The sequence below is a fragment of the Nocardiopsis sp. CNS-639 genome (genome assembly GCF_000381685.1).
Lineage (GTDB): Bacteria > Actinomycetota > Actinomycetes > Streptosporangiales > Streptosporangiaceae > Nocardiopsis > Nocardiopsis dassonvillei.
Window position 1 is genome coordinate 1 of record NZ_KB906887.1, and the last position, 41,432, is coordinate 41,432.

Here is a 41,432-nt window from a genome sequence, read left to right on the forward strand (position 1 = left end):
CGCGACCACACGATGTCCAGGGGTTCGGTCATCTTGGCCAGGGTCAGCTGCCCGTCGCGGTAGTGAAAGGCGGACCGGGTGTACTCCGCGCTGGCGCGCGACGTCTTCTTCGACTTGAACCGCGGGTACTGCGCACGCCGGTCGAAGAAGTTGCGAAAGGCGGTGTGCAGGTGGCGCAGCGTCTGCTGGAGCGGGACGGACGAGACCTCGGTGAGGAAGGACAGCTCCTCGGTCCTCTTCCAGGCGGTGAGCATGGCCGAGGTGTGGGAGTAGCCCACCCGCTCCCGGCGCTGGTGCCAGGCGGCGGTGCGTTCGGCCAAGGCTTTGTTGTAGACCAGGCGCACGCACCCGAACGTGCGCGACAGCTCAGCCGCCTGCGCATCGCTCGGGTAGAAGCGGTACCGATAGGCCCGCTTCACGCTCTTCCTGGCCATGGCACACACCGTAGCGACCGCCCTGCGATCGCGTGAGCCAAACCCAACAGAAAGTCACGAGAAGGGAGAGGGCGTTTCCTCCCCGCCCTGAAGGACGGGGTGTCCACGCCCAACAAACAGATGAGCTTTCCTCGCCAACAGGCCCGCACGCAGCGCTTCTCGATCGGTGTCCCCCGCGCGTTCCAGATCTCGCCGGACGGACGGCGCGTCGCCTTCCTCCGGGGGCGCGACGGGGTGGACAAGGCCACCTGCCTGTGGGTGCACGACACGGAAGGGACGGGAACGGACACGGTGGTCGCCGACCCCCGCTCCCTGGGCGCCGACGACGAGAACCTTCCGCCCGAGGAGCGGGCCCGCCGCGAGCGGCTGCGCGAGAGCGGCGGCGGGATCGTGTCGTACTCGGTGGACGAGGCGTTCACCCGCGCGGTGTTCGCCCTGTCCGGACGGCTGTTCTACGTCGACCTGGTCGGCGACGACACCGCTCCGCGCGAACTGCCCGCCGCCACCCCCGTCGTGGACCCGCGCATCAGCCCGGCGGGTGACCGGGTCGCCTACGTCAGCGGCGGCGCGGTGCGCGTCCTGGACATCGCCGCCGCCGAACCGGACCACGGCGACCGCCCGGTGGTCGAACCGGACGGCCCCGACGTCACGTGGGGCCTGGCCGAGCTGGTGGCCGCCGAGGAGATGGGACGCTACCGGGGCTTCTGGTGGGCTCCGGACGGCTCCGCGCTCGCCGTCGCGCGCGTGGACGAGTCCGGGGTGAACACCTGGTACGTCTCCGACCCCGGCAACCCCGCCCAGGAGCCGACGGCCCTGCGCTACCCGCCCGCGGGCGGCGCCAACGCCGACGTTCGCCTGGCCGTGTTCCGGGTCGGTCCGCGCGGGGACGGGCGGCCCGAACCGGTCTGGGTCGAGTGGGACCGCGAGGCCCTGCCCTACCTGGCCACGGTCGGGTGGACGACCGGGCCGGACGGCACACCGACCGTGGTGTTCACCGCGCAGAGCCGCGACCAGCGCACGCTGACCCTGTTCAGCGCCGATCCCGCGACCGGCCTGGTGGTGGAGTCGCGCACCGAGTCCGACGGCGTGTGGGTCGAGCTGATGCCGGGCGTGCCCGCCTTCACCGGTGCGGGCGACCTGGTGTGGATCGGCCGCGAGGCCGGGGGCGAGCGCCGGGTCTACGTCGGCGACACCCCGGTCAGCCCCCCGGACGTGTACGTGCGCGGGGTGGTGGACGTGGACGGCGACCGGCTCCTGTACTCGGGGTCGCCCGCCGGGAGCCCCGGGGACGTGTCGCTGTGGCTGGTCGAGCTGGGCACGGGTCTGGCCGCGCCGGTGGAGGTGCCCGGGCACGGGTGCAGCAGGTCCGCGGACTCGGGCGCGCACAGCGGTCTGCGCTCGGGGCGGCTGCGCGGTGACACGCTGGTGGTGCAGCACCGGTCGATGGACTTCCCGGGCGCGCACACGGTGGTGCTGCGCGGCGCCGGTACCGAGACGCGCCGGTCCTGCTCGGAGATCGAGAGCCTGGCCGAGGCCCCGGACCTGCCGGAGCCGCGCGTGGAGTTCTGGCGCGCCGGTGAGCGCCGGATCCCGAGCGCCCTGGTGCTGCCGTCCTGGTACCGGGAGGGGCTGCGTCCGCTGCCGGTGCTGATGGCGCCCTACGGCGGCCCGCACGCCCAGCGGGTGCTCAACGCGCGCGGGGCGTACCTGACCGCCCAGTGGTACGCCGAACAGGGGTTCGCGGTGCTGATCGCGGACGGCCGGGGCACCCCGGGCCTCGGGGTGGAGTGGGAGCAGAGCGTCCACCTCGACCTGGCCGCACCGGTCCTGGAGGACCAGGTGGCGGCGCTGGAGGACGCGGCGGAGCGGTTCGACTTCCTGGACGTGTCGCGGGTGGGCATCCACGGCTGGTCGTTCGGCGGCTACCTGGCGGCGCTGGCGGTGCTGCGCCGCCCGGACGTGTTCCACGCGGCGGTGGCGGGCGCGCCGGTCATCGACTGGGAGCTGTACGACACCCACTACACCGAGCGCTACCTGGGCACCCCCGGGGGCGAGCCGGAGGCCTACGGGCGCAGCTCGCTCCTGGCGGAGGCGGCCAAGCTGGAGCGCCCGCTGATGATGATCCACGGACTGGCGGACGACAACGTGGCCTTCGCGCACACGCAGCGGATGTCGTCGGCGCTGATGGCGGCGGGGCGCCCGCACACGGTGCTGCCGCTGTCGGGGGTGACGCACTCGCCCTCGGACCCGACGGTCGCGGAGAACCTGATGCTGCTCCAGGTGGAGTTCCTCAAGGAGAACCTGCGCGGCGAGGGGTAGCGCCCGTCCCACCCCGGTGCCGCGCGCGAGGGCGCGGCACCCGGGCGGGTTCGGCGGCGCTGCCGCCCCCGGAACCCCTCCCGGGGTCCTCACGGGCGCCCGCGTGCGGGGCGGCGCTCAGCCGGTCCCGGTCTGCGGGGCCGCCTCCTCGCGGCTGGCGGCGATCTCCGACTCCTCGGGGACCTCGACCTCCACGGGTCCGTTGAACTGGAAGAAGCCGACGGTCGTGGAGTGCCCGGTCATGAAGGCGCCGTTGATGCCCTCCTCCTCCGAGGACTCGTAGGTCTGGAAGTGCTGCGGGTAGCCGTCCTCGCCGATCCACAGGTCGAAGGTGAGCTCCGCCTCCTGCTGGCCCGGGGCCAGGGCCGCCTCCCCGACGTAGGTTCCGGTGTAGTGGTGCCCCGTGCGCCCGGCCAGGTCCATGCCCTCGGTCATGTCCTCGGGGTAGTCGGTGACGGGGGGCGCCGACTCCCCCTGGTAGCTGACCTGGCTCCCCTCGCCGAGGACGGCCCGGAGGGACTCCACGGTGGTCGTCCAGCCCGCCCGGGGCCCCTCCTCCAGTTCCTCCGGCGTGGGGCGGTAGTACGCGCCCTCGACCACCCCGACCAGGTTGGAGTCCGTGCGGGCCAGGACGTCGTCGGGCCCCTCTCCGATCTCCAGGGTGATGTAGGTGGCCGGTCCCGCGTAGAGGCTCTGGAAGTACCTGGGTTCGGGGTCCTCGGTGTAGGCGTAGCTGGTCGTGCCCCCCGTGCCCATCTCGGCGTCCCTCGTCGCGGAGTAGGCCGTGAAGCTCGTCGCGCCCAGGGCCAGCTCGACGGCCTCGCCCACCACCGCCTCCGCGTTCTCGGGGTCGGCCAGCACGGCGGGTTCCCCCGTGTCCGCCGCGCCCCCGCCGGTGCCGGTGTCGTCTCCGGTCTCGGTTCCCCCGTCGGCGGCTCCACCGCCCGCGGCCTCCTGGCCGTCCTGGGGGCGCACGACCAGCCAGGTTCCGACCAGCGCGGCGGCCAGGACGGCCGCGGTGGCCGCGAGCAGCGGCGTCCGGCCGGACCGGCGGACCCGGCCGGACCGGCGCACCCGGCGGGGCGTGGGAGCCTCCACGCCCCGCCACTCGGTGGCGAGCAGGCCGGGGACGACCTCGGTGACCGGGTCGCCCTGGAGCGGCTGGACCCGGGTGGCGTTCCAGCCGGAGGTGAGCTCGGTGACCACCTCGGCCGCCGTGGGCCTGCGCCCGGGGTCCTTGTCGAACGCCCGCCGCACCGGGTCCAGGAGTTCGGGCGGCACCCCGTCCAGGTCCGGCTCGCCGTTGCGGACCCGGTGGGAGACCACCTCGGCGGACTCCCGGCCGAAGGGGTCGCGGCCGGTGGCGGCGAAGGCGACCAGGCCCGCCCAGGCGAACATGTCGGAGCGGTCGCTGGCGGCCCGCCCCTCGTACTGCTCCGGCGCCACCCACCCCGGGGTGCCGAACAGGCCGCCGGTGCGGGTGAGCGCGGTGCCCTCCACCGCGCGGGCGATCCCGAAGTCGAGCACCTTGGGGCCGCTCGGGGCCAGGATGACATTGCCGGGCTTGAGGTCGCGGTGCACCACGCCCGCCGCGTGGATCGCGGTGAGCGCCTCGGCGAGGCCGACGGCCAGGGCCAGCAGGACGCCCCCGGAGAGCGGTCCGTGCCGCCGCACGTGCTGGCGCAGGGTCAGTCCGGGCACGTACTCGGTGGCCAGCCACGGCGTGTCAGCCCGCGTGTCGGCGTCCAGGAACGCGGGCGCGCAGGCGGCGCGCACCCGCCTGACCATCTCCACCTCTCGGGCGAACCGGGCCCTGAAGTCGGGGTCGGCGGCGAAGTGGGCGTGGACGACCTTGACCGCGGCGCAGCCGCCGCCCGCGTCCAGGCCCGCGTAGACGGCCCCCATACCGCCCGCCCCGACGCGGCCGACCACGCTGTAGCCGCCGATGCGCTCGGGGTCGGACCCGGTGGGCGGTTCCACGCCGGGGGGAAGCCGTTTCCGGTCGAAGGCGGGAGTGGTCGCTGTGGTCAACGTGGGCCCTTCCTGGGGGTCGGGGGTCGAAGGCGGTGGGCGCGGCTCAGGAGAACGGGTCGGACTCCTGGTACGCGCAGCTGTTGACGGGGACGCCGTCCACCAGGGCGGCGTCGTGCGGGGCGAGCCCCGGCGAGTCGGTGAAGCCGGGGTAGGACTGCTCGTCGCCCGGGTTCGGTGCCACGTGGCAGAAGCCGCCGGGGTAGCCGGGGGCGATCCGCTGCTCCTCGTCCAGGGCCTCGGCGGGCAGGTAGTAGAAGACGCCGAAGGTGACGGCGCCGACGATCGTCACGGTGAACTCGGCCACGGGGTTGTCCGGGTCGAGTTCGGCGAGCACGCCCCTGCTGCCGGGCCGGGAGAAGTCGAGGTGGTCCTGCTCGGGGGTGATCTGGCTCACCCAGGCGAAGTCGTCGTTGTGGACGCTCAGGCCGCCGAAGTCGGGGAGGTACTCGGCGGTGGCCGTGACGGTGATCGAGTTGGTGAAGCGCTCGCCGCGGGTGAGGGTCAGCCGCAGCTGGTCCAGTGCCTCGCCCTCCCCCTCCGCGGGTTCGAGCGTGCGGACCAGTTGGGCGCTGTCGCCGGGGACGGACTCCACGGCCGCGGTCCCGGTGGCGTACAGGTCCCGGTACTCGGCGGGCACGTCCTCCCCCGCGCCGCCCTGTCCCGCGCCGTCGCCGTCGGCGGTGTCCGGGGCGGAGGTGCCGCCGCCGGTCGCCGCGGGCCCCTCGTCCCCGCCCCTGGAGAGGGCGGTCAGCCCCGTTCCGGCCAGCAGGGCGAGCGCGAGTCCGGCCGCGCCGAGCGCCAGGGGCCGCTGGTTGCGGCGCGCCCAGGAGCGCCGGGGCGGGGCGTGGAAGCGCCAGAGGTCGGTCCGGCCGTGGTCGGGGTCGACGGCGCCGGTCCAGGCCCGGGCCACGAGCCGGGGAAGGTCCGCACCGGGGTCCGTACCGGGACCGGTGGCAGCGCCCCCGGAAGCGTCCGCCGGAGCGGCACCGGTCGTGGGCGCGCCCGCCGGAGGAACGTCGGTCCCGGGAACGTCGGCCGCAGGAGCACCCACCGGAGACACGTCGGCCCCGGGAGCGCCCGGCCCGAAGGCACCCACCGCACCGGAGGCCCCCGTCCCGCCCGGGGCGGCGCGCAGCAGCGCGGCCGTCTCCCGCAGCGCGGCGGCAGCGTCCGGCCGCCGCGCGGGGTCCTTGTCCAGGGCCCGCTCCACCAGTGCGCGCAGGGCCCTGGGAAGGCCCTCCAGATCAGGCGGCTCCGACAGCACGCGCGGCACCAGGGTGTCGGTGCCGCCCGCGCCGAACGGGTTGCGCCCGGTGGCGGCGAAGGCCGTCAACCCGCCCCAGGCGAACATGTCGGAGCGGTCGGTGGCCTCACCGCCTGCGTACTGCTCCGGGGAGGTCCAACCCGGTGTGCCGACCAGACCGCCGGTCCGGGTGAGCGCGGTGCCGTCGACCGTCCGCGCGATACCGAAGTCCAGCACCCTCGGACCGCTCGGAGACAGGATCACGTTGCCGGGCTTGAGGTCGCGGTGCACCACGCCCGCGCCGTGGATCGCGGTCAGGGCCTCGGCCACGCCCAGCGCGAACGCGGTGAGGGCCGCTCCGGTGAGCGGTCCGCGGGCCCGCACACGGGCGTCCAGGGTCGGTCCGGGGACGTACTCGGTGGCCAGCCAGGGGACCTCGGCACGGGTGTCGGCGCCCAGGAAGCCGGGCACGCAGGCCGCGCGCACCCGACGCACCAGGGCGACCTCCCGGGCGAAGCGCTCCCGGAACTCACCGTCGCCCGCGTAGACCCGGTGCACGCACTTGACCGCCACCCGCCGGTCGGCGTCGTCCAGCGCCGCGTAGACCACGCCCATGCCGCCCGAGCCGATCCGGCCCACCACCCGGAAGGGGCCGACGCGCCGGGGCTCGTCGGAGGCGAGCGGTAGCACACCGGGCGGCAGGGGAGGCGGCGTGGAACCGGGGTGCATGGGCGAGGGGGCAGCGCTCATGTGGCGTGGACGACCTTCTGTTGTCGGGGGTTCGGATGGGACCGCGGGGGCACGAACAGTGCCGGAGGCCGGAGCGGTAGGCGATCACCAACCTAGGACACGGCCGCGACGGTCATGGTTCTCGTCCGCTCCACCCGGTCCCCCGGTTCCCCGACCGCCGCCGGAGCGGCCGGGACCGGAATCCGCGCTCCGCCGACGCGGCGCTGCGCCCGCCCCGCCCGGCCGTTCCCGCGGCCCGGGCATAGCCTGGCCGTATGCGTTCCTCCACCGCTCCGCGCGCCCTCGCCGCGCTGCTGGCCGACCTGGTCTGCGTGCTGGCCTTCGTCGTGATCGGCAGGACCGACCACGGGACCGGCACGGCCCTGGCCGAGATCGCCTGGACCGCGTGGCCCTTCGCCGCCGCGACCGTCCTGGGCTGGGCGGTGACCCGCGCCTGGACCGCCCCTGTCCGGATCTGGCCGACGGGCCTGTTCGTGTGGGCCGTGACCGTGGTCGGCGGGATGGCGGTGCGCGTGTTCCTCGGGGAGGGCGCCCCGACCAGCTTCGTCATCGTCACCTCCCTGTTCCTCGCCGCGACCATGCTCGGCTGGCGCGGGGTGGCGCTCCTCGTCGCGAGGAGGAGACAGCGCCGCGCCTGAGGGGGAAGACTGGGTCGCGGAACGCAACCTCCCTCACGAAGGAGCCCCCGTGGCCGATCCCGTCACCCTCGCCATCGCCGCCGCCGTCGTCACCGGCGCGGTCGGCAAGATCACCGAGGCGGCGACCGAAGGCACCGTCGCCGCCTTCAAGTCCCTGCGCAAGGCGGTCTTCGCGCGCTTTCGCTCCGACCCCGAATCCCAGCAGGTCCTGGACGACGCACTCCTGGAGCCGGAGGACCCCGAGGCGCTTGCCGCCGTCGCCGCGCACCTGGAGCGGGCGGAGGGCGAGGACCCCGCCGTGCGCGCGCTGATGGGGGAACTGCGCCGCGAGTTCGTCCAGGAGGGCGACGGAGCCGTGCACAACAGCATCCAGGGGGACGTCAGCGGCAGGGCGCGCGTGTTCCAGGGCCGCGACTTCCACGGGGACATCCACCTGTAGGAGGTCCCACCGCGGAGCGTTCGTAAGCTGGAACGGATGAACGAGCACCCCGCACCCCAGTCCCCTCCCTCCGGCTCCGTCCGCGGTCCCGCCTCCCGCGAGCCCGCGGACGGAGTCGGCGAGGACGAGGCGCGCGAGGTGGGCGTGGGCCCGTGGGAGGGCCCCTGGCCCGAGGGCGACCACTACGATCCCGAACTGCTCGCGGGCGGCGACCGCCGCAACGTCGTGGACCGCTACCGGTACTGGCGGCGCGAGGCGATCGTCGCCGACCTCGACACCGTGCGCCACCCCTTCCACGTCGCCGTGGAGAACTGGACGCACGACTTCAACATCGGCTCGGTCGTGCGCACCGCCAACGCGTTCGGGTGCGCGGCCGTGCACATCGTGGGCCGCCGCCGCTGGAACAAGCGCGGCGCGATGGTCACCGACCGCTACCAGCACGTCCACCACCACCCCGACACCGAGGCGCTGGTGGCGTGGGCCGAGGAGCGCGGTCTGGCGCTGCTCGGCGTGGACAACCTGCCGGGTTCGGTGCCGCTGGAGACCTACCCGCTGCCCAGGAACGCCGTGCTGGTGTTCGGGCAGGAGGGCCCGGGGCTCTCCGAGGAGGTGCGGCGGGTGTGCCGGGCGGTGCTGTCGATCTCCCAGTTCGGTTCGACCCGGTCGATCAACGCCGGGGCCGCGGCCGCGATCGCCATGCACGCCTGGGTGCGGGCCCACGTGTTCGACCAGCCGGTCCCGGCCGCCTTCTCCGCGGACGCCCCGGCACCCACCACGGCACTGTCGTGATGGTTCCGTGATCTACCATGGTCGAAAGGCCCCTATCAGAGAGATTTCGGGATGAGTCCAACCGTCACAGCAGCCTCCCGTACCGCCACGATCGACGACGTCGCCGGTGTCGCGCGCGTTCTGGCCAGGTCAGCGCAGGAGGACCCGCTCTTCCGGTGGTTGTTCCCCGACGACGAGATGCGGATGGCCCGGACCCGCCGCTTCTTCGCCCTGACCGCGGGCTTCGGCTACGTCCCCTCGGGTGACACACGGGTCGCCGAGACCAGGGACGGCAGCGAGGACGCGCCGGTGGTGCGCGGCGCGGCGCTGTGGGCTCCGCCCACCGCCAACCCCGAGGGCCAGCTGGTGTCGCTGCGCACCTGGCCGCACTGGGGTCCCCTGATCGGCCGTACCCGGCTGGCCGCGTTCGTGCGCGTGTTCGCCGAGTGGAAGCTGGCCGCGCCCCAGGAGCCCCACCTGTACCTGGCGGCGCTGGGCGTGGACCCGGCCGCCGTGGGCACCGGCGTCGGCGGCGGGCTGCTCACCTCGGGTCTGGACCGCGCCGACTCCCAGGGCCTGCCGGTGTTCACCCAGACGCTCAACCCCAAGACCGTCGGCTTCTACGAGCGGTTCGGGTTCCGGCTGGTCCGGGAGGCGCAGAGCCCCGAGGCGGGAACCAACTACTTCCTGCTGCGCGAACCCTCCTGAGGCCCCGCGAACCCGCTGCCCCCTCCCGGGGTCCGTCCCTTCCCGGAGAGCCGTCCTTTCCCGGGAAAACGCCCCACCCGCGACGGTCGCGCGCCCTACCATGAGCGGTGATCGGAGCCCCAGGCACAGGGGGACCCCGGCCCCAGGGAAGAGGCAGCGCCCGTGACCCCCACAGCGGTACAGCCGGTCCGCACCGCGACCATGAACGACGTGCCCGCCGTGGCCCGGGTTCTGGGCCGCGCCCTCTACCACGACCCGCTCTTCCGGTGGCTCTTCCCGGACGACGACCTGCGCATGGCGCAGAACTTCCGCGCGTGCGCGCTGCTGGCCGGGTTCGGGCACGTCCCCGGCGGCCACGCCACCGTGGCGGAGTCCCCGGAGGGCCCCGCGCGCGTCCCGGTGGTACGGGGCGCGGCCCTGTGGACCCCGCCCGGCGCGGGTCGGGAGGGAGCCGCGGTCCCGCTGCGGTCGCTGCCGCACTGGTTCAGCCTGGTGGGGCTGTCCCGGCTGCCTGAGCTGACCTGGTACAACGGCGAGGTCAGGGCGTCCGTGCCGGAGGGTCCGCACTGGTACCTGTGCGTGCTGGGCGCCGACCCGGCGACGGACGGGACCGACACGGGGGCGCGGCTGCTGCGCGAGGGCCTGGCCCGGGCCGACGCGGACGGCGTGCCGGTCTACCTGGAGACGGCGGACCCGGCGGACATCGGCTACTACGAGGGCTACGACTTCCGGGTGGTGCGGGCGGTCCACCCCCCGGCGGCCCCCTCGACCTACTGCATGCTGCGCCCCGCCGCCTTCTGAGGTCCGCTCGTCCGGCGGTCCGCCGCCCCGGGCGTTCCGACGCCTCCCGGAGCCCGGCGGTCCGCCGCCCCCGCCGTCTCCGGAGCCTTGCGCCTCCGGGGTCCGGTACCTCCGGGGTCCCGGCGCACGCGGAGGCCGACCGGGGACGGGCCCGGGACGGAACCCGGACGGATCGGGGCCTTCTGATCCCCCGCGCCCCCTGACAGGATGGGCGCGTGGACATCCGAGGAATCTCCCACCACACCGACAACGTCTCCGAGGACGCGGCGGCGCGCGACATGCGCGTCATCCGCGAGGACCTGCACTGCACCTCGGTGATGCTGATCGGCGCCGACACCGGACGGCAGCGGGCAGCCGCGCGCGCCGCCCTGGAGGCGGGCCTGGACGTGTGGGTGCGTCCGCAGCCGGAGAACCCGCCGCTCGCGGAGCGGCTGGAGCACCTGGCCGCCACCGCCCGCATGGCCGAGGAACTGCGCCTGGAGCACCCCGGCCGCGTGACCCTCATGGTCGGCACCGAGTTCTCGCTGACCTCCCCCGGCCCGCTCCCCGGCCGGAGCGAACTCGGCCGCCTCCAGTTCGTGACCCGCCCGTGGCTGCGCCGCCCCTTCGAACGGAGGATGCGGCGCAGGCTCGCCTCGCTGCTCGCCGCGGCCCTGGACGTGGCCCGTGAGCACTTCGGGGGGCCGGTGACCTACGGGGCCGGGGCCTGGGAGCAGGTGGACTGGTCGGGCTTCGACCTGGCCGGGGTGAACCTGTACCGGTTCGGGACCGACGCCGACGCCTACGAACGGCGCCTGGACGCCCTCCGGGACGGCTGCGGCAAGCCCCTGGTGATCACCGAGTTCGGCTGCGGCGCCCACGACGGGGCCGACCTGCGGGGGGCCGCGTCCTTCCTCGCGGTGAACTGGTTCGCCGACCCGCCGCGCCTGCGCCGGGGCACCGCGCGCAACGAGGCCGTGCAGGCCGGGTACCTGGACGCGCTGCTGGGGCTGTACCGGGAGCGGGGGGTGCACGGCGCGTTCGTGTTCACGTTCGCCATGCCGGGCTTCCCGCACAGCGAGGACCCCGTGTACGACCTGGACGCGGCCGGGTTCGGCGTGGTGCGCACGGCCGGGGACGACCCGTCGTCCTGGGAGCCCAAGGAGGCCTTCCACACGGTCGCGCGGCGCTACCGGACCTGAGGGCGTCGGCTGCCGCCCCGAGGCGCGGCACGGCACTCCCGAGGCCCGGCGCGCCTCGGCGGGCGACGCGCCGCAGCATCCCCGAGGCGCGGCACGGCCGCCGGACGACACACCGCGAACGCCCGGGTGACACTCAGCGTCATCAAGCCCGGCGTCGGACTCCCGCCGACACACCGCGGACGCCCGGGTGACACGCCGCGGATGGGCCCGGTCGCCGGACCCCGCGCGGTTAGGGTCCTGAGCCATGACGGGTAGCGAATGGCCGCGTCCGGGGCGTCCCCGCAGGTCCGGGGGCCTCCTCTCGCGGTGCGCTCCCACCGCCCTGGCGGCGGCCCTCGCGCTGGCGTCAGCGGCCTGTACCGCCCCGGCGCTGACCGGTGACGCCTACCTCGACGACGCCCGGCAGACCACCGGGGACCTGCTGTCGGCCGTCCGCACGGGGACGCTGGTCGCGGAACTGGCCGAGGACGACCGGGCGTTCCGGCCCTACCTGGAGGTCAGCGCCAAGGACGCGGAGGATTCGGCCCGGTCCCTCACCGACACCTTCGGTTCCCTCCAGCCGCCCTCTCCGAGCTGCGACGGCCTGCGGGACGAGGTGACGGACCTGTCCGACGCCGCCGTCCACGGCCTGTCCGCCCTGCGCATCGCGCTGGGGCGGGAGGACCGCGACGGGGTGGCCGGGGCCGCCGAGGCGCTCCGCGGGACCGCCGACGCGCTGGCGGAGCTCCAGGAGGAGCTGCGGTGAGGATCCTCCTGTCCTTCACCCTGGGCATGCTCACCGCCGTCGGCGGGTTCCTGGACATCGGCGACCTGGTCTCCGCCTCCGTGGTCGGCTCCCGCTTCGGGATGTCCCTGGCCTGGGTGATCCCCCTCGGCGTCGTCGGGATCATGCTCTTCACCGAGATGGCGGCGCGCGTCACGGCCGTCAGCGGCCGGGCCGTCTTCGACCTGGTCCGCGAGCGGCTCGGCGCCCGCGCGGGCCTGGCCAACCTGCTGGCGTCCTACGTCATCACCCTGCTGACCATGTCGGCGCAGATCGGCGGTATCGCGCTCGCCCTCGAACTGGCCAGCAGCGTCCACTACCTGCTGTGGGTTCCGGTGGCCGGGTTCCTGGTCTGGGTGGTCGTGTGGCGGATGCCGTTCGGGTGGATGGAGAAGACCTACGGGCTGCTCGGCCTGGCCTTGGTCGTGTTCGCCTTCGCCCTGTGGCGGCTGGAGCCCGACTGGGGCGGTCTCGCGGCCAGCGCCACGAGCCCCTCCCCTCCCCCGGACGAGGAGTGGTCGGTGTGGTCCTACTACGCGATCGCGCTGTTCGGCGCGACGATGACCCCCTACTCGGTCCTGTTCTTCTCCTCCAGCGGGGTGGAGGAGCGGTGGACCCCCCGCGACCTGGCCACGGCCCGGATCAACATCTTCTTCGGCTTCCCGGTGGGCGGCCTGCTCGCCCTGGCCATCATGGGCTGCGCCGCGGCCTGGCTCATGCCCGCCGACGTCCACGTGGAGGACCTGGGCCAGGTCGCGCTCCCCGTGGTGGCGGCACTGGGCAGGCTCGGGCTGGTCGTGGTCGTCGTGGGCTTCTTCGCGGCCACCTTCGGCGCCGCGCTGGAGTCGGCCCTGGCGTCGGGCTACAGCGTGGCCCAGTACTTCGGCTGGCCCTGGGGCAAGACCCGGCCGCCCGTGCGGGCGGCCCTCTTCCACTCCGTCATCCTGCTGGGCCTGGTGGCGGGCACCCTCTTCGTCCTCACCGGGATCGACCCGGTCAAGGTGGTCGAGTACAGCATCGTGCTGTCGGCGGTGGCGCTGCCGCTCACCTACCTGCCGATCTTCGTGGTCGCCAACGACCGCCGCTACCTGGGCGACCGGGTGAACTCGCGGTTCACCAACATCGTGGGCTCGGTCTACCTGGTCCTGCTGCTCGCGGTGTCGGTCGTCGCCGTCCCCCTCATGCTCTACACGAAAGCGGGGCAGTGAGATGCCGAAGGACCGGGAGCGCGGGTCCGTGTTCCGGATCGGCTTCACCGTGCTGGACCGACAGATCGTCGACCGCGACGGACAACCGGTGGGCAAGGCGGACGACGTCGAGTTCTCCTGGGAGGAGGGGGCCTCTCCGACCATGGCGGCGCTGCTCACCGACTCCGCCGCCCTGGGTCCCAGGCTCTCGGGGCGCCTGGGGAGGCTGTGGCGCACGGTGCTGAGGAGGCTACGGCCCTCCGAGCACGAGCCCGTGCGGATTCCGGTGGGCGACGTCGAGGAATTCTCCCCCACGACCCGCCTGTCCACTCCCGCGCCCGAGGGGAGCCGCGCGGCGGAGAGGTGGCTGAGCCGCAACGTCATCGGCCGGATCCCGGGGGCGGGGCGGTGAGCGGGTTCCTGTTCAGCGAGCTGCTCGGCCGCCGGGTCACGGACGGCTCCGGCCGGACGGTCAGCGAGGTCCAGGACGTGGTCGTGCGCCGCGACGGGGAGGTCTACACCGTCCTGGGCCTGGTGCTGGGACGGGGCGCGTTCGCGGGCCGCCTCGGCTACGGGGGCTCGCTGGAGCCGCCCTCCCCCTGGCACCGGGTGCTGGGCTGGATGCGCCGCCACGAGCGGTACGTGGCCTGGGAGGACGTGCGGAGCCTGGACGGAGAGTCCGTGGAGATCGGCGTCGGGTACGGGGACCTGCCCCGGCACTGGCGCGAGCACGAGGGCTGAGCCCGCGCGGACGGGCCGCGTCCGCGCCCGGAGGCATCGGTCTCCGCGTTTTCCCCACGCCCGGACCCGGCAGCCGCTACCTTCGTGCCATGGACATGCATCTGCACATGCACGACGGCCTCCATGCCCTGATCAGGGAGGTCGCGGAGCGGGACGGCGTCAGCGTCGAGGCCGCGGTGATCACCGCCGTCGAGGACTTCGTCGCGAGCCGCCAGGCGCACAGGGTCCCGGAGCAGTCCCGGAAGACGGTGGAGCAGGACGCCGAACCGCCCCGCCGTCCGGCGGAGTGACCTCCGCGAACGGCGACGGGCCGCGCCCCCGGGGGAGCGCGGCCCGTGCGGTGCGACAGGGGACGGCGGTCAGCCGACGCCCTTGCTGAGCGAGCCCAGCAGATCGCGGTTGAGCTGCGAGATCGTGTCCAGCGGGATGCCCTTCGGGCAGACCGCGGCGCACTCACCGATGTTGGTGCAGCCGCCGAAGTCCTCCTCGTCCTGCTGGTTGATCATCTTCACCACGCGCGAGGCCCGCTCGGGCTGTCCCTGCGGGAGCATGCCCAGGTGCGTGACCTTCGCGGCGGTGAACAGCATGCTAGAGGCGTTCGGGCAGGCCGCCACGCACGCGCCGCAGCCGATGCAGGTCGCGGCGTCGAACGCGCGGTCCGCGTCCGGCTTCGGGATCGGGTTGGCGTGGGCGTCGGGCGCGGTACCCGTCGGGGCGCTGATGTAGCCGCCCGCCTGGATGATGCGGTCGAACGCGCCGCGGTCCACGACCAGGTCCCTGACGACCGGGAACGCCTTGGCCCGCCACGGCTCCACCGTGATGGTGTCGCCGTCGTTGAAGCTGCGCATGTGCAGCTGGCAGGTCGTGGTGCGCTCGGGGCCGTGCGCCTCACCGTCGATCACGACACCGCAGGCACCGCAGATGCCCTCACGGCAGTCGTGGTCGAAGGCGACCGGGTCCTCGTTCTCCAGCGTGAGCTTCTCGTTGAGGACGTCGAGCATCTCCAGGAACGACATGTCCGGGGAGACGTCGGTGAGCTTGTACGTGGCCAGCCGACCCTCGTCGTCCGGCCCCTTCTGACGCCATACGCGCAGGGTGATGTTCACTTGTAGCTCCGCTGCTTCATCTCGACGTACTCGTACTCCAGGGCTTCCTTGTGGAGCACGGGCTTGCTGTCATCGCCGCCGAACGCCCAGGCGGCCACGTAGGCGAACTCGTCGTCGTGACGCAGCGCCTCGCCGTCCTCGGTCTGGCTCTCGGCGCGGAAGTGGCCGCCGCAGGACTCGCGGCGGTGCAGGGCGTCGATGCACATGAGCTCGCCCAGCTCCAGGAAGTCGGCCACGCGGTTGGCCTTCTCCAGGGCCTGGTTGAACTCCTCGTTGGTTCCCAGCACCTTGACGTCGCGCCAGAACTCGGCGCGCAGCGCCCGGATGAGCTCGATGGCCTTGGTCAGGCCCTCCTCACTGCGCTCCATGCCGCAGTACTCCCACATGATGTGGCCGAGCTCCTTGTGGAAGGAGTCGACGGTGCGGGAGCCCTGGACGGAGAGCAGCTTGTCGATGCGGGAGGTCACCTGCTCCTTGGCCGCCACGGCCTCGGGGTGCGACTCGTCGAGGGCCTCGAACGGGCCCGACGACAGGTAGTCGTTGATGGTGTTGGGCAGGACGAAGTAGCCGTCCGCCAGCCCCTGCATCAGCGCGCTCGCGCCCAGGCGGTTGGCGCCGTGGTCGGAGAAGTTGGCCTCACCGGTCACGAACAGGCCCGGGATGGAGCTCTGGAGGTCGTAGTCGACCCACAGACCGCCCATGGTGTAGTGCACGGCCGGGTAGATGCGCATCGGAACCTCGTACGGGTTCTCGCCGGTGATGCGCTGGTACATGTCGAACAGGTTGCCGTACTTGGCCTCGACGGCGTCCTGCCCCATGCGCGCGATGGCGTCGGCGAAGTCCAGGTAGACGCCCAGACCGCCGGGGCCCACACCGCGGCCCTCGTCGCAGACGTTCTTGGCGGCGCGGGAGGCGATGTCGCGCGGCACCAGGTTGCCGAAGGCCGGGTAGATGCGCTCCAGGTAGTAGTCGCGCTCCTCCTCCGGGATCTGGCGCGGGTCGCGGGTGTCCCCGTGCGCCTTGGGCACCCAGATGCGGCCGTCGTTGCGCAGCGACTCGCTCATCAGGGTCAGCTTGGACTGGTAGTCGCCGCTGACCGGGATGCAGGTCGGGTGGATCTGCGTGTAGCACGGGTTGGCGAAGAGCGCGCCCTTGCGGTGCGCGCGCCAGGTCGCGGTGACGTTCGAGCCCATCGCGTTGGTCGACAGGAAGAACACGTTGCCGTAGCCGCCGGTGGCCAGCACCACGGCGTCGGCGAAGTGCGTCTCGATCTCACCGGTGACCATGTCGCGGACGATGACGCCGCGCGCGCGGCCGTCCACGACGATGACTTCCAGCATCTCGTGGCGGGTGTGCATCTTGACGCTGCCCGCCGCGATCTGGCGCTCCAGGGCCTGGTAGGCGCCGATGAGCAGCTGCTGGCCCGTCTGGCCGCGCGCGTAGAACGTACGCGAGACCTGCACGCCGCCGAAGGAGCGGTTGTCGAGCAGGCCGCCGTACTCGCGGGCGAAGGGCACGCCCTGGGCGACGCACTGGTCGATGATCTCGACGCTGGTCTGGGCCAGGCGGTAGACGTTCGACTCGCGGGAGCGGAAGTCGCCGCCCTTGACGGTGTCGTAGAACAGCCGGTAGATGCTGTCGCCGTCGTTGCGGTAGTTCTTGGCGGCGTTGATGCCGCCCTGGGCCGCGATGGAGTGCGCGCGGCGCGGGCTGTCCTGGTAGCAGAACGAGGTGACCTTGTAGCCCGCCTCGCCCAGGGTCGCGGCCGCGGAGGCGCCGGCCAGGCCGGTGCCCACCATGATCACCGAGAGCTTGCGCCGGTTCGCGGGGTTGACCAGCTTGGCCGAGAAGCGCCGCTTGTCCCAGCGCTCGTTGATCGGGCCCTCGGGGGCCTTCTCGTCCCGGATCGGGTCGCCGACGCGGTAGAAGTCGTTGTCAGACAATTAACTCACCAGTCCAAAGGTGACCGCCAGAGGCGGGAGCAGGAAGCCGACCGTCACGATCAGCGACAGACCCACGGCGACCGCGTTGAGCTTGCCCTGACGGCTGGCCTGGTTGGCGCCGAGGGTGGCCAGGGCGCTCCAGATGCCGTGCCGCAGGTGCAGGCCCACGGCGATCACGGACAGGATGTAGAACAGGGTCACGTACCAGAACTCGGGCTGGAACCCGTTCACGAGCCGCTCGTAGGGGCTGTCGGACGCGCCGCCGGGGGCGATGGTGTTCGTGGTCAGGTGCAGGATGTGGAAGACCACGAACAGCGCGACCAGGACGCCGCCGTAGCGCATGGTGTAGGAGGCGTAACTGCGGGCCACCCTCTTCTTCACCTGGTAGCGCTGGGCCGCCGGACGCGCTCTGCGGGCGCGGGCCCACAGTGTCACCGCCGCGTAGATGTGGATCAGGACGCTCGCCAGCAGGACGATGCGGAAGATCCACAGGAATCCGCTCTCGGGCAGCAGCGGGTAGCCCAGCTCCCGGAGGCTGTGGGCGTAGCCGTCAAAAGCCTCCTGGCCCGAGAACACTTTCAGGTTGCCGTACATGTGCGCGATCAAATACAGCACGAGGATCGCCCCGGTGATCGCCATCGCTGCCTTGAGCGCCACCGTGGACCCGTAGGCCGTAGACCGCTTCTTGGTCAAGGTACTGTTCGCCACAGCCTGTCACTGTAAGTTCTGGTTAAGTCGGCGTCCAAGTCATCAGGACGCTTGAGTCGATAGACGTAGGCTATGGAACATGCAGTTCCAGCAGCTGGCCTACTTCGTCGCGGTGGCCCGCACACGCCATTTCACCCGCGCAGCAGAGCTTTCGCGCGTCGCACAGCCCAGTCTGAGCAAGCAGATCCGCAGCCTCGAACAGGAGCTGGGTGCGCCGTTATTCAGTCGTGCCCGGGGAAACATCACACTCACACCGGCCGGCGAGGCGCTGCTTCCGCTCGCCCAGCGCATGCTCGCCGACCTGGAGACGGCCCGGCGCGAGGTCGCCGAACTGGCCGGGGTGCGCCGGGGCCGCGTGCGGCTGGGCGCGACCCCGTCGCTGTGCGCGGGGCTGCTGGCCGACGTGCTCGCCGACTTCCATACCCGCTTCCCCGGCATCGAACTCCAGGTGGAGGAGAGCGGCTCGCGCGACCTCATCCGCGACCTGGGGCGGGGCGAGCTGGACCTGGCGCTGATCATCCTGCCGCTGCACAGCAGCGACCCCGACTTCTCCACGACGCCGATCCTGCGGGAGAACCTGGTGGTGGCGAGCCCGATGTCGGGCCCCTCCCCCAACGGGCGGGCCTCGATCCGCATCACCGAGCTGCGGGGGCGCCCGCTGGTGATGTTCCGGCGCGGCTACGACGTGCGCGAGGCGACGCTGCGCGCGTGCCGGGCGTCCGGGTTCGAGCCCGAGCTGGCCGTGGAGGGCGGGGAGATGGACGCCGTGCTGCGGTTCGTGGAGGCGGGCATGGGGTTGGCGGTGGTGCCGAGCATGGTGCTGCGCAACCGGCAGAGCCTGCGCGGAACTCCGCTGGCCCGGCCGCGCCTGCTGCGGACGGTGGCGCTGGCGCGGCGCCGGGACGTGGAGCCCTCGCACTCGGCGGAGGCGTTCCGCCGCCACCTCAACGGCTACCTGCTGGGCATGTCGCCGCAGGACCTGGGCCCGGACCTGGAGGTCCTGCTCTCCCCCGAGGACGGGGCGGACTGACCCGCCGGGCCCGCTCCCGGAGGGCGGGATGGGCTGACCCGGCAGCCCCCTCCCGGAGAGCGGGACGGACTGACCCGTCAGGCCCCCTCCCGGAGGCCTCGCCCACAAACTCGCCCAGAAGGGCACCCGCGCCCCTTCGCCACGGGGCCGGAACCGCTGGCGCCGCACCGGTAACGCTTCCGGCCGTCCCGAACCCGGCAACCCGTCGGCGGACACTCCACGGCCCCCGCCCCGGGCACCCGCGCCCTCCGCGCGCCTGCCGGAGCACCCCGCTCCGGGGCGACCGCTGCCGGATTCAGGCGGCAACCTCCTTTACCACACGTCACCGGCGTCCCTGAAGCAACCCCACCGCCATAAGGGATTTTTAGCTACTTAAGGCGACAAAACTCCCCAAATAAGCGCTCAGAAGTGGCGCATTTCACATAGCTTTCCCCGACGCCTCCCGCCCTCCGGGACGTGACCGTGATCACAACGCCCTAACGTTGCGTTGCGGGACGGTTCGCCACGGCTCCTCCACGCGGCCGTCCTGCGCAGCGGTCGCGGCCGAAGCAGGCGGGTACCGCGCCCCGCCCGACCGGGACCTTCCCACAGGAGGTGCAAGACAACGGTGACAGCGACCGAGAACGCAGGCCCCGGGGGCGGCCGGGCACGCATCCCCCAACGAACCCTGCGCACCGACACCTGGTGGCTTGGCCCCCTCCTCACCGCGCTGGGGCTGGCCACCTTCGTCGTCTACGCGACCCTGCGGGTGTTCCAGCAGGACCACTACTGGGTCCAGGAACACCACTACCTGACCCCGTTCTACTCGCCGTGCATCGCGCAGCAGTGCGCGCCCGACGCGGCCCTGTTCGGACGCCTGCCGGTGGAGTTCCCGCCGCTCATCCCCTACGCCCTGGTCAGCCTGCCGATCCTGCTGCTGTTCCGGCTGACCTGCTACTACTACCGCAAGGCCTACTACCGCTCGTTCTGGTTCTCTCCCCCGGCGTGCGCCGTGCGCGAGCCCCACGGCGCCTACACCGGCGAGACCCGCCCCCTGATGCTGGTCCAGAACGGCCACCGCTACTTCTTCTACGCGGCCTTCGTCATCACGCTCATCAACACGTGGGACATGCTGATCGCCTTCTTCCACGGCGCCGAGGGCGGCTTCGGCATCGGGCTGGGCAACCTGATCATGCTCGTCAACGTGCTCATGCTGTGGGGCTACACGCTCAGCTGCCACTCGTGCCGCCACATCTTCGGCGGACGGCTGAGCAGCTTCGGCAGGCACCCCGTCCGCTACTGGATGTGGGGCCGCCTGTCCGTGCTCAACCACCGGCACATGTACTTCGGCTGGCTGAGCATCGCGACCCTGATCCTCACGGACGCCTACATCGCCCTGGTCGCCAGCGGCACCATCAACGACCTGCGCATCCTCAACTGAGCCAAGGGGAAGGAAGGCACGACCAGATGCCCCCCACAGCAGAACCCGGGATCACCCGGTACGCCTACGACGTCGTGGTGATCGGGGCGGGCGGAGCCGGGCTGCGGGCCGCGATCGCCGCCCGCGAGCAGGGCAAGCGCACCGCGGTCATCTCCAAGTCGCTGTTCGGCAAGGCCCACACCGTGATGGCCGAGGGCGGCGCCGCAGCCGCCCTGGGCAACGCCAACCCCGACGACGGCTGGCGCGTGCACTTTCGCGACACCGTGCGCGGCGGCAAGTTCCTCAACGATCCGCGCATGGCCGAACTGCACGCCCGCGAGGCGCCCGAGCGCATCCTCGAACTGGAGTACTGGGGCGCGCTCTTCGACCGCACCGCCGAGGGCAAGATCAGCCAGCGCAACTTCGGCGGCCACGAGTACCCGAGGCTGGCGCACGTGGGCGACCGCACCGGCCTGGAGATGATCCGCACCCTCCAGCAGCGGGTCGTCGCGCTCCAGCAGCAGGACGCCGCGGAGCTGGGCGACCCCGAGGCGCGCATCCGCGTGTTCGCCGAGACCGCGATCACCCGGCTCATCACCGAGGAGGACGCACCCGGCGCCGGTACGGGAGCGACGGCCGTGGACGCGGCCGTGCGGCCGGACGGCGGCTCGGGCGGGGCCACCGCCGTGGACGCGGGCGGGAACACGGGTGCGGACCCGGCCGGGAGCGGAAGGACGCCGGGCCGGATCGTCGGCGCGTTCGGCTACCGCCGGGTGGACGGCGGGTTCGTCCTGTTCGAGGCGCCCTCGGTGGTGCTGGCCACCGGCGGCATCGGCAAGGCCTTCCGCACCACCTCCAACTCCTGGGAGTACACCGGCGACGGCCACGCGCTGGCGCTGCGCGCCGGGGCCTCCCTGATCAACATGGAGTTCGTCCAGTTCCACCCCACCGGGATGGTCTGGCCGCCGTCGGTGAAGGGCATCCTCGTCACCGAGTCGGTGCGCGGGGACGGCGGCGTGCTGCGCAACTCCGAGGGCAGGCGGTTCATGTTCGACTACGTGCCGGACGTGTTCCGCTCCCAGTACGCCGAGAGCGAGGAGGAGGCCGACGGCTGGTACGACGACCCCGCGGGTCACCGCAGGCCGCCGGAGCTGCTGCCCCGCGACGAGGTCGCGCGGGCGATCAACACCGAGGTCAAGGAGGGACGGGGCTCGCCGCACGGCGGCGTGTTCCTGGACGTGTCCACGCGCCTGCCCGCCGAGGAGATCGTCAAGCGGCTGCCGTCCATGCACCACCAGTTCAAGGAGCTGGCCGACGTGGACATCACCGCCGAACCCATGGAGGTGGGCCCCACCTGCCACTACGTGATGGGCGGGGTGCGAGTGGACGCCGACACCGCCGCCTCCGACGTGCCCGGGCTGTTCGCGGCCGGTGAGGTGGCGGGCGGCATGCACGGCTCCAACCGGTTGGGCGGCAACTCCCTGTCGGATCTGCTGGTGTTCGGGCGCCGGGCCGGGCTGGGCGCGGCGGCCTACGTGGACGGGCTCGGCGACCGGCCCGCACCGGCCGGGCTCCTGGACCGGGCGGCGGACGAGGCGTCCTCGTACGCGCTGCACTTCCTCAGCGCGGAAGGCGGCGAGAACCCGTACACGCTGCACGCCGAACTCCAGGAGACCATGAACGACCTGGTCGGCATCATCCGCAGGGGTCCGGAGATGGAGCGGGCCCTGGAGCGGCTGGAGGAGCTGGCGGAGCGGTCGCGCACGGTCAGCGCGCCGGGCGACCGGGTCTACAACCCGGGCTGGCACCTGACTCTGGCGCTGCCCAACATGGTCCTGGTCTCGCGCGCGGTGGCCGCGGCCGCCCTGGAGCGCACCGAGTCGCGCGGCGGGCACACACGCGAGGACTTCCCCGGCATGTCGGCCGAGTGGCGGCGGGTGAACCTGGCGGTGCGGGCCGACCGCTCCGACCGGGTGTCGCTGTCGCGGCTCGCGCTCGCCGACATCCCGGCCGGGCTGCTCGCCCTCTTCGAACGCGACGAGCTGGCCAAGTACCTGACGGAGGAGGAGCTGCCCGCGTCGGGGGCGGCGGACGGCGCGGCCGAGGAGGGCCAGTCATGAGCGAGCGTGTGTTCCGGGTGTGGCGGGGTTCGGGCGAGGGCGGGCTCGCCGAGTACCGGGTCGAGGTCAACGAGGGCGAGGTGGTGCTCGACGTGCTGCACCGCCTCCAGGCCACCCAGACCCCCGACCTGGCGGTGCGGTGGAACTGCAAGGCGGGCAAGTGCGGTTCGTGCTCGGTGGAGATCAACGGCCGTCCCCGGCTGTCGTGCATGACGCGGATGAGCGTGTTCGAGGACGACGAGGTGGTGACCGTGACGCCGATGCGCGCCTTCCCGGTGGTCCGGGACCTGGTGTGCGACGTGTCGTACAACTACCAGAAGGCACGGGAGATCCCCTCGTTCACACCGGATCCGGCCAAGGCCCCGGGCGACTTCCGGATGAGCCAGGAGGACGTGGAACGCCAGCAGGAGTTCCGCAAGTGCATCGAGTGCTTCCTGTGCAACAACACCTGCCACGTGATCCGCGACCACGAGGAGAACAAGGAGCACTTCTCGGGTCCGCGTTACCTCATGCGGGTGGCGGAGCTGGAGATGCACCCCGAGGACACCGCCGACCGCAGGCTCATCGCCCAGGAGGAGTTCGGGCTGGGGTACTGCAACATCACCAAGTGCTGCACGGAGGTGTGCCCGGAGAACATCCGCATCACCGACAACGCGCTGATCCCGCTCAAGGAGCGGGTGGTGGACCGCAAGTACGACCCGCTGGTGTGGCTGGGGTCCAAGATCGGCGTGCGGCCCAAGGACACCCCGCCGGTGCCCAACGTCGGTCGGTACTCGGACCTGGCCTGACCTGACCTGGCCTGGGGCCGGTCCCGTCCGCCGACCCGGGGGTGCGTTCCCGGGTCGGCGGACGGGGTGCGTACCCGAAGCAGCCCCGCTGCCCCCTCGCCGGTTCGGTGGGAGGGATACGCACCAGGGCCCCCGCCGTACGTCCTGCGGGGTCGGCGGACGGTCGCGTTCCCGGAGTGTCCTGCCGCACCCCCTGGCCGGTTCGGCCGGAGGGTCGTCGGGGCGTGGACCGGGGCCCTCCCTCGTCAGGGCGGCGTTCACACCGTCGCGCCCTGCCGCTGCTGGAGCAGGAGGTGGATACGGGAGGTCAGTTCGTCCCACTCGCCGGGCTGAGCGGGTGCGGGTGCGGGTCGCAGGGGCCCGACGACGCCGAACTGGGGTACGGGGCCGCCGAGCAGGTCGCCGCCGGGGTCCTCCCGCCACTGTCGGACGATGGCGGCGGCGCGTATCCGGGCCTGCTCGAACGCGCGGCGCACCTCCTCGGTCTCGGTTTCCCGGGGCGCGGGGACGGAGCCGGGTCCGCCAGGTGCGGGGGTTCGGGGCGCGAGGTTCTGGGGCTCGGGTTTGCGGGGTGCGGGCTTGCGGGGTGTGGGAATCCGGGTCTCGGCGGCGCGAAGGCTTTCATGGGCGGTGAAGTAGGGGCGTACGAGGGCGACTTCCTCGGCGTCGATCCGTTCCCCGGGCGGCGCGAGTCGCGGTGCGGGAACCCTGGTGCGCGCGGGCGTTTGGTGAGGCCCGGGAGACGCGGGAGGTTCGGGAGCCGCGCGACGTGAGGGGGCCCGGTTCCGACCGGCCTGCACGGGAGCGGCGGGCAGTGGAGGAGCGTAGCGGCGGACGCGGGAGGAGCGTCGTCGGCGGCCGACAACGGTGGAGTGGCGTCCGCACGGGGAGGAGAAGAACGCGATCAGCGGGCCGAGGGCACGGCTGAGAAGCGCAGCGCTAAACTGGCGCATGCTGGCAATTCCTTTGGCTTAAGGGACGAAGTTGCTGGCCACGACCCCGGGCGGTGGGAAACCGTCGCGGGGTCTTTCTGCGTATGGAGTTGTGTGTTCGGGTAGAAGATTAGGGCACACCGAGCGTGATGGCGAACTTTTCTTCGAACCCGACACGAGAAAACCACCCGGTCGGACATAACCCCAGATCAGAGCACACGCCGGAAAAGGACAGGTGGGTTTTCACCCTCCGCCAGAGTTATCCTGTTAGCCCGAATTAGAATCATTTGCGATCGCCCTGCCGGGCATGAAGAAGGGCAGCGCCTCCCATGGAGGTGCTGCCCTTGGTCAGGTGGTCGCTAGCCGTGGTGCTTGAGGGAGTCCACGAGCGCGGTCCACTCGCTGGCGGTGAACTCCAGTTGCCCCAGCTCGCGGTTCTGGGTGTCGCGCACGTCCACGCCCCCGGCGTGCTCCCGTGCTTCTACGCAGTTCGATCCTGTCGAGCTATAGGTGCTCTTGTGCCAGTCGTTCACACCAACTCCCCGAGTGCCGGATGGGCTGTTACAGGCCCCGCTCCAGTCCGGCCAGAAGCGCCACCCACTGGACCGCCGGGACCGTGATGTATCCATGTTCCCGGTTCTGGGTGTCGCGTACGTCCGCGCCTCCCGGGTGCTCGCGCGCCTCGACACAGTTCGAATGGTTGGGGCTGTAGCTGCTCTTGTGCCAGTCGTTCATACCAGTTCCCTGAGTGCGTCAAGTGAGTGTCTGGCAGGGAGCGCCACCGCCAGCGCATCCGTCATGAGTGCGTGCAACCGCTCATGGGAGTGGGCCGCATGGATGACGTTACCGTCTGGGTTGTCGCTCGTGATCACCAGTTCGCCGGAGTGCAGCCGGAACGCCATCATGGTTGAAGGAGGCTCAACCAGAATCGAACCCTCCGGAACCAGGTGCACCACCACCCGCCCCGAGCCGATCAGGTCCAGCAGACGGGCGGCCTGCTCCCGTCGTATCGTCTCTTCCATCCCGGTCAGCGCCGTCACCGGGAACACCGCCGTCACCCGGAGTCCGGGCAACTGGTCGAGCCGTTCCGTGCGGAGCTTAGTGAGCCCGGCTATCTCCTCGTCCGTGGCCAACGACAATCCGGTCCGGAACACAGCAGTCGCGTACGACGGGCTCTGAAGGTATCCCGGGACGATGACGGGCGACACGACCTGGACAGTGCGCGCTTCCGAGTCGATGTTCGCGAGCGAGCGCGCCCATTCCGGCAGTGTCGTGCCCGCAGTAGCCTGACGCCACGCGGCCAGTAGTTTTCCGCCCGCTCCCAGCGCGTCGTCCAGTTTTTCCGCCATAGGCAGTTGAGGCAGTGCGTGCCCGTTCGTCCATCGGGAAGCCGAGGCCACGGATGTGTGGACACGGTGCGCGAGTTGCTTCTGGGAAAGCCCGTTCAGCTCTCGCAGTTTGGTGAGCACATCGGGAAAAGGGGGTTCCGCCATAAGCGAGAGATTACGCCCGGATTCCCCATCCCGTCAGGCGTTTGCCGAAACTCCGTAGACGGTGGAGCGACCCTTCTCCCAAGGCACGTGCTGACTCCGTGAGCGGCCCCCTGCCAGCGGGCGGAGCAGACGGTGCCGGGTGGGCGGTCGTGCCTCCGTGGGGAACGGGCTTCCCCAGCGGGCGCGGCGCCTCCGCCGTGTCCGGCTCCTACGCGACGTCCCGCATGTCCACCACGAACCAGTCACCGGAGTTGTTGACGGCGAAGCACGTGTACTCGGCGCGCTCCACCTCGCCGACGTCGTTCTCCGTGGTGGCGCTGGCGACGACCTCGTACTCCCACGGGTCCTCGGCGCTGGTCACGGTGATGTCGGAGGAGGTCTCGAACTCCGCGCTGACCAGGGACTCCCACGAGCGCTCGACGTGCTCCTGGCACGTGGCCGCGGCCGTCGGCTTCTCGCTCTCGGCAGTGGGCTCGGGGCCGCACGCGGTGGCGGCCAGGGCCACGAGGAGAACCGCGGGGGCGAGACGGGTGGGGTTCATGGTGCTCCGATCCAGAATGTGCGATCCGAGCGTAGAGGACCGGTTCGGAAGGGGCTGACCGGCCCTGCTGTCCCGAAAGGCCCCGACACGGCGGATGCCGGAGCGGGCCCCGGACGGCCCCCGGGAGCGGCCCGACCGGCGCCGGTCGGTGCCGAGCAGTACCCGGCTCAGAACCCCCGGGACGCCCAGGCGTCGAGGTTCTCGGCGGCCTCGGCCACGGCGGTGGACTCCCCGTGGCCGGGGTGGACGACCGTGTCCCGCGGCAGGCCCGCGAGGTGTTCGCGGATCGAGGCGATGATCGTCGGGAAGTCCGAGAACGGCTGCCCGGTGGCACCGGGACCGCCCGGGAAGAGGGTGTCGCCGGTGAAGACCGCCCCGAGCGCGGGCGCGTACAGGCACACCCCTCCGGGCGTGTGGCCCGGGGTGTGCAGGACGTCCAGCTCCACTCCCCCCACCACCAGCGTCTCGCCGTGCAGCAGCGGGGCGTCCGGCTCCCGGTGCGGGTGCACGCGGTACCACAGTTCGGCGTCGTCGGGGTGCAGCAGGATCGGGCAGTCGGCCAGGTCGGCCAGCGCGACGGCCGCGTTGACGTGGTCGTTGTGCCCGTGGGTGGCCACGATGGCCATGAGTTCGCGGTCTCCCAGACCCCGGGCGATCGCCTCGTGGTCGTGGGCGGCGTCGATGACGATGGCGCTGTCGTCGTCTCCGACGATCCACACGTTGTTCTCGACGTCGAAACCGCTGCCCTCGAGGCTGAAGACACCCGAGGTACGCAGACGATGGACTGGGGAGGGATCGGTCACCGGCTCACCACCTGGCCTCTCGCGGTCGGGTGCGACGCCTTCGAGCCTATCCCGTCGGGCCCGGGCGCACACGGTGGTCGGGCGGGGAGGGACGGGGGGGTTCTCAGCCCGCGGGCTCGAAGTTGCGGCGCAGGGCGTAGGGCTGGATGAGGCCGAGTCCGTGCGCGTGCCGGGCGCGCACCTGTACCACCTGGAGTCCCTCCTCCTCGGCCAGGCTCTCGGCGAGGCTCTCGTCGATGAGGACGGTGCCGGGTCTGGCGAAGGAGGTCAGGCGGCTGGAGCGGTTGACGGTCGTGCCGAACACGTCGCCGTGCAGGGTCAGCACCGGCCCGGCGGCCAGGCCCACCCGGACGTCGGGCACCTCCACGTGGGTCTTGACGCCCGAGGCCAGGCGCAGCGCGATGTCGGCGGCCTCGGCCGGGGAGTCGGCCACGTAGAGGATCTCGTCGCCCAGGGTCTTGACGACGCGGCCGCCGCCGGAGGCCACGATGTCGGCGGCGGTGGCCTCGAAGCCCTCGACCACCCCGGCCAGCTCGACCTCGTCGAGTTCGCGGCTCAGCGTGGTGAAGGAGACCAGGTCCGCGAACCCGACGACCAGCGGGTAGTAGTTGGGCACGGCGTCGTTGTCGGACATCACCGCGAGGGTGCGGGCCGAGGAGGCGGCGAGCTGTCTGCGCCAGATGTGCAGCAGGAGCCGCTCCACGTCGGGCAGCAGCTCCTTGACCCGGTTCATCAGCGGGCTGACGGAGTCCTCGCCCTCCTGGTAGATGAGGGTGCTCAGTATGCTGGTCTGCCAGTCGGCCAGGCGGGCCATGGTCTGGCCCATCGCACGGGCGAAGCGGACCACGCCCTCCTCGTCCAGAACGCCCTCCTGCACGAGGGAGTTGGCGATGCGCAGCGACTCGACGTCGCTCTCGGCGAAGGTGACCGTGTCGTCGCCCTGGTTGGGAAAGCCCAGGGCGCGCCAGATACGCCCGGCCAGCTCGTTGTCGGCGCCGGCGAGCTCGATCGCCTGCTCCCTGGTGTAGACCGCTTCACCGCCGAGCAGGGCGGACTCGATCGCTTTCGGGTCGGGACGCGACGGCATACGTTCTCTTTCACGGGCCATCCCCGCCAGGGCGGGGAACAGTCACTTCGGCACCGGCCGACAACGCGGCACGGGGTTCCACTCCAGCTTACGCCCGCGGTTCTTCCCCTGACAGGGTGCCTGCCGGCAGGCCCGCGCGGCCGCGGTCGGCGGCGGCCGCACCCGGTGATGATCGCACACGGAAGGGCCGCCGCGGGAGTGCCCGAAGCCCCCTGTGGACGGGGGCGAAGGGCCCGGGGGCGGGGGCCGGGAGCCGGGGACGGTCGTCAGGAACCGGGGCGCACGTGGACGACGTCGCCCGCGCTCAGGGCCCGCTCCCCGCCGGGTCCGCGCACCAGCAGCTGGGCGTCGGCGTCGACGCCGGTGGCGGCACCCTCCAGCACCCGGTCCCCGGGCAGGTGGACCCGCACGCGGCGCCCGATGGTGACGCACGCGTCCCGGTAGGCGGCGGCCAGCCCGCTGGCCTCGGCGTCGCCTCCGGCGGCGGTCCACACCGTGTACAGCTCCTCGAACCCACCCAGGACGGCGGCGAGCAGGACGCCCCGGTCCAGGGCGTCCGACCCCTCCCCGCGCAGGGAGACGGCGGTGTCCACCGGGAGTTCGGCGCGTTCCTGGGACACGTTGAGGCCCATCCCCACGACCACGCCGGGCTGGCCGGAGGAGAAGTCGGCCTCGGAGAGGATGCCCGCGAGCTTGCCGTCGGCCGTCGCGGGCTCCGAGCGCAGGTGCGCGGGGACGATGACGTCGTTGGGCCACTTGAGCGCGGCCTTGACCCCCGTCACCCGGTGCACGGCGCCGACCGCGGCCACGCCCATGAGCGCGGGCAGCCAGCCCAGGCGGGTGACGGGCACCGCGGGCCGGACCAGGAGGGAGAAGGTGAGGGCGGCGCGCGGCGGGGTGGAGAAGCCGCGGCCGAGGCGTCCGCGCCCGGCGGTCTGGTGCTCGGTGACCAGCACGCTGCCGTGCGGGGCGCCCTCCACGGCGCGCGCGGTCAGCTCGGTGTTGGTGGAGGCGGCCTCGGGGAGCACCTCGACCCGGTGCCACATGCCGCCCGGTCGGGCGAGGGCGGCGTCGAGGGCCGCCCCGTCGAGCGGGGGTCGCGGGAAGGGGTCGTGTGCGCTGGCCATGCCCCCATTACAGCAGCGCCGCAACCCTGTCCGGAAACCCCTGTGCGGCAAAGGGCCGCCCGTTAAGCTGAAACCAGCACATGGGTGATCACGCGTTGCTACGTTCAGTTACCGGAGGTGGCGCCAGAGATGAGCATCGCAGAGGCGGAGACGGCGACCCGCACGCCGTCGCACTGGGAAGTCTTGCTGCGCGCCTGGAAACAGCTGAACCTGCCAGAGGGCTGGCGAGCCGAGATCATCGAAGGCGACATCATCATCACATTGTCGGCAGGGGTGGCGGAGTCCATGAGTATCGCGGAAGCGGAAGCACTCGGCATACCGTCCCGCTGGGAAGTCGTGTTGCGCGCCTGGGAGGAACTCGACCTACCAGAGGGCTGGCAGGCAGAGATCATCGAAGGCGACATCACAATCATGACTCCCCCCAAGTACGGGCACAACGTCATCGTCTCCAGTATCCAGAGGGAGATCTACCGCGAGGTTCTGCGCCCGGGCAGCCAGATCGCCAAGGCCGAACTCCACCAGGCCCAGGACATCCGTGTGCCGCTGACCGACAGCCTGTACATTCCCGACCTGATGGTGCTTCCCGAGACAGCCCCGGATCCCGGCACTGAGAATCCCGCTGCTGACGCGATCCTCCTCGTCGAAGTCACGTCCAGGAGCACGGCTAGTAAGGACCGCAAGGCCAAGCTGTGGGGATACGCGCACGCCGGGGTTCCTCTGTACCTGCTCGTGGACCGTTGGGATCCTGAGGCGAGCGGCCGTGCCACGACCACCTTGTTCGCGGAACCTGACCGAGGCGTCTACAAGCACGTCGAGAAGGTGTTCTTCGGCGAAGCGATCAAGCTGCCCACACCATTCGACCTCGTGTTGGACACGAGCGAGTTTCCCGGGTCGGAAGAAGGCTGAGGAGGCGTCCGGCCGGTCGGCGTCCTCCCGCCTGCCTCTGGTCGGCCCGAGTGATCGGTCGGGCGCTTTCCCCGAGTAACGGGCTCGGGCACGCGCGAGGGCGCCCCGCGGCCCCCTCCCGGGTGCGGGGCGCCCTCGCGTGTACGGGCCGACCGGCGGTCAGCCGGTGTTCTGGAGTCCGGCGGCCACGCCGTTGACCGAGAGCAGCAGCAGCCGCTCCAGGTGCTGCTGGTCCTCCTCAGACAGGGAGTCGGCCTCCTCGCCCCGCAGCGCCTCCAGGGCGCGCAGCTGGAGGTGCGAGAGCGCGTCCACGTACGGGTTGCGCAGGTCCACCGCGCGGGAGAGCACCGCCCGGTTCTCCAGCAGGCGGCTGTGCCCGGTCACCTTGAGCACCAGGTCGCGGGTGCGGTCGTACTCGGCGAGCACCCGCCCGGTCAGCTCCGGCCGCCCGCCCAGCGCCAGGTAGCGCTGGGCGATGTCGCGGTCGGTCTTGGCCAGGCTCATCTCCGCGTTGTCCAGCAGGGACGAGAACATGGGCCACTCGCGGTAGGCCGCCTGGAGCACGCCCGGGTCCTCCACCGCGGCCAGGCCCGTGCCCAGGCCGAACCAGCCCGGCAGGTTGACCCGGGTCTGGGTCCAGGCGAACACCCACGGGATGGCCCGCAGGTCGCCGAGCCCGCGCGCGGCGCCGCGCCGCGAGGGGCGCGAGCCCAGCCGCAGCTCGCCCAGCTCCTCCAGGGGGCTGACCCGGGAGAACCACACCGCGAAGTCCTCGGTGTTGATCAGCTCCAGGTAGGCCTCCTGGGCGGCGCGGGCGATGGTGTCGGCGTGGGCGCGGTACCGGCGCTCGGCGGAGCGCTCGCGCTCCTGGACGGCGTCGGTGGAGGCCATCAGCACCGCGTGGCCGACCTGCTCGATGTGGCGGCGGGCGATCGCGGGCTGGCCGTAGCGGGCGAAGATGACCTCGCCCTGCTCGGTGACCTTGAACCGTCCGCCGACCGAGCCGGGCGCCTGGGCGAGCAGGGCGCGGCTGGCCGGGCCCCCGCCGCGGCCGAGCGAGCCGCCGCGGCCGTGGAACAGGGTCAGGCGCACGTCGTGCTCTTCCGCCCACGCGGCCAGGCGGGCCTGGGCGTCGTAGAGGCGCAGGGTGGCGCTGACCGGCCCGACGTCCTTGGCGGAGTCGCTGTAGCCGAGCATGACCTCGATCCTGCGGCCGGTCTCGTCCAGGCGCTTGTTGACCTGGGGCAGCTTGAGCATGCCGTCGAGCACGTGCGGCGAGGCGTCCAGGTCGGCGCCGGTCTCGAACAGCGGGACGACGTCCAGGACGGGCACGCGTCCGGCGGGCAGCGCGTGGGCGGCCAGCTCGTACACGGCCGCGATGTCCTCGGCCGAGCGGGTGAAGCTGACGACGTAGCGGCGGCAGGCCTCCACGCCGAAGCGCTCCTGGATCCAGGCGATCACCCGGATCGTGGCGAGGACCTCCTCGGTGCGCTCGGAGAGCTCCCCGCCCTCGCGCAGTTCGGCGAGCGCGGCGGCGTGCACCTCGCTGTGCTGGCGGATCTCCAGTTCGGCGAGGTGGAAGCCGAAGGTCTGCGCCTGCCAGACCAGGTGCTGGAGCTCGCCGTAGGCCTGGCGGACCGCGCCCGCCTCGGCCAGGGACTCCTGCACGGTGCGCAGGTCGGCCAGGAAGGCGTCGGCGTCGGGGTAGGCCAGGTCGGCGTCGCGCTCGCGCGTGGCGCGCAGCCGGGCGGCGGCCAGCAGCAGGAGCTGGCGGTGCGGTTCGTTGGGCGAGCGCGCCCCGATCTCCGCCGTCAGCTCGGGCTGTCCCGCCTTGGCCGAGGCGAGCGCGTCGAGCAGCGCCGGGCTGGCGGGGGTGAGGTTGGAGTAGGCGGTGAGGGTGCGGGCCACCTTGGTGCAGGAGGCCTCCAGTCCGCGCAGCACGTGCTCGGACTGGATGAGCACGGCCTCCCGGGTGATGTCGGAGGTGACGTAGGGGTTGCCGTCGCGGTCGCCGCCGATCCAGCTGCCGTAGCGCACGAAGGGCGTGGCGCGGGGCGGGCGCACGCCGGTTCCCTCGGGGTCGATGGCGGCGTCCAGGCTCCGGTAGACCTGCGGGATGACGGAGAAGATGGTCTCGTCGAACGCGGCGAGGGCGGTGCGCACCTCGTCGAGCGGGTTGAGCCTGGTGTAGCGCAGCTGGGAGGTGCGCCAGAGCAGGTCGATCTCCTCCAGCAGGCGCCGGTGCGCCTCGGCCGCGGCGCTGCTGCCCTCGTGGGAGGCGTGCCAGGCCTCCAGTTGGGCGCTGACGCGCAGGATGGAGGTGGACACGGCTCGGCGGCGCGCCTCGGTGGGGTGGGCGGTGACCACGGGGTGGAACTCCATGCCCGCGATCAGCTCGTTGAGGCGTTCCTCACCGCCCTCGTCCTCGCGGATGGCGCGGACGGCCGCGGCGAGGGACTCGCGGGGCGGGTTGGCGGCGTCGTCGCGCTCGCGCAGGGCCCGCATCCGCTGGTGTTCCTCGGCCAGGTTGGCCAGGTGGAAGTAGACGGTGAAGGCGCGGGCCACCTGCTTGGCGCGCTCCAGCGGCCAGGCGGCGACGATCGCGGTGATCTCCTCCCCCGTGACCGACCCGTCGCGGGCGCCGATGACCGCTCTCCTGAGCTTCTCGACATCGGCGAGCAGATCCTCGCCGCCGCTTTCGGCGAGGACCGTTCCGAGCATCTCGCCGAGCAGTTTGACGTCATTCCTGAGCTGCTCGGGAACTTCCTGCCGTGCACTGTCGCGTTCCGCGCTTACCGCTGTCATGGTCACCGACCCTACAGAGATCGCACCCGCCGCCAGGTGCGCGGGGGCGTATTTTCGATGTTTTGCCCGGGCGTTAACCATTGTTGCTCACAAGAAAGGAGAGCACATTTCCTCACGCGTTTTCGGTGATACCGCGTTCCGCGCCGCGGACTCCGCGTGTACGTTCCGTGCGCTTTGTGTGCTTCTCGTGCACGCTCCGGATCCGGGCTCCGGCGACGGGCCTGGTCGGAGGCCTGCCGCCGCATACCTACTCGTCGGTAACCCGGGCTGGGTTCTCGTGTGACGACCCCTCGCGGTTAACCTGCGTAGTTATGGCCACCGAAGCCCCTGAACCACTGTCCGCGGACGAGATCGACATCCACACGACTGCGGGCAAGCTCGCCGACCTGCAACGACGCCGGTACGAGGCCGTACACGCAGGGTCTGCCCGAGCCGTTGAGAAACAGCACGCCAAAGGCAAGATGACCGCCCGCGAGCGGATCGACGCACTGCTCGATCCCGGCTCGTTCGTGGAGTTCGACGCCCTGGCCCGACACCGCTCCACCAGCTTCGGCCTGGAGCACAACCGCCCCTACGGTGACGGCGTCGTCACCGGCCACGGAACGGTCGACGGACGTCCCGTGGCGGTGTTCAGCCAGGACGTCACCGTCTTCGGCGGATCGCTGGGCGAGGTCTACGGCGAGAAGATCGTCAAGGTCCTCGACCACGCCCTCACCAACGGGTGCCCCGTCGTGGGCATCAACGAGGGCGGCGGCGCGCGCATCCAGGAGGGCGTGGTCGCGCTCGGCCTGTACGCCGAGATCTTCAAGCGCAACACCCACGCCTCGGGCGTCATCCCGCAGATCTCCCTGATCATGGGCGCGGCCGCGGGCGGCCACGTCTACTCCCCCGCCCTCACCGACTTCGTCGTGATGGTGGACGAGACCTCGCAGATGTTCATCACCGGCCCCGACGTCATCAAGACCGTCACCGGCGAGGACGTCTCCATGGAGGAGCTGGGCGGCGCCCGCACCCACAACACCAGGTCGGGTGTGGCGCACTACATGGGCGCCGACGAGCAGGACGCGATCGAGTACGTGAAGACGCTGCTCTCACACCTGCCCGACAACAACCTGGAGGAGGCGCCGCCGCTGCCTCCCGAGGACGCCCCGGGCGACGAGGCCACCGACGCCGACCTGGCCCTGGACGCGTTCATCCCGGACTCGGCCAACCAGCCCTACGACATGCGCACGGTGGTCGAGGCCGTCCTGGACGACGGCGACTTCCTGGAGGTCCACGCCCAGTTCGCCACGAACATGGTGGTGGGCTTCGGCCGCGTGGACGGCCAGTCCGTCGGCATCGTCGCCAACCAGCCCCTGAGCCTGGCGGGCTGCCTGGACATCGACGCCTCCGAGAAGGCCGCGCGCTTCGTGCGCACCTGCGACGCCTTCAACGTGCCGGTGCTGACCTTCGTGGACGTGCCCGGGTTCCTGCCCGGCACCGACCAGGAGTGGGACGGCATCATCCGCCGCGGCGCCAAGCTGCTGTACGCCTACGCCGAGGCCACGGTGCCCCTGATCACCGTCATCACGCGCAAGGCCTTCGGCGGCGCCTACGACGTCATGGGCTCCAAGCACCTGGGCGCCGACGTCAACCTGGCCTGGCCCACGGCGCAGATCGCGGTCATGGGCGCCCAGGGCGCGGTGAACATCCTGCACCGGCGCACGCTGGCCGCCGCCGACGACGTCGAGGCCGAGCGCACCCGGCTGGTCGGCGAGTACGAGGACACCCTCCTCAACCCCTACTCCGCGGCGGAGCGGGGCTACGTGGACGGGGTCATCATGCCCTCCGAGACCCGCGTCCGGATCGCTAAGTCCCTCAAGGCGCTGCGCAACAAGCGCAAGCAGCTGCCGCCCAAGAAGCACGGGAACATCCCGCTGTGAGCGCGCCGAAGAACCCGCCGCACCTGGCCGTGATCCGCGGCGAGCCCACCGCCGAGGAGCTCGCGGCCCTGACCGCCGTGCTCGGTGCCCGTGCCCGGGCCGCCCGGGCCGCCGAGGAGCCCGCCCCCGAACGCCCGTCCGGGTGGCGGGACCGCTCGCGCCTGACGCGCGGCGCCCCACCGCGCCCGGGCCCCGGCGCCTGGCGGCTGAGCACGCGATGACCCCGCCATCCCCACCCTCGGACTCACCATGGAGCGGACGGCGCGCTGCCCGCCCCGCGCCGACCGGAAGGACTTCCCACCGTGCGTAAAGTACTGATCGCCAACCGCGGCGAGATCGCCGTGCGCATCGCCCGCGCCTGCCGCGACGCCGGACTCGCCAGCGTCGCCGTCTACGCCGAGCCCGACCTGGACGCCCTGCACGTCAAGGTCGCCGACGAGGCCCACTCCCTGGGCGGGAGCACCCCGGCCGACTCCTACCTGGACATCGCCAAACTCCTGGCGGTGGCCGAGGCCTCCGGGGCGGACGCCGTCCACCCCGGCTACGGGTTCCTGGCCGAGAACGCCGACTTCGCCCAGGCCGTCATCGACGCCGGGCTGACCTGGATCGGTCCGCCCCCCTCGGCGATCACCGCCCTGGGCGACAAGGTCCAGGCCCGCCACATCGCCCAGAAGGTCGGCGCCCCGCTGGTGGCGGGCACCGCCGACCCCGTGGAGTCGGCCGAGGAGGTCGTGGCCTTCGCCGAGGAGCACGGCCTGCCCATCGCGATCAAGGCCGCCTTCGGCGGCGGCGGGCGCGGCCTCAAGGTCGCCCACACCCTGGACGAGGTCGCCGACGCCTACGAGTCCGCGGTGCGCGAGGCGGTCACCGCCTTCGGCCGGGGCGAGTGCTTCGTGGAGCGCTACCTCGACCGGCCCCGGCACGTGGAGACCCAGTGCCTGGCCGACACCCACGGCAACGTCGTGGTGGTCTCCACCCGCGACTGCTCGCTCCAGCGGCGCCACCAGAAGCTGGTGGAGGAGGCGCCCGCGCCGTTCCTGTCCGCGGAGCAGATGGAGCGGCTGCACAGCTCCTCCAAAGCCATCCTCGCCGAGGCCGGGTACACCGGCGCGGGCACCTGCGAGTTCCTGGTGGGCGTGGACGGCACCATCTCCTTCCTGGAGGTCAACACCCGTCTCCAGGTCGAGCACCCCGTGACCGAGGAGGTCACCGGGATCGACCTGGTGCGGGAGATGTTCCGCATCGCCGACGGCGAGGAGCTGGGCTACGGCGACCCCGAGGTGCGCGGGCACTCCTTCGAGTTCCGCATCAACGCCGAGGACGCCGGGCGGGGCTTCATGCCCGCGCCGGGCACCATCACCGAGCTGAACCTGCCCGGCGGCCCGGGCGTGCGCGTGGACACCGGCTGCGAGGCCGGGTTCACGGTGCCCCAGGCCTTCGACTCGATGGTCGCCAAGCTCGTGGTGACGGGCCGCACCCGCCAGGAGGCGCTCCAGCGCTCGCGGCGGGCCCTGGCCGAGTTCACGGTCGGCGGGATGCCGACGGTGATCCCGTTCCACCAGGCCGTGGTGAGCGACCCGGCCTTCGCCCCGGCCGACCCCGAGCAGCCGTTCGGGGTCTACACCCGGTGGATCGAGACCGAGTTCGAGAACACCATCGAGCCGTGGTCGGGCACCCCGGGCGAGCCGGTCGAGGCCGAGCGCGAGAGGGTCACCGTCGAGGTGGGCGGCAAGCGGGTGGAGGTGGTCCTGCCCGCCGGGCTGGGCGCCTCGGCCGCCCCCGCCGGTGGCGGTCAGAGCCGCAGGAAGCGGACCGCGCGCAAGGGCGGCGGAAACACCGTGGCGGCGGGTGGCGACTCGCTGGTCTCGCCGATGCAGGGCACCGTGGTCAAGCTGGTGGCCGAGGAGGGCCAGCAGGTCGCCGAGGGCGACACCGTGGTCGTCATCGAGGCGATGAAGATGGAGCAGCCGCTCAACGCGCACAAGGCCGGGACGGTGACGGGCCTGAGGATCGCCGCGGGCGAGACCGTCGGCAACGGCGCGGTGGTCTGCGAGATCAAGGACGCCTAGCGTCCGCGCCACGCGCGGGTGGGCCACCCGCAGGCGAAGGGGGAGGTACCGGCGACCGGTGCCTCCCCCTCGCACGTGGTCAGCGGTTCGGGATGTCGGTCAGGTCGATGTCCGGACCGCAGGGCGCGCTGACCCGCACACGTTCCCGATGGACACCGACGTTCACGTACCCGCCGTTGACGGGGTCGAACAGCATCCGCCATCCCAGGACACGGGGCGCTCATCCCGGAACGGAGCGTAGCCTCCCTGGGACGGTCCGCGCGGGCTTCTGGGACTCCCGCCCTGCGGAACGAGTGATCCTCGACGCATCCGCGCCGGGCGGAACGCGCCGCAGTGCCCGTGGAGTGGACGTTGTGGCGCCAGGGACAGGAAGTTGTCGACACCCGCGTATGGAATAGATAAGGAACGAACGTTATTGTCCTTGTCTGTGACGAACATCTGGGGACTGACGCGACGGTGGCACATCGACCTGTGCCGCCGCGGCTGTCAGGCGTGTCGCTAGGTCCACGCGCGCCCTTCCGGGCAGCGCGCCGCGCACCCTTCTTCCCCGTGTCACCATCCCCTCGGTGATGCCCGCCGTTCCCCGTGCCGGAAACCCCGGCGGTGCCGACCGCTCCGCCGTGCGTACCCCTCCGGCTGCCTTCACCACCACTGGAGTCCCATCCCGTGTCCGCACAGAGCACAGACGCGCCCAAGAAGCGCAGAGCCCTCCGTTTCCCGTTCGCGGCACAGGTCCTGGCGGGCCTGGTCCTCGGCGTCGTCCTGGGCGCCGTCGCCTTCCAGCTCAGCCCGCCCGACCCCGAGACCGGTGACGCCACCAACTGGCTCGCCGTCACCCTCGACACCGTCGGCTCGACCTTCGTCACCCTGCTGCGGACCATCGTCCCGCCGCTGATCGTCCTCGCCGTCATCTCCTCCATCGCCAACCTGCGCAACGTCACCAACGCGGCGCGACTGGCATGGAAGACCCTGCTGTGGTTCGGCGCGACCGCCCTGGTCGCGGTGGGCATCGGCATCGCCCTGGGCCTCATCGTGCGGCCCGGCGTCAACAGCGGCGTGGACGCGGCCACCGCCGCCGAGCCCTCGGGCACCGGCTCCTGGATGGCGTTCATCGAGAGCATCGTCCCCGCCAACTTCCTCGGCCTGGGCGCGAGCGTCTCCGGCGCCGACGACGGCAGCTTCAGCGCCTCGCTGGACTTCAACGTCCTCCAGCTGATCGTCATCGCCATCGTCCTGGGCATCGCCGCGATCAAGGTCGGCAAGGCCGCCGAGCCCTTCATCGCCTTCACCGACTCCGCGCTCCAGGTCGTGCTCAAGGCCCTGTGGTGGATCATCCGCCTGGCCCCGATCGGCACCGTGGGCCTGCTCGGCAACGCCGTGTACAGCTACGGCTGGACGACCATCGGCGCCCTGGGCAAGTTCGCGCTGACCATCTACATCGGCCTGGCGCTGGTGCTGTTCGTCGTCTACCCGGTGCTCGCCCGCGTCAACGGCCTGTCCCCGGTGAAGTACTTCAGCGGCGTGTGGCCCGCGGTCCAGCTGGCCTTCGTGTCCCGCTCCTCGATGGGCACCATGCCCGTCACCCAGCGCGTGACCGAGCAGAACCTGGGCGTGCCGCGCTACTACTCCGCGTTCGCCGTGCCCTTCGGCGCCACCACCAAGATGGACGGCTGCGCCGCGATCTACCCGGCGATCTCGGCGATCTTCATCGCCCAGTTCTTCCCCGGCATCAGCCTCGGCCTCACCGACTACCTGCTGATCGTGTTCGTGTCGGTGATCGGCTCGGCAGCGACCGCCGGAACCACCGGCGCGACCGTCATGCTGACCCTGACCCTGTCCACCCTGGGCCTGCCCCTGGAGGGTGTGGGCCTGCTGCTGGCCGTCGACCCGATCCTGGACATGGGCCGCACCGCGGTCAACGTGGCCGGTCAGGCGCTGGTCCCGGCCATCGTCGCCAAGCGCGAGGGCATCCTGGACGTGGCCCGCTACCACGCGCCGCGCGACGCCTCCGGCTTCGTGCCGCTGGACGAGGCGCACGAGGACGTCGAGGGCGAGGTCGGCGAGCCCGGCGTGAAGAAGGTTCCCGCCGGAGCCTCCGGCCAGGGCTGACCCACAGCCTCACCCCGTCCGCAGCGGCCCGCCGGAGCACCTCCGGCGGGCCGCTGCGCGTGTACGGCGGGTGGGACTGCGCGTTGCGGGTGGGACTGTGTGTAGGGGTGAGGCTGTGTGTGCGGGTGAGGCTGTGTGTGCGGGTGAGACCGTGTACAGCAGATGGGGCTGTGTACGGCGCGTGAGACCGTGTACTACCGGTGAGTTCCGGCACAGGGGGAACCCCGCGGGTGCGCCCGTTCGTCTAGGTTGGAGAGGGAGGCGAGAGGAACGATCATGTTGCGCCGCTTGGTAACACCCACAGTGCTGACCGCCGGACTCGCGGCGGCGATGGTGAGCGCCGCGGTGGCGCCCGCCTCGGCTGACGCCCAACCCCAACCGCCCGAGGCCCAGGCGATCGCCGAGGAACTCGGGAACGACAACGTCTTCATCGATCCGAGTATCGACGCGATCCCCGAGGCCGAGCAGGGAATCCTGGAGTCGACCGCCGCCGATGCGGACGTCCCCGTCTACTACGTGATCCTGCCCACCGACAGCATCTCCTCCCAGGCCGGTCTCGACGCCCTGATGAATCCCGTCATGGACGAGGTCGGGGACGGGGTCTACGGCGTGTTCGCGGGCAGCCAGACCTTCCAGGTGCTGTCCCCCAACGTCGAGGACACCGAGGCCATCCAGCAGATCGCCATGCGGGAGGGCGGCGGCAACCAGGTCGACACCCTCGTCGCCATCCCCGACGCCGCCACCCAGGTCGAGGAGGCCGAGGCTGCCGGGGCCACCTCCGGGTTCGTGCTCCTCGGACTCCTGCTGGCGGTCGTCGCCGCGGGCGCGTGGTTCGTCCACCGCAGCCGCAAGAAGCGCGAGGCCGAGAAGGCCAAGCAGCTGGAGGAGATCAGGCAGATGGCCACCGAGGACGTCGTGCGCCTCGGTGAGGACGTCGCCCGGCTGGAGATCGACGTCTCCAAGGTCGACGACGCCACCCGCAACGACTACTCCCAGGCCATGGACGCCTACGACCAGGCCAAGGCCCAGCTGGACAACATCCGCGAGCCCGAGCAGGTCCGGCTGGTCACCAGCTCCCTGGAGGACGGCCGCTACTACATGACCGCCACCCGGGCCCGCCTCAACGGCGACCCGGTGCCCGAGCGGCGCGGCCCCTGCTTCTTCAACCCGCAGCACGGCCCGTCCGTGGAGGACGTGACCTGGGCCCCGCCCGGCGGCGCGCCCCGCGAGGTCACCGCCTGCGCCGACTGCGCGCGTGCGGTGCGCACCGGCGGCCAGCCCGACGTCCGCCTGGTCGAGGTGGACGGCGAGCGCCGCCCGTACTACGACGCCGGCCCGGCCTACTCGCCCTACGCGAGCGGCTACTTCGGCATGAACATGATGATGGGCATGTTCACCGGCATGATGATGGGCTCCATGATGGGGTCGATGATGGGCATGGGCATGGGCGCCGGTGAGGTCGGCGCCGGAGAGGACTTCGGAGGCGGGGACTTCGGGGGCGGCGACTTCGGGGGCGGCGACTTCGGAGGCTTCGACTTCTGACCCGCGCGCAGACGAAGGAACGATGACGAACGAAGGGCCCCGGGCGATCTGCCCGGGGCCTTTTGTGTGTTTCCACGTTTTCCACAGGTGGGGGTTGGGGGTGTTCCGGGGTGGGGTGGGGATGGTTTCCTGGAAATAGGGGGGATCCCACCCAGTAGGCGTTTTGGCATGCCCTGAAACATCCCATGTCCGGCACCCCCATACCCCACACTCAATGGAGATAATGAATTGAGGGGTAGGGAGGGGCCGTCTTCAGGTCTCTCCCCTACGCCGTTCTTGTCGGGGGTTGTTGGCGGCAAAGAAAGCGCACCAGCTGCCGCGAAGTGGAATGGTCTGCGAAAAACGGTGGGCGTCGGGCGGGGGCGGGGGTGTGCGACGAAAAGCGGCACCAAAGGCGGGAGCGACCACCGGAGGGCGACCAACGCCCGGGGTATAGGGATGGTCGGGCTCTGCTGCGTCGGCACCAACGGCAAGCGGACCCTCCGGCCTCGGGCAACGACCCCGGCCCCCGCGGCCGGGGCAGGCGACGATCGCGCCAACGGCCACTTCTCATTCTGGGAGCACATTTTCGGACACCTTTTAACCTGGCCCAATTACACCCCATGAAGAAAAATCGGCCCCCAGAAAGAAAGTCGGCAATTGCCGCTGTGAATAGTGGAGAAATGGCGGACACTGGCCTATAATAAGAAGTATGGAGATGATGATCGCAGCGCCCAAGGCGGCCCCCGGGGAGTGCTCCCCGGCCGTGGCCGCGCTGGCCGGTGCGCGCGAGATCATCCACCAAGCGTTGAATACCGAGGTGCCGCCCGGGGCCGATGAGGCCGCCGCGGAGGAGATCGCGGCGCTGTGGGCCCAGCTGGAGAAGATCCGCTACCAGGCGTTGACGCGGATGGCGCGTTTGTACGCGCGGGGTGAGGTCGCCCGCTACAGCGGTTACTCCACGTTGGACAAGTGGATCACCCACCGGTGCAAGGTTCCCACCGCTCAGGCCAAGGA

At 71.8% G+C, this 41,432-nt stretch carries 37 protein-coding genes and 1 pseudogene; 23 read left to right on the top strand and 15 right to left on the bottom strand.

The features are described from left to right. A partial coding sequence (locus tag G011_RS0127840; RefSeq protein WP_026338737.1) for an RNA-guided endonuclease TnpB family protein occupies nt 1-434 on the bottom strand: 434 nt, incomplete at its 3' end. A gap of 120 nt (nt 435-554) precedes the next feature. On the opposite strand from G011_RS0127840, the gene G011_RS0127845 reads away from it, so the two are divergent. Beyond that, on the top strand, nt 555-2,753 hold the full coding sequence (locus G011_RS0127845) for a S9 family peptidase (RefSeq protein ID WP_019611345.1): 2,199 nt from the start codon (nt 555-557) through the stop codon (nt 2,751-2,753). A gap of 117 nt (nt 2,754-2,870) precedes the next feature. Here the strand turns inward: G011_RS0127845 and G011_RS0127850 are convergent, their stop codons facing one another. Further along, complete coding sequence (locus G011_RS0127850) at nt 2,871-4,784, bottom strand: serine/threonine-protein kinase (protein ID WP_019611346.1); 1,914 nt, start codon at nt 4,782-4,784, stop codon at nt 2,871-2,873. A 46-nt stretch (nt 4,785-4,830) separates the two neighbouring features. Further along, a complete protein-coding gene (locus tag G011_RS0127855) occupies nt 4,831-6,759 on the bottom strand; it encodes a protein kinase domain-containing protein (RefSeq protein WP_019611347.1) in 1,929 nt (642 codons plus the stop codon). Between the two features lie 275 nt (nt 6,760-7,034). Here G011_RS0127855 and G011_RS0127860 point away from each other — a divergent pair, with 275 nt between their 5' ends. The 11 genes from G011_RS0127860 (at nt 7,035) to G011_RS0127910 (ending at nt 14,296) form a co-directional block, all read left to right on the top strand. After that, a complete protein-coding gene (locus G011_RS0127860) occupies nt 7,035-7,418 on the top strand; it encodes a DUF3054 domain-containing protein (RefSeq protein WP_019611348.1) in 384 nt (127 codons plus the stop codon). Between the two features lie 49 nt (nt 7,419-7,467). Further along, nucleotides 7,468-7,857, top strand: a complete 390-nt coding sequence (locus tag G011_RS0127865) for a hypothetical protein (RefSeq protein ID WP_013154917.1) — start codon at nt 7,468-7,470, stop codon at nt 7,855-7,857. A 36-nt stretch (nt 7,858-7,893) separates the two neighbouring features. Beyond that, nucleotides 7,894-8,646: a TrmH family RNA methyltransferase gene (locus G011_RS0127870; RefSeq protein ID WP_019611349.1), complete on the top strand. Its 753-nt coding sequence runs from the start codon at nt 7,894-7,896 to the stop codon at nt 8,644-8,646. Between the two features lie 51 nt (nt 8,647-8,697). After that, nucleotides 8,698-9,333, top strand: a complete 636-nt coding sequence (locus G011_RS0127875; protein ID WP_026338738.1) for a GNAT family N-acetyltransferase — start codon at nt 8,698-8,700, stop codon at nt 9,331-9,333. A gap of 162 nt (nt 9,334-9,495) precedes the next feature. After that, nucleotides 9,496-10,134, top strand: a complete 639-nt coding sequence (locus tag G011_RS0127880; protein WP_019611351.1) for a hypothetical protein — start codon at nt 9,496-9,498, stop codon at nt 10,132-10,134. Nucleotides 10,135-10,349: 215 nt separating this feature from the next. After that, complete coding sequence (locus G011_RS0127885; protein ID WP_019611352.1) at nt 10,350-11,315, top strand: hypothetical protein; 966 nt, start codon at nt 10,350-10,352, stop codon at nt 11,313-11,315. 244 nt (nt 11,316-11,559) lie between these two features. After that, a complete protein-coding gene (locus tag G011_RS0127890) occupies nt 11,560-12,060 on the top strand; it encodes a hypothetical protein (protein WP_019611353.1) in 501 nt (166 codons plus the stop codon). Then, nucleotides 12,057-13,286 (top strand): NRAMP family divalent metal transporter, encoded by a 1,230-nt coding sequence (locus tag G011_RS0127895; protein WP_019611354.1) that lies wholly within the window; start codon nt 12,057-12,059, stop codon nt 13,284-13,286. Before G011_RS0127890 ends, G011_RS0127895 begins: the two co-directional genes overlap by 4 nt. A 1-nt stretch (nt 13,287) precedes the next feature. Beyond that, nucleotides 13,288-13,677 (top strand): hypothetical protein, encoded by a 390-nt coding sequence (locus G011_RS0127900; protein ID WP_019611355.1) that lies wholly within the window; start codon nt 13,288-13,290, stop codon nt 13,675-13,677. Further along, a complete protein-coding gene (locus G011_RS0127905) occupies nt 13,674-14,006 on the top strand; it encodes a PRC-barrel domain-containing protein (RefSeq protein WP_019611356.1) in 333 nt (110 codons plus the stop codon). The genes G011_RS0127900 and G011_RS0127905 overlap by 4 nt, the downstream gene beginning before the upstream one ends. 89 nt (nt 14,007-14,095) lie before the next feature. Next, the gene (locus G011_RS0127910; protein ID WP_019611357.1) at nt 14,096-14,296 is read left to right on the top strand and encodes a hypothetical protein; all 201 of its coding nucleotides are present in this window, start codon (nt 14,096-14,098) and stop codon (nt 14,294-14,296) included. Between the two features lie 69 nt (nt 14,297-14,365). On the opposite strand, the gene G011_RS0127915 is transcribed toward G011_RS0127910, so the two are convergent. Genes G011_RS0127915 through G011_RS0127925 form a run of 3 tightly spaced genes read right to left on the bottom strand, consistent with a single transcriptional unit; the run spans nt 14,366 to nt 17,712 of the window. Continuing rightward, nucleotides 14,366-15,112 carry a succinate dehydrogenase/fumarate reductase iron-sulfur subunit gene (locus G011_RS0127915; RefSeq protein WP_013154925.1) on the bottom strand — a complete coding sequence of 249 codons (747 nt, stop codon included), beginning with the start codon at nt 15,110-15,112 and terminating at the stop codon, nt 14,366-14,368. After that, nucleotides 15,109-17,055, bottom strand: a complete 1,947-nt coding sequence (locus G011_RS0127920; protein ID WP_013154926.1) for a fumarate reductase/succinate dehydrogenase flavoprotein subunit — start codon at nt 17,053-17,055, stop codon at nt 15,109-15,111. Before G011_RS0127920 ends, G011_RS0127915 begins: the two co-directional genes overlap by 4 nt. Continuing rightward, a complete protein-coding gene (locus G011_RS0127925) occupies nt 17,056-17,712 on the bottom strand; it encodes a succinate dehydrogenase cytochrome b subunit (protein ID WP_071622727.1) in 657 nt (218 codons plus the stop codon). A gap of 130 nt (nt 17,713-17,842) precedes the next feature. Here G011_RS0127925 and G011_RS0127930 point away from each other — a divergent pair, with 130 nt between their 5' ends. The 4 genes from G011_RS0127930 (at nt 17,843) to G011_RS0127945 (ending at nt 23,100) form a co-directional block, all read left to right on the top strand. Next, nucleotides 17,843-18,793, top strand: coding sequence for a LysR family transcriptional regulator (locus G011_RS0127930; RefSeq protein WP_013154928.1), 951 nt, complete (start codon nt 17,843-17,845; stop codon nt 18,791-18,793). 607 nt (nt 18,794-19,400) lie between these two features. Then, the gene (locus G011_RS0127935; protein ID WP_019611359.1) at nt 19,401-20,213 is read left to right on the top strand and encodes a hypothetical protein; all 813 of its coding nucleotides are present in this window, start codon (nt 19,401-19,403) and stop codon (nt 20,211-20,213) included. 26 nt (nt 20,214-20,239) lie between these two features. Next, nucleotides 20,240-22,312 (top strand): fumarate reductase/succinate dehydrogenase flavoprotein subunit, encoded by a 2,073-nt coding sequence (locus tag G011_RS0127940; protein ID WP_019611360.1) that lies wholly within the window; start codon nt 20,240-20,242, stop codon nt 22,310-22,312. Further along, on the top strand, nt 22,309-23,100 hold the full coding sequence (locus G011_RS0127945) for a succinate dehydrogenase/fumarate reductase iron-sulfur subunit (RefSeq protein ID WP_013154931.1): 792 nt from the start codon (nt 22,309-22,311) through the stop codon (nt 23,098-23,100). The genes G011_RS0127940 and G011_RS0127945 overlap by 4 nt, the downstream gene beginning before the upstream one ends. A gap of 257 nt (nt 23,101-23,357) precedes the next feature. Here the strand turns inward: G011_RS0127945 and G011_RS33060 are convergent, their stop codons facing one another. The 8 genes from G011_RS33060 to G011_RS0127985 all read right to left on the bottom strand — a co-directional run bounded on the left by G011_RS33060 (nt 23,358) and on the right by G011_RS0127985 (nt 29,083). After that, the gene (locus G011_RS33060; RefSeq protein ID WP_019611361.1) at nt 23,358-23,576 is read right to left on the bottom strand and encodes a hypothetical protein; all 219 of its coding nucleotides are present in this window, start codon (nt 23,574-23,576) and stop codon (nt 23,358-23,360) included. Nucleotides 23,577-24,391: 815 nt separating this feature from the next. Further along, nucleotides 24,392-24,565, bottom strand: a complete 174-nt coding sequence (locus G011_RS30795) for a DUF397 domain-containing protein (RefSeq protein ID WP_064972207.1) — start codon at nt 24,563-24,565, stop codon at nt 24,392-24,394. Between the two features lie 28 nt (nt 24,566-24,593). After that, the gene (locus G011_RS30800; protein ID WP_019611363.1) at nt 24,594-24,767 is read right to left on the bottom strand and encodes a DUF397 domain-containing protein; all 174 of its coding nucleotides are present in this window, start codon (nt 24,765-24,767) and stop codon (nt 24,594-24,596) included. After that, complete coding sequence (locus G011_RS0127965; protein WP_026338739.1) at nt 24,764-25,525, bottom strand: Scr1 family TA system antitoxin-like transcriptional regulator; 762 nt, start codon at nt 25,523-25,525, stop codon at nt 24,764-24,766. Before G011_RS0127965 ends, G011_RS30800 begins: the two co-directional genes overlap by 4 nt. Nucleotides 25,526-25,733: 208 nt before the next feature. Further along, a complete protein-coding gene (locus G011_RS0127970; protein WP_019611365.1) occupies nt 25,734-26,066 on the bottom strand; it encodes a hypothetical protein in 333 nt (110 codons plus the stop codon). Nucleotides 26,067-26,233: 167 nt separating this feature from the next. Continuing rightward, nucleotides 26,234-26,869 carry an MBL fold metallo-hydrolase gene (locus G011_RS0127975; RefSeq protein ID WP_019611366.1) on the bottom strand — a complete coding sequence of 212 codons (636 nt, stop codon included), beginning with the start codon at nt 26,867-26,869 and terminating at the stop codon, nt 26,234-26,236. A 103-nt stretch (nt 26,870-26,972) separates the two neighbouring features. Next, nucleotides 26,973-27,956: an adenylate/guanylate cyclase domain-containing protein gene (locus G011_RS0127980; RefSeq protein WP_019611367.1), complete on the bottom strand. Its 984-nt coding sequence runs from the start codon at nt 27,954-27,956 to the stop codon at nt 26,973-26,975. Between the two features lie 266 nt (nt 27,957-28,222). Continuing rightward, nucleotides 28,223-29,083: a biotin--[acetyl-CoA-carboxylase] ligase gene (locus G011_RS0127985; protein ID WP_019611368.1), complete on the bottom strand. Its 861-nt coding sequence runs from the start codon at nt 29,081-29,083 to the stop codon at nt 28,223-28,225. Nucleotides 29,084-29,212: 129 nt separating this feature from the next. Here G011_RS0127985 and G011_RS30400 point away from each other — a divergent pair, with 129 nt between their 5' ends. Continuing rightward, nucleotides 29,213-29,989: a Uma2 family endonuclease gene (locus G011_RS30400; protein ID WP_019611369.1), complete on the top strand. Its 777-nt coding sequence runs from the start codon at nt 29,213-29,215 to the stop codon at nt 29,987-29,989. Nucleotides 29,990-30,148: 159 nt separating this feature from the next. Here the strand turns inward: G011_RS30400 and G011_RS0127995 are convergent, their stop codons facing one another. Then, a complete protein-coding gene (locus tag G011_RS0127995; protein WP_255342168.1) occupies nt 30,149-32,794 on the bottom strand; it encodes a phosphoenolpyruvate carboxylase in 2,646 nt (881 codons plus the stop codon). Nucleotides 32,795-33,105: 311 nt separating this feature from the next. Between G011_RS0127995 and G011_RS0128000 the strand changes: the two genes are divergently transcribed. From G011_RS0128000 to G011_RS0128030, 6 genes and pseudogenes are all read left to right on the top strand, one after another. Then, nucleotides 33,106-34,716 (top strand): acyl-CoA carboxylase subunit beta, encoded by a 1,611-nt coding sequence (locus G011_RS0128000; protein ID WP_026338740.1) that lies wholly within the window; start codon nt 33,106-33,108, stop codon nt 34,714-34,716. After that, entirely contained in the window at nt 34,713-34,937 is a 225-nt protein-coding gene (locus tag G011_RS0128005) for an acyl-CoA carboxylase subunit epsilon (RefSeq protein WP_019611372.1), read from the top strand. Before G011_RS0128000 ends, G011_RS0128005 begins: the two co-directional genes overlap by 4 nt. A gap of 81 nt (nt 34,938-35,018) precedes the next feature. Beyond that, entirely contained in the window at nt 35,019-36,785 is a 1,767-nt protein-coding gene (locus G011_RS0128010) for a biotin carboxylase N-terminal domain-containing protein (protein WP_019611373.1), read from the top strand. 666 nt (nt 36,786-37,451) lie between these two features. Further along, entirely contained in the window at nt 37,452-38,894 is a 1,443-nt protein-coding gene (locus G011_RS0128020; protein WP_019611375.1) for a dicarboxylate/amino acid:cation symporter, read from the top strand. Nucleotides 38,895-39,197: 303 nt separating this feature from the next. Further along, nucleotides 39,198-40,436, top strand: coding sequence for a hypothetical protein (locus tag G011_RS0128025; protein ID WP_019611376.1), 1,239 nt, complete (start codon nt 39,198-39,200; stop codon nt 40,434-40,436). Between the two features lie 700 nt (nt 40,437-41,136). Next, nucleotides 41,137-41,432, top strand: a pseudogene (locus tag G011_RS0128030) (HNH endonuclease); the annotation flags it as partial.

What these genes read in the sequence shown, in the direction of transcription:
- G011_RS0127860 (WP_019611348.1), top strand. Translation starts at nt 7,035, where the DNA reads ATGCGTTCCTCCACCGCTCCGCGCGCCCTCGCCGCGCTGCTGGCCGAC.
- G011_RS0127945 (WP_013154931.1), top strand. Translation starts at nt 22,309, where the DNA reads ATGAGCGAGCGTGTGTTCCGGGTGTGGCGGGGTTCGGGCGAGGGCGGG.
- G011_RS0127845 (WP_019611345.1), top strand. Translation starts at nt 555, where the DNA reads ATGAGCTTTCCTCGCCAACAGGCCCGCACGCAGCGCTTCTCGATCGGT.
- G011_RS0127985 (WP_019611368.1), bottom strand. Translation starts at nt 29,083, where the DNA reads ATGGCCAGCGCACACGACCCCTTCCCGCGACCCCCGCTCGACGGGGCG.
- G011_RS0127875 (WP_026338738.1), top strand. Translation starts at nt 8,698, where the DNA reads ATGAGTCCAACCGTCACAGCAGCCTCCCGTACCGCCACGATCGACGAC.
- G011_RS0127995 (WP_255342168.1), bottom strand. Translation starts at nt 32,794, where the DNA reads ATGACAGCGGTAAGCGCGGAACGCGACAGTGCACGGCAGGAAGTTCCC.
- G011_RS0127980 (WP_019611367.1), bottom strand. Translation starts at nt 27,956, where the DNA reads ATGCCGTCGCGTCCCGACCCGAAAGCGATCGAGTCCGCCCTGCTCGGC.
- G011_RS0127890 (WP_019611353.1), top strand. Translation starts at nt 11,560, where the DNA reads ATGACGGGTAGCGAATGGCCGCGTCCGGGGCGTCCCCGCAGGTCCGGG.
- G011_RS0127870 (WP_019611349.1), top strand. Translation starts at nt 7,894, where the DNA reads ATGAACGAGCACCCCGCACCCCAGTCCCCTCCCTCCGGCTCCGTCCGC.
- G011_RS30800 (WP_019611363.1), bottom strand. Translation starts at nt 24,767, where the DNA reads ATGAACGACTGGCACAAGAGCAGCTACAGCCCCAACCATTCGAACTGT.
- G011_RS30400 (WP_019611369.1), top strand. Translation starts at nt 29,213, where the DNA reads ATGAGCATCGCAGAGGCGGAGACGGCGACCCGCACGCCGTCGCACTGG.
- G011_RS0127965 (WP_026338739.1), bottom strand. Translation starts at nt 25,525, where the DNA reads ATGGCGGAACCCCCTTTTCCCGATGTGCTCACCAAACTGCGAGAGCTG.
- G011_RS0127855 (WP_019611347.1), bottom strand. Translation starts at nt 6,759, where the DNA reads ATGCACCCCGGTTCCACGCCGCCTCCCCTGCCGCCCGGTGTGCTACCG.
- G011_RS0127970 (WP_019611365.1), bottom strand. Translation starts at nt 26,066, where the DNA reads ATGAACCCCACCCGTCTCGCCCCCGCGGTTCTCCTCGTGGCCCTGGCC.
- G011_RS0127940 (WP_019611360.1), top strand. Translation starts at nt 20,240, where the DNA reads ATGCCCCCCACAGCAGAACCCGGGATCACCCGGTACGCCTACGACGTC.
- G011_RS0128000 (WP_026338740.1), top strand. Translation starts at nt 33,106, where the DNA reads ATGGCCACCGAAGCCCCTGAACCACTGTCCGCGGACGAGATCGACATC.
- G011_RS0127910 (WP_019611357.1), top strand. Translation starts at nt 14,096, where the DNA reads ATGGACATGCATCTGCACATGCACGACGGCCTCCATGCCCTGATCAGG.
- G011_RS0127930 (WP_013154928.1), top strand. Translation starts at nt 17,843, where the DNA reads ATGCAGTTCCAGCAGCTGGCCTACTTCGTCGCGGTGGCCCGCACACGC.
- G011_RS0127900 (WP_019611355.1), top strand. Translation starts at nt 13,288, where the DNA reads ATGCCGAAGGACCGGGAGCGCGGGTCCGTGTTCCGGATCGGCTTCACC.